The sequence below is a fragment of the Rhodococcus sp. 27YEA6 genome (assembly GCF_044908235.1).
GTDB lineage: Bacteria > Actinomycetota > Actinomycetes > Mycobacteriales > Mycobacteriaceae > Rhodococcus_F > Rhodococcus_F qingshengii.
The window spans coordinates 57,672-114,104 of the sequence record NZ_JBIYCY010000010.1 but is presented as its reverse complement, the minus strand read 5'-3'; the positions used below and the strand labels follow the sequence as shown (position 1 = coordinate 114,104).

Annotated in this window: 57 protein-coding genes and 2 pseudogenes (2 of these 59 running past the window's edge); 42 read left to right on the top strand and 17 right to left on the bottom strand. The window is 61.7% G+C overall.

Annotated features, from left to right (window positions below):
* Together ABH939_RS23275 and ABH939_RS23270 are read right to left on the bottom strand one after the other, a co-directional pair.
* Positions 1 to 256, bottom strand: partial view of a hypothetical protein gene (locus ABH939_RS23275; RefSeq protein WP_030537166.1) — the 5' portion only. 209 nt of this gene lie to the left of the window's left edge; 256 of the gene's 465 nt are visible here — the first part of the coding sequence; it begins with the start codon at positions 254 to 256; its stop codon lies beyond the left edge, outside the window.
* 128 nt (positions 257 to 384) lie between these two features.
* The gene (locus tag ABH939_RS23270) at positions 385 to 1,011 is read right to left on the bottom strand and encodes a class I SAM-dependent methyltransferase (RefSeq protein WP_209910478.1); all 627 of its coding nucleotides are present in this window, start codon (positions 1,009 to 1,011) and stop codon (positions 385 to 387) included.
* Positions 1,012 to 1,116: 105 nt separating this feature from the next.
* On the opposite strand from ABH939_RS23270, the gene ABH939_RS23265 reads away from it, so the two are divergent.
* Positions 1,117 to 1,365 (top strand): DUF3253 domain-containing protein, encoded by a 249-nt coding sequence (locus ABH939_RS23265; RefSeq protein WP_064443525.1) that lies wholly within the window; start codon positions 1,117 to 1,119, stop codon positions 1,363 to 1,365.
* Between the two features lie 42 nt (positions 1,366 to 1,407).
* Here ABH939_RS23265 and ABH939_RS23260 read toward each other — a convergent pair whose 3' ends face one another.
* From ABH939_RS23260 to ABH939_RS23240, 5 genes are all read right to left on the bottom strand, one after another.
* The gene (locus ABH939_RS23260) at positions 1,408 to 2,319 is read right to left on the bottom strand and encodes an NmrA family NAD(P)-binding protein (RefSeq protein WP_341513870.1); all 912 of its coding nucleotides are present in this window, start codon (positions 2,317 to 2,319) and stop codon (positions 1,408 to 1,410) included.
* A 10-nt stretch (positions 2,320 to 2,329) separates the two neighbouring features.
* A complete protein-coding gene (locus ABH939_RS23255; protein WP_341513871.1) occupies positions 2,330 to 2,830 on the bottom strand; it encodes a hypothetical protein in 501 nt (166 codons plus the stop codon).
* A gap of 121 nt (positions 2,831 to 2,951) precedes the next feature.
* Positions 2,952 to 3,470: a MarR family winged helix-turn-helix transcriptional regulator gene (locus ABH939_RS23250; protein WP_003943230.1), complete on the bottom strand. Its 519-nt coding sequence runs from the start codon at positions 3,468 to 3,470 to the stop codon at positions 2,952 to 2,954.
* A gap of 54 nt (positions 3,471 to 3,524) precedes the next feature.
* Complete coding sequence (locus ABH939_RS23245; RefSeq protein ID WP_341513872.1) at positions 3,525 to 4,985, bottom strand: amidase; 1,461 nt, start codon at positions 4,983 to 4,985, stop codon at positions 3,525 to 3,527.
* Positions 4,986 to 5,023: 38 nt separating this feature from the next.
* Positions 5,024 to 6,250, bottom strand: coding sequence for an MFS transporter (locus tag ABH939_RS23240; protein ID WP_404650203.1), 1,227 nt, complete (start codon positions 6,248 to 6,250; stop codon positions 5,024 to 5,026).
* Positions 6,251 to 6,369: 119 nt separating this feature from the next.
* Between ABH939_RS23240 and ABH939_RS23235 the strand changes: the two genes are divergently transcribed.
* Together ABH939_RS23235 and ABH939_RS23230 are read left to right on the top strand one after the other, a co-directional pair.
* A complete protein-coding gene (locus ABH939_RS23235; protein WP_058039382.1) occupies positions 6,370 to 7,269 on the top strand; it encodes a LysR family transcriptional regulator in 900 nt (299 codons plus the stop codon).
* A 67-nt stretch (positions 7,270 to 7,336) separates the two neighbouring features.
* Entirely contained in the window at positions 7,337 to 7,825 is a 489-nt protein-coding gene (locus tag ABH939_RS23230; protein ID WP_007735590.1) for a hypothetical protein, read from the top strand.
* Positions 7,826 to 7,888: 63 nt separating this feature from the next.
* Here the strand turns inward: ABH939_RS23230 and ABH939_RS23225 are convergent, their stop codons facing one another.
* From ABH939_RS23225 to ABH939_RS23215, 3 genes are all read right to left on the bottom strand, one after another.
* Positions 7,889 to 8,749 (bottom strand): chlorophyllase/cutinase-like alpha/beta fold protein, encoded by an 861-nt coding sequence (locus ABH939_RS23225; RefSeq protein WP_021346076.1) that lies wholly within the window; start codon positions 8,747 to 8,749, stop codon positions 7,889 to 7,891.
* A 186-nt stretch (positions 8,750 to 8,935) separates the two neighbouring features.
* Entirely contained in the window at positions 8,936 to 9,862 is a 927-nt protein-coding gene (locus tag ABH939_RS23220) for a LysR family transcriptional regulator (RefSeq protein ID WP_083058617.1), read from the bottom strand.
* Positions 9,859 to 10,749 carry a LysR family transcriptional regulator gene (locus tag ABH939_RS23215; RefSeq protein WP_007735587.1) on the bottom strand — a complete coding sequence of 297 codons (891 nt, stop codon included), beginning with the start codon at positions 10,747 to 10,749 and terminating at the stop codon, positions 9,859 to 9,861. The genes ABH939_RS23220 and ABH939_RS23215 overlap by 4 nt, the downstream gene beginning before the upstream one ends.
* 234 nt (positions 10,750 to 10,983) lie before the next feature.
* Between ABH939_RS23215 and ABH939_RS23210 the strand changes: the two genes are divergently transcribed.
* From ABH939_RS23210 to ABH939_RS23185, 6 genes are all read left to right on the top strand, one after another.
* Positions 10,984 to 11,856, top strand: a complete 873-nt coding sequence (locus tag ABH939_RS23210; RefSeq protein WP_030537155.1) for an ABC transporter permease — start codon at positions 10,984 to 10,986, stop codon at positions 11,854 to 11,856.
* An 11-nt stretch (positions 11,857 to 11,867) separates the two neighbouring features.
* On the top strand, positions 11,868 to 12,641 hold the full coding sequence (locus tag ABH939_RS23205) for an ABC transporter ATP-binding protein (protein ID WP_037126877.1): 774 nt from the start codon (positions 11,868 to 11,870) through the stop codon (positions 12,639 to 12,641).
* Between the two features lie 90 nt (positions 12,642 to 12,731).
* A complete protein-coding gene (locus ABH939_RS23200; RefSeq protein ID WP_030537154.1) occupies positions 12,732 to 13,688 on the top strand; it encodes an ABC transporter substrate-binding protein in 957 nt (318 codons plus the stop codon).
* Positions 13,689 to 13,740: 52 nt separating this feature from the next.
* Complete coding sequence (locus ABH939_RS23195) at positions 13,741 to 14,838, top strand: hypothetical protein (RefSeq protein ID WP_063315430.1); 1,098 nt, start codon at positions 13,741 to 13,743, stop codon at positions 14,836 to 14,838.
* Positions 14,835 to 15,971, top strand: coding sequence for a CaiB/BaiF CoA-transferase family protein (locus ABH939_RS23190; RefSeq protein WP_211921758.1), 1,137 nt, complete (start codon positions 14,835 to 14,837; stop codon positions 15,969 to 15,971). The genes ABH939_RS23195 and ABH939_RS23190 overlap by 4 nt, the downstream gene beginning before the upstream one ends.
* Before the next feature lie 80 nt (positions 15,972 to 16,051).
* Positions 16,052 to 17,035, top strand: a complete 984-nt coding sequence (locus ABH939_RS23185; RefSeq protein WP_404650201.1) for an NAD(P)H-dependent flavin oxidoreductase — start codon at positions 16,052 to 16,054, stop codon at positions 17,033 to 17,035.
* Here ABH939_RS23185 and ABH939_RS23180 read toward each other — a convergent pair whose 3' ends face one another.
* Positions 17,036 to 17,212, bottom strand: a complete 177-nt coding sequence (locus ABH939_RS23180; RefSeq protein WP_156511704.1) for a hypothetical protein — start codon at positions 17,210 to 17,212, stop codon at positions 17,036 to 17,038.
* A gap of 420 nt (positions 17,213 to 17,632) precedes the next feature.
* On the opposite strand from ABH939_RS23180, the gene ABH939_RS23175 reads away from it, so the two are divergent.
* Both ABH939_RS23175 and ABH939_RS23170 read left to right on the top strand, forming a co-directional pair.
* Positions 17,633 to 18,649 (top strand): hypothetical protein, encoded by a 1,017-nt coding sequence (locus ABH939_RS23175; RefSeq protein ID WP_404650200.1) that lies wholly within the window; start codon positions 17,633 to 17,635, stop codon positions 18,647 to 18,649.
* Positions 18,650 to 19,646: 997 nt separating this feature from the next.
* Positions 19,647 to 20,816, top strand: a complete 1,170-nt coding sequence (locus ABH939_RS23170; RefSeq protein ID WP_211921764.1) for an iron-containing alcohol dehydrogenase — start codon at positions 19,647 to 19,649, stop codon at positions 20,814 to 20,816.
* 73 nt (positions 20,817 to 20,889) lie between these two features.
* On the opposite strand, the gene ABH939_RS23165 is transcribed toward ABH939_RS23170, so the two are convergent.
* Together ABH939_RS23165 and ABH939_RS23160 are read right to left on the bottom strand one after the other, a co-directional pair.
* A complete protein-coding gene (locus ABH939_RS23165; protein WP_404650199.1) occupies positions 20,890 to 21,576 on the bottom strand; it encodes a TetR/AcrR family transcriptional regulator in 687 nt (228 codons plus the stop codon).
* A complete protein-coding gene (locus ABH939_RS23160) occupies positions 21,563 to 23,170 on the bottom strand; it encodes a class I adenylate-forming enzyme family protein (protein ID WP_404650230.1) in 1,608 nt (535 codons plus the stop codon). Before ABH939_RS23160 ends, ABH939_RS23165 begins: the two co-directional genes overlap by 14 nt.
* A gap of 192 nt (positions 23,171 to 23,362) precedes the next feature.
* On the opposite strand from ABH939_RS23160, the gene ABH939_RS23155 reads away from it, so the two are divergent.
* The 16 genes from ABH939_RS23155 to ABH939_RS23080 all read left to right on the top strand — a co-directional run bounded on the left by ABH939_RS23155 (position 23,363) and on the right by ABH939_RS23080 (position 37,418).
* Complete coding sequence (locus tag ABH939_RS23155) at positions 23,363 to 25,312, top strand: flavin-containing monooxygenase (protein WP_404650198.1); 1,950 nt, start codon at positions 23,363 to 23,365, stop codon at positions 25,310 to 25,312.
* Positions 25,313 to 25,314: 2 nt separating this feature from the next.
* On the top strand, positions 25,315 to 26,505 hold the full coding sequence (locus tag ABH939_RS23150; RefSeq protein WP_404650197.1) for a CaiB/BaiF CoA transferase family protein: 1,191 nt from the start codon (positions 25,315 to 25,317) through the stop codon (positions 26,503 to 26,505).
* Between the two features lie 40 nt (positions 26,506 to 26,545).
* The gene (locus tag ABH939_RS23145) at positions 26,546 to 27,199 is read left to right on the top strand and encodes a TetR/AcrR family transcriptional regulator (protein WP_020971347.1); all 654 of its coding nucleotides are present in this window, start codon (positions 26,546 to 26,548) and stop codon (positions 27,197 to 27,199) included.
* A gap of 78 nt (positions 27,200 to 27,277) precedes the next feature.
* Positions 27,278 to 28,183, top strand: coding sequence for a metal-dependent hydrolase (locus ABH939_RS23140; protein WP_020971348.1), 906 nt, complete (start codon positions 27,278 to 27,280; stop codon positions 28,181 to 28,183).
* Positions 28,180 to 29,316: a PDR/VanB family oxidoreductase gene (locus ABH939_RS23135; RefSeq protein ID WP_209448121.1), complete on the top strand. Its 1,137-nt coding sequence runs from the start codon at positions 28,180 to 28,182 to the stop codon at positions 29,314 to 29,316. Before ABH939_RS23140 ends, ABH939_RS23135 begins: the two co-directional genes overlap by 4 nt.
* An 8-nt stretch (positions 29,317 to 29,324) precedes the next feature.
* Positions 29,325 to 29,759, top strand: a complete 435-nt coding sequence (locus tag ABH939_RS23130) for a limonene-1,2-epoxide hydrolase family protein (protein ID WP_404650196.1) — start codon at positions 29,325 to 29,327, stop codon at positions 29,757 to 29,759.
* Positions 29,760 to 29,950: 191 nt separating this feature from the next.
* Complete coding sequence (locus tag ABH939_RS23125) at positions 29,951 to 30,145, top strand: hypothetical protein (RefSeq protein WP_209448123.1); 195 nt, start codon at positions 29,951 to 29,953, stop codon at positions 30,143 to 30,145.
* 38 nt (positions 30,146 to 30,183) lie between these two features.
* Positions 30,184 to 30,612 carry a hypothetical protein gene (locus ABH939_RS23120; RefSeq protein ID WP_209448124.1) on the top strand — a complete coding sequence of 143 codons (429 nt, stop codon included), beginning with the start codon at positions 30,184 to 30,186 and terminating at the stop codon, positions 30,610 to 30,612.
* 57 nt (positions 30,613 to 30,669) lie between these two features.
* A complete protein-coding gene (locus ABH939_RS23115; RefSeq protein WP_083058559.1) occupies positions 30,670 to 31,170 on the top strand; it encodes a helix-turn-helix domain-containing protein in 501 nt (166 codons plus the stop codon).
* Between the two features lie 136 nt (positions 31,171 to 31,306).
* Positions 31,307 to 31,684: a hypothetical protein gene (locus ABH939_RS23110; protein ID WP_063315419.1), complete on the top strand. Its 378-nt coding sequence runs from the start codon at positions 31,307 to 31,309 to the stop codon at positions 31,682 to 31,684.
* 18 nt (positions 31,685 to 31,702) lie between these two features.
* A complete protein-coding gene (locus ABH939_RS23105) occupies positions 31,703 to 32,194 on the top strand; it encodes a hypothetical protein (RefSeq protein WP_404650195.1) in 492 nt (163 codons plus the stop codon).
* A gap of 730 nt (positions 32,195 to 32,924) precedes the next feature.
* Positions 32,925 to 33,620, top strand: a complete 696-nt coding sequence (locus ABH939_RS23100) for an MspA family porin (RefSeq protein ID WP_404650194.1) — start codon at positions 32,925 to 32,927, stop codon at positions 33,618 to 33,620.
* A gap of 120 nt (positions 33,621 to 33,740) precedes the next feature.
* A complete protein-coding gene (locus ABH939_RS23095) occupies positions 33,741 to 34,145 on the top strand; it encodes a hypothetical protein (RefSeq protein ID WP_063315417.1) in 405 nt (134 codons plus the stop codon).
* 119 nt (positions 34,146 to 34,264) lie between these two features.
* Positions 34,265 to 34,669, top strand: a complete 405-nt coding sequence (locus tag ABH939_RS23090) for a hypothetical protein (RefSeq protein ID WP_233405612.1) — start codon at positions 34,265 to 34,267, stop codon at positions 34,667 to 34,669.
* Positions 34,666 to 36,900 (top strand): hypothetical protein, encoded by a 2,235-nt coding sequence (locus ABH939_RS23085; protein WP_404650193.1) that lies wholly within the window; start codon positions 34,666 to 34,668, stop codon positions 36,898 to 36,900. Before ABH939_RS23090 ends, ABH939_RS23085 begins: the two co-directional genes overlap by 4 nt.
* Entirely contained in the window at positions 36,897 to 37,418 is a 522-nt protein-coding gene (locus ABH939_RS23080; protein ID WP_139799841.1) for a hypothetical protein, read from the top strand. The genes ABH939_RS23085 and ABH939_RS23080 overlap by 4 nt, the downstream gene beginning before the upstream one ends.
* A gap of 266 nt (positions 37,419 to 37,684) precedes the next feature.
* On the opposite strand, the gene ABH939_RS23075 is transcribed toward ABH939_RS23080, so the two are convergent.
* Entirely contained in the window at positions 37,685 to 37,870 is a 186-nt protein-coding gene (locus ABH939_RS23075) for a toxin (protein ID WP_374229161.1), read from the bottom strand.
* Positions 37,871 to 37,920: 50 nt separating this feature from the next.
* Positions 37,921 to 38,062, bottom strand: a pseudogene (locus ABH939_RS23070) (ribbon-helix-helix protein, CopG family); the annotation flags it as partial.
* 284 nt (positions 38,063 to 38,346) lie between these two features.
* Between ABH939_RS23070 and ABH939_RS23065 the strand changes: the two are divergent.
* Positions 38,347 to 38,874, top strand: a complete 528-nt coding sequence (locus ABH939_RS23065) for an AAA family ATPase (RefSeq protein WP_007735561.1) — start codon at positions 38,347 to 38,349, stop codon at positions 38,872 to 38,874.
* A 1,936-nt stretch (positions 38,875 to 40,810) separates the two neighbouring features.
* On the opposite strand, the gene ABH939_RS23060 is transcribed toward ABH939_RS23065, so the two are convergent.
* Positions 40,811 to 41,107 (bottom strand): putative quinol monooxygenase, encoded by a 297-nt coding sequence (locus ABH939_RS23060; RefSeq protein ID WP_020971354.1) that lies wholly within the window; start codon positions 41,105 to 41,107, stop codon positions 40,811 to 40,813.
* Positions 41,108 to 41,457: 350 nt separating this feature from the next.
* On the opposite strand from ABH939_RS23060, the gene ABH939_RS23055 reads away from it, so the two are divergent.
* The 14 genes and pseudogenes from ABH939_RS23055 to ABH939_RS22990 all read left to right on the top strand — a co-directional run bounded on the left by ABH939_RS23055 (position 41,458) and on the right by ABH939_RS22990 (position 55,679).
* Complete coding sequence (locus ABH939_RS23055; RefSeq protein WP_024487877.1) at positions 41,458 to 42,597, top strand: glutathione-independent formaldehyde dehydrogenase; 1,140 nt, start codon at positions 41,458 to 41,460, stop codon at positions 42,595 to 42,597.
* 85 nt (positions 42,598 to 42,682) lie between these two features.
* A pseudogene (locus tag ABH939_RS23050) lies at positions 42,683 to 42,814 on the top strand (DJ-1/PfpI family protein); the annotation flags it as partial.
* A complete protein-coding gene (locus ABH939_RS23045; protein WP_007735555.1) occupies positions 42,811 to 43,224 on the top strand; it encodes a heme-binding protein in 414 nt (137 codons plus the stop codon). The pseudogene ABH939_RS23050 and the gene ABH939_RS23045, both read left to right, overlap by 4 nt.
* 1,072 nt (positions 43,225 to 44,296) lie before the next feature.
* Positions 44,297 to 46,171, top strand: a complete 1,875-nt coding sequence (gene dnaK, locus ABH939_RS23040) for a molecular chaperone DnaK (protein ID WP_064074378.1) — start codon at positions 44,297 to 44,299, stop codon at positions 46,169 to 46,171.
* An 8-nt stretch (positions 46,172 to 46,179) separates the two neighbouring features.
* Complete coding sequence (locus ABH939_RS23035; RefSeq protein WP_007735553.1) at positions 46,180 to 46,704, top strand: nucleotide exchange factor GrpE; 525 nt, start codon at positions 46,180 to 46,182, stop codon at positions 46,702 to 46,704.
* Between the two features lie 6 nt (positions 46,705 to 46,710).
* Complete coding sequence (locus ABH939_RS23030) at positions 46,711 to 47,616, top strand: DnaJ C-terminal domain-containing protein (protein ID WP_007735552.1); 906 nt, start codon at positions 46,711 to 46,713, stop codon at positions 47,614 to 47,616.
* A complete protein-coding gene (locus ABH939_RS23025; protein ID WP_054781457.1) occupies positions 47,613 to 47,942 on the top strand; it encodes a chaperone modulator CbpM in 330 nt (109 codons plus the stop codon). Before ABH939_RS23030 ends, ABH939_RS23025 begins: the two co-directional genes overlap by 4 nt.
* The gene (clpB, locus tag ABH939_RS23020; RefSeq protein ID WP_404650192.1) at positions 47,924 to 50,557 is read left to right on the top strand and encodes an ATP-dependent chaperone ClpB; all 2,634 of its coding nucleotides are present in this window, start codon (positions 47,924 to 47,926) and stop codon (positions 50,555 to 50,557) included. Before ABH939_RS23025 ends, clpB begins: the two co-directional genes overlap by 19 nt.
* A 16-nt stretch (positions 50,558 to 50,573) precedes the next feature.
* Positions 50,574 to 51,026: a thioredoxin gene (trxA, locus tag ABH939_RS23015; RefSeq protein WP_007735549.1), complete on the top strand. Its 453-nt coding sequence runs from the start codon at positions 50,574 to 50,576 to the stop codon at positions 51,024 to 51,026.
* Entirely contained in the window at positions 51,023 to 51,289 is a 267-nt protein-coding gene (locus ABH939_RS23010) for a UBP-type zinc finger domain-containing protein (protein ID WP_007735548.1), read from the top strand. Before trxA ends, ABH939_RS23010 begins: the two co-directional genes overlap by 4 nt.
* Complete coding sequence (locus ABH939_RS23005; RefSeq protein ID WP_404650191.1) at positions 51,267 to 52,994, top strand: FAD-dependent oxidoreductase; 1,728 nt, start codon at positions 51,267 to 51,269, stop codon at positions 52,992 to 52,994. The genes ABH939_RS23010 and ABH939_RS23005 overlap by 23 nt, the downstream gene beginning before the upstream one ends.
* A 13-nt stretch (positions 52,995 to 53,007) precedes the next feature.
* Positions 53,008 to 53,448 carry a DUF1931 family protein gene (locus tag ABH939_RS23000; RefSeq protein ID WP_024487875.1) on the top strand — a complete coding sequence of 147 codons (441 nt, stop codon included), beginning with the start codon at positions 53,008 to 53,010 and terminating at the stop codon, positions 53,446 to 53,448.
* A 1,254-nt stretch (positions 53,449 to 54,702) separates the two neighbouring features.
* Positions 54,703 to 55,164, top strand: a complete 462-nt coding sequence (locus ABH939_RS22995) for an Hsp20/alpha crystallin family protein (RefSeq protein WP_047272442.1) — start codon at positions 54,703 to 54,705, stop codon at positions 55,162 to 55,164.
* A gap of 164 nt (positions 55,165 to 55,328) precedes the next feature.
* Positions 55,329 to 55,679, top strand: a complete 351-nt coding sequence (locus ABH939_RS22990; RefSeq protein WP_039973505.1) for a hypothetical protein — start codon at positions 55,329 to 55,331, stop codon at positions 55,677 to 55,679.
* A 98-nt stretch (positions 55,680 to 55,777) separates the two neighbouring features.
* On the opposite strand, the gene dnaB is transcribed toward ABH939_RS22990, so the two are convergent.
* Positions 55,778 to 56,433: the 3' end of a replicative DNA helicase gene (gene dnaB / locus ABH939_RS22985; protein WP_064073505.1), read on the bottom strand. The gene runs 2,002 nt beyond the window's last position; 656 of the gene's 2,658 nt are visible here — the last part of the coding sequence; the start codon falls outside the window, past its right edge — the gene reads right to left on this strand; the stop codon is at positions 55,778 to 55,780.

Genomic DNA, 56,433 nt, shown 5'->3' with positions numbered 1-56,433 from the left:
CCCCGCCCCACAGGTTGGAGTCGGTGGTTGTCATCACGACGCGGTGCGGGTCGGTCCAGTCGTAGTGCAGACGCTCCCAAATACCACTGGAGCCCTCGGTGACATCAGCATCGTGGGGTCCTTGTTGGTGCACTTTCAGGTAGCTGTCCGCACTGCGGCCGAAGATTTCCTCACGGCCCGGGCCGAAGTCGGTCAGGCCGGCAAGGACCTGTTCGGGCGTCGCAGTGGTCGTCTTGTGAAGATGGATCGTGGTCATGGCGCCTTCTTTCAACTGTGGATGATCCGGTGCTGAAAAAGCCGGGAAGTGACTCATCCAGCACACCACTCACACGAAATGAATGAAAGAGAATTGCTCGCCCTGTCTCGATCCGCTGTCTCGATCCGCTATTCGACGCCGCGCCGGCTGGCAGTGATTGCGCCGTGCGGCCTGTAGCCGCTCCCCGTCCGGGTATGGGTCTCGATCACGTCGAAACCCGCTGTGACCAGCACCTCGGCAAGTTCGGTCACCGGCCATCGATAACCAGTCGTCGCGGCATGATCAAAAGGCTCTACCGTTGTGCCTTCGAAGAAGCCCACCAGCAACCCACCACCTGGGCGGATCACGCGCGCGAATTCAGCGAGCGGTGCCTCGATATCTTGCGGGTGATGGTGAATGAGCGAGTACCAGGACAGCACGCCGCCCAGTGAATTCGTTTTCGCGTCCAATGCCTCGAAGCCCCCGACCTCGAAGGAAAGATCCGGGTATCGGGTGCGGGCTCGTTCGACGAACTCGGGCACGAGATCGATCCCGCTCACAGCCAGCCCGCTCTGGGCCAGGAAGTCTGTCCACTGCCCCGGCCCGCACCCGGCGTCGAGCACGGGGCCGGTCAAAGTGGCAGCCCAGCTGGTCACCAGGGCCCGATCAGATACGTGCGTCGAATCCATCGAGCCGAAGAGGTCCGTGTACTCCTGGGATCTGGCCGAATACGACTCTCGGACTACGTCGCGGCGCGTTGCACTCGAATTCTCCACGCCGTCAATGATTATCGATGTGCACCATTCCTTCGCCACAACTCGCCGAACCGAAGGTTCATACTCTGTTGAAGGCCTACGGTCACGTCCGGAAACTGAGGTCATATGGTGGAAGAGAAAGAACTGGCGGCGAAGATCCGCGAACTACTCAGTGCCCGATCGGCCGAGTCGAGCATCTGCCCCTCCGACGTGGCCCGCGCAGCGGCACCCGACAATTGGCGTCCGCTGATGGAACCCGTCCGAGAGGCTGCCCGCCACATGGTGGCCCACGGCGAAGTGCAGATCACCCAGGGCGGCGAAGTCGTCGACCCGGAATCCGTACGAGGTCCGATCAGGATTCGGTGGGCTCGTTGATCAACCGCATGACTGCTGGCGGCACTGCTCTCGCAGCGTGAATCAGCGGAAACGGTCCAGATGCTCACGCAGGAACGCATCCAGGCTTCGTGGCTCACGCCCCAGGACACGTGCCACCGTGTCGGTGGGTGACTCCGGGCGCGAGACGGCAAGTTGCTGGATCTCCAGAATGTGCTCGGCCAGCCACGGAGGCATGTGGGCATGATCGACGAGGTTTTGCCGAAGTTCGTGCGGTGGCAGGTCGATATATTGGACGGGGCGATCGAGCATGCGGGTCAGAGAATCGGCGATGCCGCCGTAGCCGACTGCCTCGCTGCCCGTCAGGACGTAGGTACCGCCGGCGAGGTCGGCGCGTGTGAGCACGGCCGCGGCGACGTCACCGATATCTCGGCAGTCGATCCAGTTGCACGGCGCGTCCCGCATCGCGCCCAGAATCACCCCTTGCGCAGCCACCGCCGGAGCCAGGAGCAACAGATTCTGCATGAACGCATAGGGGCGGAGCAGAGTGTGGCGGATCCCGGATGCGCGCAGGTGTTCACCGACAGCGTGGTGGCCGCGGGAGAGAGCGATGGGGGAGTCGGCCGCGGCGGCGGGGTCGGAGATCTTGACGATGTGTTCGACGCCGCTCTCGGCGGCTATGTCGATCACACGCGTTTCGAGCTCGACCTGTTCGAGTCCGTTGGCCATGGCGAGGAAAAGCTGTTCGGCCCCTTTGAAAGCCGTCCGTAGCGAAGTTGGGTCTGCGGCATCGGCCGGCACTACTTCGACCGAACCGTCGGCCAAGTCGCCGAGGTGGGCGCTCAGCCTGTCCGGGTCGCGGGACAGCGCTCGGCTCGGCACACCCGAGGATGCGAGACTGTGTAGCAACGCGCCGCCTGTGGTTCCGGACGCTCCCATGATGACGATCATCGTGTTCCTTTCGGTCTTCCCCGGGAAGCCGGGGATCGTTGACATGTGTTGTCTGTCAGGGATTCTGACGGCGCCATCGCCAGCTGACGATGACGGCAGCGACAGCGGCAGATATCGGTAGATCGAGTTGCAGGCGAGCAAGCCAAGCAGTGTCGACCACGCTCGTGTGAGCTGGTAGCCAACGGGAGGCGAACCACCCGACGAGACCAGCAATCACAGCGGCTCCGACGGCAAGAATTGCCGCCACCATGATGCGAGGCAGGGCCGTGGTCCACGGCCGTGACCTCCCGCGACGCAGCAGCCAGGAGCCGATCAGCAACGCCACCACTGCCGACGTGCCCGCGATGGACGTAAATGCCGCCATCGTGAGGCCCGATTGGCCGGATGCGACTCCGCCCGCACCCGCCATCAGCGCAGGGGCAAGGTAGGCGACCAGCACCTCTCTCCACAGGATGAAAGTTCGTGCGCCGCGACGATCGGCAACCGGGTCGAGTCGATTGGAATCGGTTATCTCCTTTTCGTTTTCGCGACGGATCGGTGGGGTGAGTCCGGACATGAAGGAGACCAACTTTCCGATTATAATTAGGTGACTAACTATTTGGGTATGAAAAGAGAAGTCTCTGTCGAGAATTGACGACGATTCGAATCGCTACGCGAATACTTGGAATCCCAGCCGACTACTCCGCAGTCAGCGCACCGATACCGCGAACGACCCGCGAGAGCAGATCCAGAAAGACCGCTCGCTCGTCGACAGTGAGCTCGTCGACCATTTCCTCGAGACGAGCAAAGTGCTCGGGCGCCATGTCCCGTAAACGCTGAGCGCCACGAGCAGTCAGGACGACCACCGCACCACGCCCGTCCTCCGCGGACGGACGTCGAGCGACCAAACCCTCCTGCTCGAGCCCATCGACCAAGCCGGTGACCGTGGCCCGCGAGACGCCGAGATCAGCCGCCAGACGTGAGGGAGATTTCTCCCCGTCGTGGTCTTCCAGATCCGCAAGCAGTCGGTAACGGCCGGTCGACAGCCCATACCTCGCGAAGTGAACCTCGGTTGCTCGACCGAGCCGCGCGCCCGCCGAGATCAGCCGCACCGCAACCAGCACAGCCTGCGGATCGGACCCGAGGCCGTAGTGCTCCAACTGCCGCCGCGCCTGATCCAACGTGGGTGAGTCGTGATCGGTTCCGTCCACTGCCATGTAACTAATATGGCACCTAACTACATTCTGGTCAACCCTCCACCAGAGCTAGCTTCAAACGCCGAACAATACCTGCGGGGCCGCATGACAGTCCGGGTGATTGCCGGGATACGGCAGGACCTTCTCGAGGGCGAGCCCAATCGCGAAGGCCGTCTGGTCGTCGTACGGTCGCGTAACTATCTGTGTGCCCGTGGGGATTCCGTTCCGAGCGAAACCCGTGGGGATTGTCAGCACCGGGCAGCTACTCAGGATGTTGAAGGTGATGGCCGGTACAGCCTCGAGGTAGAACTCCAATTCTGTTCCAGCCACATTGATTCCGTGCCCCACGTAGTCGTCGCCGGCAAGAAAGCCCTCCGTCGCCACTGCCGGAGTGATCAACGCGTCATAGGTATCGAACAGGGATCCGATCGATGAATACAGTTCGGCTTCGATCGCGAGCCCGTCGAGGAAAGTCGCATCACCACGAGTGCGACGTGCCCATCGCGCGAATTCCTTCGCGTACTCCGTGACCTTGTCGGGGTGCGCGGACGCTTCGGCAGAGATCGAAGCACCGAACACGTGGTCGTAGTGAATGGCGGCCGCGCGCATGACGGCAGTGCGGGACAGGTCGACTTCGATGATCTCCGCGCGTGCGCCCAGAGCGGTGAGGGTATCCACCAACTTCGCCGTGTTCTCGGCGACGTCCGGATCAACCGGCCAGTCACCCAATGCGGGGATCACGGCGATACGCATTCCCGCGCACGAACGCGTTGCGAAGGTAGGTAACTGCGATGCCGGTACATGCGAGGCAATGTCAGCGGAGGTCGGTCCCGCGATGACCGACTGCAGTGTGAGGCAATCACTTACGGTGCGCGCCATCGGACCGCAGTGGCAGTAGCGATCGAGATTGAAGGGAGGATCGACCGGGACACGGCCGTGTGGTGGCTTGAACCCGACAATTCCGTTGAACGACGACGGAGTTCGGATCGATCCTGCAACATCGGAACCGGTAGCCAAGTGCGTCATCCCCGTGGCAAGTGCGACTGCCGATCCACCGGAAGACCCGCCGGAGGAGTATTTCGTGTTCCACGGATTGCGAGTGACGCCCCACAACTCGGACTGTGTGAACGCGGCCGAGGAGAATTCGGGCGCCGTCGATCGCGCGTGGACGATCGCACCGGCGTCGATGATTCGCTGCACGAAAGTGGAAGTGTGAGTGGCGATCACATCCTCATAGACCTTGGACCCTTGAGTCCAAGGTTGTCCTTGCACCGGTTCATCCTCTTTCACCACAACGGGAACACCGGCGAGCGGAAGGCTGACATCCGAGCCGCGGGCGTAGTGGCGTTCCGCTGACTTCGCTTGTGCTCGTGCAGTATCGAAGAAAGTGTGTCCCAATGCGTTCAAGGTCGGGTTGAGCGCCTCGATACGTTCGATGGTGGACTCGAGCACGTCCACCGGAGAAAGCGATTTGTCCCGGTAGCGTTCGAGCATCTCGGCCACATCCATGAATGCCGAAACGGGTGTCTGGTGCATATCTGTTGTCCTGCCTCTATAAAGGTTTGTGTGGGCGACTAGTTTGTCAGTTCGCGCTTTGCCACGACGGGACTGCGGAATGTCGCGAGCAGCATTGCCAGAGTTGCGATTCCCGCGGCTGTCCAGAAGACCGTTTCGGAACCAGAGTGGTCGTGAATGCGTCCGCCCGCGAACGCACCGAGCGCGATGCTTGCATTGAAGACTGCAACCCACAGAGCAGAAGCGGCCTCGCGGTGAACGGGAGCTGCTTGTGCAATCCATGTTTGAGTACTCACCGATGCACCACCGTAGAAGAGGCCCCAAGCCGCCATGAGCAGAGCAGCTGCGATCAAGGTGGTAGCCGAGATCGGAAACAGGGCGAGTGTGACCGCTATTCCCACGCTGAGGCTGACGACCACCGCCTTCGGGGACTTTGCAGCGGACGGCCCGGCGATGAAGTTGCCGACGACACCGAATGCACCGTAGATCAGGAGCATTGTGCCGACCTGCGAAGCGTTCAACCCCGCGAAGAACTCCAGCCCCGGACGCACATAGGTGTACGCCGCGAAATGAGCGGTGACGATGAGCGCGGTAATCGCAAATCCGACCCGGACTCCTGGCTTCCGAAAGGCCGCCACGAGACTCCCGAGCGACAAGGCCCGATCAGCTGGCATCGTGGGTAGGACAGCGATCATGGCGATCGCGATCAGCGTCGCCGCGCAGCTGAGAGTCCAGAACGCCACGCTCCATCCGGCGACTGCCCCGATATACGTCCCAGCAGGGACACCAAGAACTGAGGCAACAGCGATTCCGCTGAAGATGATCGTGGTCGCCAACCCGACGGATCTGGAACCCACCAATTTGGGTGCCAGACTAGCTGCGAGTGCCCAGACTCCACCCATGCTCACGCCTAGAAGGACGCGAGCCACAGCGAGGAAAACGAAGCTCGGAGCAAGGGCCGTGAGGGCGTTCGCCGCGGCGACTACAAGCATCAGAACGATAAGCGTCGACCGACGATCGAAGCGCCGGGTCACGATGGGCACAAACGGGGCAGTGGCCGCTGCCACCAATCCGGTAATGGCCAGTGAGAGCCCGATGGTCCCTTCACTTTCCACCAGAGCAGCACCGATCGGGGTGAGTAGCCCGACCGGCATCATCTCTGCCGCGACAACGACGAAGGTGGACGCTGCGATCAGCGCGACCGCAGCCCAGTGGTTCTCAATGGTGTGTGCGTGGGTTGAGGACGTGGACGCAGGGCTGTTCTGTGCAGATGCGGAGTGGGGCATGTAACCAGAGAAGCTCCTGCACGCCGATGGATCAACGGCGAATCGCTCATCCAACCATTAGCTCAATTCATCGATGAGCCATGATGGAGTGGTCGAATGAGTCGAAGGTCGGAGTGAAAATGTCGGAGCCTCCGATGCGTGAGATCGAGTGCTTCCTCGTTCTCGCTGAAGAACTGCACTTCGGTCGCACCGGCGAGCGGCTGTTCATCTCCCAGAGCCGAGTGAGTCAGCTGATCAGCGCGTTGGAGCGTCGTATCGGCACCAGCCTGGTGGCGCGCACCAGTCGCCGCGTGCACCTGACTGAATTCGGTGCCGATTTTCTTGCGTCGTTGGCTCCCGCGCATCGTGCGCTTGTCGGAGTAATCGAGGACGCTCAGTCAAGAGCACGGAACATGCCGGCGCCGCTTCGGGTGGGTTTCCAAGGAGCAATTTACGATTCGATCGCGGCTGCTGTCTCTCGTTTCGAAATACAACATCCGCAAACATGCGTGACCATCAAAGAATTACCCCTGGGTGATCCGTTCAGTGATGTACTCGCCGGGCGAATCGATGCGGCAGTGGCCCTTCTCCCCGTAGATGAGCCGGAACTGACAACCGGGCTCGTCTTTTCTCGACAGCCCCAGACCCTCGCCGTCTCAGTCCATCACCCGTTCAGCGAACTGAGCGTGATCGACGCCGAGCAGTTGGCGCAGATCTGCCTGGTACCCATCACCGGCCCCGCCCCCGACTATTGGCAGCGTGTGAATTCCCCGAGCACGACGCCGGGCGGAGCCACGATTCCCACGCAGGGTGGGGCGAGCACCGTTCAGGAAGGCCTGTCGCAGGTCGCATTCAGTCAGGTCGGCCTCATCCTCTGCGCTGCGACCGCTGCATACAGCCAGCGCTCGGACATCACATTCGTACCGATCAACGGATTACCCGAATCTGCTTTGGGTCTCGTGTGGCGTACCGATCTCGAAAGCCCACGACTTCGCGCTTTCGCGAAAGCGATCGAGGAAGCGCACACCTGTCCCTCCTGACGTCGATCAGTAAGTCGCGGAAGGAGTCCGGGGCATTGAGATGCATCGTGTGTGAGATGATCGCGCCATGTCTGCGATCACCGACTACTTCACCGCGCGCACGGATGAGCATGCCACCTCTGCCCTCGCGGGACTCGTCGACTTGGAACCAGAGGTGATGGAGGCGAACGCAGCTTCTCGCCCGCGGGTCCAGTTGGCTGCGAGTGGGACTCCAGTTCTGCAGGCGAAAGGCGTCGATCCAGTTGTCGCGCTCGGCCGACTGGAAGCAGCCCTCACCGCTCGCCCCTACGACGAAGTTGCAAAAGGTCCACGCTGCGGGAAACTCGTCGCGATGAGCGACGACGGCGACACCCTCGTGCTTACGGTTACCGACGAATTACGCGATGCACTAGCGGAATTGAACGCTGACGGTGTCGCCGCCGCTGCGGCGGCCTGGGCAATCGACGAGACGAGTGAACCGTCGGAGGACTCAGTGCCGTTCCTGACCGCCTTCGCCGAACTAGCGACCAGAGCTGTGGCTCAGGGCGAACGGATGTACGGCTACGTCGTCATCTGAGCTTCGCAACTCCGCCGACCTGATTGGAAGGCTGTTCGTCTTCGACAACTCCGGATCTGACCGTCACCCCGGGATCTGCATGGCCAGATCGTTGCGGTCGAAATCGGAGAACTGCTGGGTGTCAGTGCAGTATCCACAGCTCGCTCCGAAGAACTCGGTGCGAGCGTTCGGATCGTCGAGTAGCCAGTACCGCAGCCACGCCGTGCTCGGCCCGCGCATATCGCCGCCGTTGATCGCCGTACCGAAGTGCGTGGCGCCGCGCAGTTCCAGATACTCGGCAGGCACGTGGTCTGCGTCCTCGTACATCGCCCGCACGATCGCCGGCCAAACGATTGCGTCGGCCTGGCCGGCCAGATAGAGAACGGGCTCGTCGATGAGATCGACATCATTGAGCGGGCCTGGTTGGATCGCGACGGCGGTGTCGACGCGGTCGTCGATCGCCGCGTTGATCGCCGCAGACCCGCCCTGCGAGTGCCCCACCGCACCAATGTGTTCCAGGTCGACTTTGCCGTAGAAGACACTCGACGGGCTGGCCGCTTTGTCCGCGATGAGGTCGATTCCCGACCGCATGGTGATGGCGAAATTGCTTGCCGGTGTATTGGCGGCGACCACGATGAATCCGTGGCTGGCGTAGTGGCGCAACAAGGAGGTGTACGCACCGGGGAGCACACCGGTACCGTTCCCCCAGATCACAACAGGGTGCTTCTCGCCGCGCGCGCCGAGCTGGCGCGGGTAGTACAGAGTGTGCACCAGCCCGATCGAGACGTTCGGGGTGTACGGCCCTGCACTCGCCCAATCGTGCCCGACGCTCGGGATGCCGGGCGCATCGGCAGCCGCTGTTCCGGTTGCGCCCGTGAGTCCTAGCGTCGCGCACAACGCAACCGCCGCTGCAGCATTCACGAAATGTTTCAGAGACTTTCGCATGAAAGTCAACCTTTCGAAGTTGATCCGGAGTGACGTGTATTACATATTCACGGGAAGGCAACCCGTCGGCTTTGTTTCAGGAAACGGACTATCCCAGAAGTGTTGTGTCTGTGGACAAAATCATCGTTCTCGGTGGATGCCCGGGCGACGCGAATACCCAGAGCGCAAGGTCGAGATCGCCTCGGCCTACGGCTTCCGCGCGGATTGCTCGGCACACAGCCGTAGGAAATGTTCGACGATCTGCGTGTTCGGGCCGTCCCTTGCCACGGCTGCGATCTTCCGTGGGGGCAGTTCGAATATCTCGCCCACAGTGCACCCGCGTTCGGATGCTCGCTCGGCACTGGAGAGTTCGAGGATGACAGCACCGATCCCTTCGTACGCGAAATCCGCGAAGGCATCGCGGTGCTGTGACCTCATCACGAATGCGTGGTCGATTCGCGGTTCGATCGACCGCAGATGGCGATAGACATCGGAAGTTTCGAACCGTGGTGCGACAACCAAGCCGATGCGCATGAGATCTTCGCCGATGAATACCCCGTCCACCGGTGACGGGGTACCGGGCGGGCAGACGAGCCGCAACTTGTGGTCCGGAAGGCGCACCGTGCGCGTCCCGGGAACACCGGTGGGCGGCGACTCCATTATTGCCACGTCAGCGGTGCCTGCCATGACCGGGTGAATCGCATCGGCCACGGATGACCCAGGTGGATCCGAGATAGTGATCCTCAGGTTCGGCACCTCCGTGCGCAGCGCTCCGAGCAGTACCGCTGCGGGATCGTCCGCAAGGCTCGCTGTCGTGGCAACACTGAGGCGGGGGACTGCTGGCAGTAAGGACTCGCTGTCGACCACTAATCGGTCGAGCGCGGCCAGCGCTTCGCGTGCTGGATCGATGAGATTCCGTCCGCGTGCCGTCAGCGTCGCGCCGGTCCGGCCTCGATTGAAAAGCCGTCCTCCGACGCGTCTTTCGAGCCGCGCAATTGATTGAGAGACGCTCGATGTTCCCGTGAACTGATTTGCCGCTGCCGCCGTGATACTGCCGTGTTCGACGACGGCAAGGAAGTCTTGTAGCTGCCGCGGATCGATTCGCGGGGTTGCGGACTCTCCGAAGTTGCTCATCCAGCGTTCCCCATCCCACCTTCGTCACGTAATCGGCTGGTCGTCTCGATAAACGCTTGTGCCGCAGGCGATGGCGTCGAACCGTGGAACATCCAAATATCACGAGTGAGTGGGGGCCGAGTACGACACAGCACCACACCTTCTCCGACTGTATCGGCGACAGATTCGGGAAGGAAGGCGACGCCGACTCCCGCGCGTACCAGTGGGATCATCGAGGCCACAGAGATAGTCTCCGCAACCACCGCCTCGTCCACAGTGCCTTCGCCCAGGCGTTCCGCCAACAGTCGCCGAGTGACATCGTCACGCGGGCTGGTGATCAATCCGATTCGCAACAGATCCGTCAACGCCGCTGCCCCCTCGCCTTCACTTCGTGCGGCCGGCACCAGCGCAACGATTTGTTGCCGGCCGAGAAGGATACGTTCAACGCCCTCGTCGAACACCTCGTCCACCCCGAGGCCGATATCAGCCTGACCCGAGGCGACCACCGTTCCGATTCCGTCGGTGTCGTTGCTGAGCATCGTCACCGCAACGTTCGGAAACTTTCTTTTGAACGCACCCAGGGCTGTGGCCGCTGGATCACGCGCCAGTGTTCGCGGACACACGACCGTCAGCCGACCCCGCTGCACGACGTTCAATGGATGCAAAGCGTGATCCAAATCCCGGTATGCCCGAAGTACTTGGGCCGCCGGACCTGTGAGATCGCGTCCAGCGTCGGTCAGGGTGACTCCCCGCGAGCCACGGCGGACGAGCGTCAGGCCGCACTCTTTCTCCATCCTGGCGAGAGCCTCCGAGATTGTCGGCTGGCTGACCCCCAGTCCGCGAGCCGCAGCGGAAATGCTGCCCCGATCAGCAAGGGCGAGAAAGTATTCCAGATGACGCCGGTCCATTCGGGGTTCCCTTCTCGTGGCAGTCCTCGCGCGCGCCCGATTTTGCGCCCGTCAGGCATAGGGAAACCCTATGGCATACCTCTCGAATGTGGCGTAGACGGGAAGAAGAATCCCGTGATCTGCTTCACATATGAACGCAGTGAGCAACAACCCGGGGAGCTTCGACCAGAGGCACCCGTCTGCTTTTGTCGAGCACCTATCGCCGCCTGCGAGCACTACGGAGGAGGCGCCGAAATGACCGAAACCATCACCGCAAGTTCGCCATCCGGTGCTACGTCACCCCGTTCCGTGAGGCGGGCGCGCTCTGAGCCGAAGCCCGCTCGACAGCGTCGATCCGGTACGCGACTCACCATCGGGGTACGACTGGCCCAGGTCGCGCTGCTTCTGGTCCTACTCGGAGCGTGGCAGCTCGTCGCATCGCACGGTTGGATCGAGCCAGTTCTGGCCAAAACGCCAGGCGAGGCCTGGGCCTACTTCACCGCAGCGGTGCAGTCGGGCGAGATTTCGTCGAACTTGCGTGCCACGATGACTGCCGTCGTGATCGCGTGGATCCTCGCTAGCGCAGTCGGGGTGGCGGTCGGACTCTCTCTCGGACTGCTTCCGACCCTCGAACGCATCATGAGTCCGTTCCTGGATGCGGCGAATGCCATGCCACGTCTTGCGCTGGCGCCTCTGCTTATCGTCATCTTCGGGATCACGATGACGGCGAAGGTCGCTCTCGCGTTCACACTCGTCTTCTTCATCGTCTGCTCGAGTGCACGAGCCGGTGTGAAGTCGGTGGACGACGAATGGCTCCGACTATCCACTGTCCTGAATGCCAGTAAGACACAGGTGTTCTGGCACATCCTCCTCCCCGTCGCAACACCTGGCATTTTTGCCGGTCTTCGGTTGGGGCTGATCTATTCGCTACTTGGCGTTGTCGGTTCGGAACTGATCTCGTCACGGGACGGGCTGGGCCAGCTTGTGTCGATCTACTCGGCCCAGTTCCGGATGGAAGCGGTCTACGCGATCCTCATACTTCTCGCAATCGTCGCAGTCGTCCTCAACCAGGTCATGAACTTCGCCGAGCGCTACCTCCTTCGGTGGCAGCCGCCGGCTCGACGATGACAGGAATCATCATGGATACCAACGTGATTACACCCGCCGTACAACTCGACGGACTGACGATATCCTTCCCCTCACCCGACGGGTCGACGAAAACTGTGGTCGACAATCTCGACCTCACCATCCCTCGCGGACAGTTCGTGAGCTTGGTCGGCAGGAGCGGTTGCGGAAAGACCACTCTGCTCAACGCGCTCGCTGGATTGGTGGACGCAACAGAAGGGAAGACTGAGGTCCTCGGCACAACACCATTCGACGCTCGTTCTCGGATGGGCTTCATGATGGCCCGAGATGCGCTGTTCCCGTGGCGAACAGCGCAGAAGAACGTGGAGTACGGTCTCGAATTGAGGGGAGTACCCAAGGCGGAGAGACGAACTCAATCAGCGCGCTGGCTTGCGGCCGTTCAAATGTCCGAGGCGTCACGGCTGTGGACTTGGCAACTCTCCCAAGGGATGCGCCAGCGTGTCGCGTTGGCCCGAACGTGGGCACTGGATCCGGACATCTTGTTGATGGACGAACCCTTTGCCGCCCTCGATGCGCAAACCCGAGTCGAAGTACAGCGAGAATTCCTCGAGCTTTGGCAATCCCAGGTAGGCCGGACGGTCATCTTCGTAACCCACGACCTCGGCGAAGCCATCTGTCTCTCCGACCGCGTTCTGCTGCTCGGGGCCGGCCGGGTGATCGACGACGTCAGCATTGACATCGAACGCCCCCGCGAACTCGAAACCCTCACCGCCGAACCTCGATACATCGAAATCTTCAACCGGCTGCGTGGTCAGCTCGACCACTGATGTGCCCAGCCAACTCAGCTTGATTTCTGATGCGCCCACCCAACTCAGCTTGATTTCTGATGCGCCCAGCCATCAAGGAACAGGAATCCCATGAAACTTCGACCTTTTGTCGGCACAGTCATTGCAGCGGCCCTACTGCTTTCCGCGTGTGGAGGGGGAGGGCGTCCGAACGACGGTAGCGTCGCCATCGGGGTCTACCCTGCGAGTGCTTTGTCCCTGCCTGTCTACGTCGCTGTCCAACAAGGAATGTTCGACAAGGAAGGCCTCCACGTCGAGCTCATCGACGGAAAGAACGGGCCCGAACTCATCAGCGGTCTCATCGGCGGTACAACCGATCTCGCGGTCGGTGCACCCGGAACCGTCGTGCCGGCCATAGAGCAAGGGCAGAGTCTGCGGCCACTGTCCCCCTACGGGTCGATCGATCTTGCGATCGCCGTGACGAAAGACAGCGGCATCACCACCATCGAGGATTTGCCCGGCAAGCGGATCGCCATACCGTCACGTGGCGGCGCGGCCGAGCAATTCGTCAATCAGCTTCTCGCAGAGAGAAACATCGACGCCTCCACGGTGCAATTCATCGCAGCGGCACCTACCGCGAGTCAGATACCACTCGCACGAAAGGGCGACATAGATGCCGCCGTTCTCACCGCTGCCAGCCAGGCCGTATTCGATGCTCAAGGAATTCCGATGACGGCGATTACAGAAGTAGACCCGGTGGGCTCTGACGGCGTGAGTTCATACGGCCTGGGCACGGTGCTCGTCACGACAGCCACATTCGCTGAATCCGATGCTGCTGCCCCCGTGTGTGCTGCGCTCGAGGCCGCAGCAGGGTGGATAGCCGATCCCGCGAACGAGCAAGCAGGAGCTCAACTTCTCACCGAGCGAATGAATGTTCCTGCTGACAAAGCCAACCAGGTGTGGGCTTCGCAGAAGACCCTCTGGCCGGTCGAGATTTCAGCCGACCGATGGACCCAGAACGTCGCATGGGTGAACAACCAGACCTCGGGCAAGTCCGACGCAGACGTCCCTTTCGACCCCCTCTGCTGACCAACGCCTCCCATACACAATCCAGTTCGTCTACCACGAGAGAGAAGAAACGATGACACAACTCGCTGACCAGTCAACACAATCCGAATCCCAGCACGATCGCCGGCAGCTCACCGAGGCTTGGTCTGCAGTCACCGACAGCCTTGCGACATTCGGTTCGACCGCTGCCGCTACCGGATCGCCGCTGGACAGCGCCGAAGGTGTACGGCACGCACTTCGTCTGTTCGGATACCTCGCCGAGATGAACATCGAGCGCCAAGACGTACTCCGGCCTGAACTCTTCACCCTGATGTCACCGATGCGAAAGTTCTGGGGAGACGGCATCGACGTCGACTACTGGACTGCGATGATCGACCCCAACGAGACATACCGTATTCACGGTAACCGTGGCACAGTGCCGTACGTCGCCGTCCTCGCCAATCGTGTCGGCGCGTCTGGGACCGACCGGGTCGCCGACAACATCGTCATCGACGACAAGGTGTGTGACGCGGACGGCAACTTCGAGATCTTCGTCGCACAAGAACTTAAGGGGCGCAGCGGCATTCGGCTGGATGAGCGCTGCTTCGACGTAGTAGTGCGTGTGTATCACAAGACGCGTAACACGGAGATCGATCCTGTTCTCCACATCGAGCGCCTCGGTCCGCCGCCTGGTGCACGCCCCGATCTCGACACGGCGTGGCTGGTCCAGCGCCTGACGAAACTTGCGCGTGGCATGGACGTGAGCCTTCGACGCAGTCTTCAGCTCATCGAAACACTCAGTCAGTCTCCCAACGAGATTCGCGTGACCTCGGAGCAGCGAGGGTGGGGAGACTTCTACGGCACCAGCTCCAACCAATACGTTGCCGGCTGGTGGTCACTGAAAGACGCTACTGCCGTGGATATTACATTCACTCTCCCGGACTGCACCTACTTCGGAGTGATGCTGTACAACCACTGGTTCGAGTCCTTCGAGTACCGCGACCACACCGTCAACCTCAACGACGCACACTTCGAACGCAATGACGATGGAACGGTGACGATCCGAATCGGGGGAGCAGAAGGTGACAGAAACCGACTGAACCCCTGCAACCACACCGAAGGAATTCTGTTGGCGCGCTGCCTGGAGCCCGCTGAGGATGTCACTTCGCCTCATGTGGAGATCATTCGATGACCGACGAAGTAGACCTGCCGTTGGCAGGTGTCCGAGTAGTGGAGATCGGTCAGCTGATCGCAATACCCAGCGCCGGGCAGCAGTTGTCCGACCTCGGTGCGGAGGTCATCAAGCTCGAGCCCCCCGGCGGTGAACCGGCCCGACAAATCGACGCCGACTACGCGCGCGGCATCTTCTACGGGTACAACCGTGGAAAGCGTTCAATCTGCCTCGACCTCAAAGACTCCGCCGATCTGCAGCGAGCTCGGGATCTGATCGCATCGAGCGACATCTTGCTGCACAATTTGCGTCCGGGAACCCTTGATCGATTGGGATTCTCCTCTACCGAACTCCAACGCCTGCGACCGGAAATCATCGCCGTCTCGGTGAGCGGGTACGGGGCGGAAGGCCCGTCCGCCACCCGCGCGGGGCTCGACATCGCTGCGCAAGCAGAGAGCGGACTGATGTCGGTGACGGGTGAGGCGGATAGCCCGCCACAACGTGTGGGCGCACCGGTCATAGATCATGCAACGAGCTACGTTGTCGCTCAAGCGGTACTGGCAGCGCTACTGCGGCGCGAACGCACCGGCAAAGGATCGTCCGTCCGAGTTTCCCTGCTGGACGTCGCAATCCACTTGCAGACCGCCAACTGGATCGAGTGGCAGGTATCCGGAAAGCCCATGAGTCGCAAAGGGAACGGACAACCAAGCGTCGCACCGGCAGCAGACGTCTTTCGCGCCGCCGACGGCGAGCTGGTGATCAGCGGATACCAACCGCAAGCCTGGATCGAACTGTGCAAGGCGATCGACCTACCCGAGTTGGCCGACGACCCGCGGTTCACCACCAACGCTCTGCGCGTGGAAAACCGTGTTGACCTCGTCGCCACGATCGAGAAGCAGCTGTGCCACCGTAGCGCCGCGGAAGCGGTAGAGCATCTCACTGCGGCCGGAGTGGTTGCCGCAGTTGTGCGTGACTACGACCAGGTAATTTGCGCCGACGATGTGATTGCGAACCGTACCTTCATCCCCGGCACCAACGAACATGGCGAACAATATTTGACGCCTGCCATGCCCTATCGCGCCGAACCTCCGATGGCACGAACTGAACTTTCACAGGTTCCGGCCTTGAACGAGTGGACAACATCGACGAGCTGAATGCGCCGTTCGGGTCGAAATTGACTTTGCACCAACGCAACTGACAAACAGATAGCCATGCACCATCGAGGAGATGTCCAGTGCTGACCACCGCATTTACCGAGACATTCGGAGTTCGCCACCCAATCGTGCAGGGCGGCATGCAATGGGTGGGGAGAGCAGAACTCGTAGCGGCAGTTGCACACGCCGGCGCGCTCGGCATGCTCACTGCCCTGACACAGCCGACACCTGACGATCTTGCCCGAGAAATATCCCGAACGCGCGAGCTCACCGATCAACCTTTCGGGGTCAACCTCACAATCCTCCCGACGATCACACCTCCGCCCTACGATGAGTATCGCAACGTGATAATCGACTGCGGAGTGAAAGTCGTCGAGACAGCTGGATCGTCTCCCGCGCCCCATCTGCCGCACTTTCACGGCGCAGGCATCAAGGTTCTCCACAAGTGCACCAGCGTCCGCCACGCGGTCAAAGCCCAGGCCCTCGGTGTCGACGGCATCAGCATCGACGGGTTCGAATGTGCCGGGCATCCAGGGGAAGACGACGTACCGGGTCTCGTCCTCATCGCTGCAGCAGCAGAGCGGATCAGCATTCCCATGATCGCGTCCGGTGGATTTGCCGATGGGCGAGGATTAGTGGCGGCCCTCGCGCTCGGCGCCGACGGCATCAACATGGGTACACGGTTCATGTGCACCGAGGAGTCTCCGATTCACCGCAACATCAAAGAGGCGATAGTCGCTGCCTCGGAGGTCGACACGGAACTGATTTTCAGGTCACTACGCAATACCGCACGGGTAGCACGCAACAGCATCAGCCAAGAAGTTGTCGAAATCCTTTCCAGTGGTGGCAAATTCGAAGACGTTCGACATCTTGTGGCCGGTGCGCGGGGCCGAGCGGTGTTCGACAGCGGCGACCAGGAGGCTGGCATCTGGACGGCTGGCACTGTGCAAGGATTGATTCGCGACGTCCCCACTGTGGGTGAATTGGTGGAACGTATTGTCGCAGAGTCCGAAGCACTGATTGCCGGACGGCTTGCCGGCCTCCTGGACCCGGTCAGCGCCTGACTACGTCCGAACCCGCTGAGCGCTACAGTCGGCCAGTCCTTCGCGCATGACCCCTGCCGTTGCGCTCGTCGACCCGCATGCCGCCGATACCTCGTCCTCGATGCGTCGTGCGGTGACGGTGAGCTCTTCGCGATCGCCTCGCGGCTTGTCATCGCCGTTCGATCGTTTCGGGTGCATCCCGACGATCATTGACGCCAGGACGAGGAAAGGAGGTGTACTCCGAATTGCTTGGGGTCATCAGAGTGACGACCGCAAGGATTTCGATCGGCACCGAACACGATCTACTCGACGTTGTGGCCATGGGGCTACCAAAACATCACCGTCGGCCCACAGCAGCTCCCCCCATTACGTCCCCCGACATTTCTTGGCTTCGACTGCATACAGCAAGGACGAGAGCCCGGCGCGCCCGTCCCGACTGTGCGATCGTCGAAGTCGTCTCACAACCCTTTCAAGGCACCTAGTCCCTATGGCGCTACGATCCCCGCAACAATCTTGCGCTTGACCGAATACTGAAGTCCCACGAGCCCGATAGCGTTCGCGATAGAATCCGATATTTCGCTCGCATCGTCCGGGGCACACCGAAGGGGAATCAAGAGCATGCATGCGGTACCGACCCGGAGGGCGAAATTCGTTGCAGCGGGATTGATCATCGCTGTGGCTACTGCTGGTGCTATCGGTGTATCGAAGATCTTCGCTGCACGCCCATCCTCTGCGAATATCGAAGAGACCATCACGAAAGCGGAACGTGGACGGCACAATCCAGCGTGTGAACCCATCCCGTCGAGGCCCGATGCAGCTACGTTGCGTCGCTCTTCTGACGCGTCGGTTCGTTTGACGAACGTGGTACAGACTGCTGCGCAGCTCTTGCGAGTCAACGGAGCGGCTTGGGGGCCCCAAGTCGCTGTCGGTACTGAGCTATCCATTGATGAAGCTTTCGAGAACGCCGGTTCGATTCCCGGAGATGCGATAGTCGCAGAAGCGGAGTGGCTTCGTCAGGCGCAACGAGATGGACTCTACGACGACGCAGATCGTTCGCTCGATTCGCTTGTCCGGCACATCGAGTCGACAACCATCACGGACGTCGACCTCGCCAGCCATCTGGGGCCGAATTGGCCCGCAGTAATCGATGTCGTCGGGACTGTCGCCGTGATCGGGTTCGAGGAGTACGTGAGCAAGGTGCGCGCGTCACCCCCGATGAGAGCAGCTGACGCGCTCGACCTTCGATCCGCGTTGCGGGAGAACGCGGTAGCCCTCGGCCTGGAGGCGGAGTGGGACGGCGCTCAGGAGTTGGTCGCTCTCTACTTTCAAGGATGCACTTCGGCCGCGCTGAGCCGGCGAGAAGCGAACCTTTCGGTCGAGGATTACATCCATGATTGGGACCTGGCGGAGGCTCTGGCACGCGACGCCGTAGCTGCTGCTTTCGCAGCAGATCTCACGAGCAACGAGAACCGTGGACGAGTCGAGATCTTGGCACGAGGTCTTCAGATCATCCAGGCGCCAGACGAATTGGGTCCAAACGACCGGTTGACCCGATCCGTGGATCCGAACGAAACCTTGCATCCGGACGAGGTCGCGCTTCTCGAACTGGAAGATCCATTGATCGAGGGCGAGTGACACGACCAGAGCCTCCGGCGAGGGTGGCGCGGCAAGCAGAAGGGTGGTTGCCGATGTGGCACCGCGCTCTCAGAACCGAAGTGACGCAACATCATCGTGCTCTCCTCTTCGGTGCCCCCTTGCTCACGCAGACAACGCAGCACCTCCTTTCGATACGCACGTAATCGAACCCCGAAAATCATGTCCTCTAGCTGACGGTCCATCCAGTCGAAGAAACAGTTCGCGTCGTGCGGCGGCAGCGGATTTACCGTGGGTATGCCCAGTCTCGAAGCCCCAGCAGAAGCCGAGGGTCTCGACTAACTTTGCCGGACCGACTGCAATGGTCAGCTTCGGCGGAGTGAATCTCGGAAGAAGAAACCTTCGTCCCCGATATGCCAACTCCCTTTGCAGCTGGATCAACCCGCGGCATACCTCGCGATAATTGTTCACCTCAGTGCCGCTGTTCCGACCAAGGAAAGGTCGAGGCGCTTCTCCACGGCGAAGTCGATGCATGTCGCGCCGCCGACACCATTCACCTGAGTGCCGGGAAGGGTGCGCACTGGATTCGGCGTCCGTCACCAGAGTGCCAGTGATGGCTACAGCCCCAGTACTCAACCCAGGCGTCATCACGCAGCTGTTCCCGAAATTAGGCAATCGGTGGTTAGGTAATTCGACCTTTTGGGGATCGAATCCACCGTAACCGATTCTCGCCCTCCACTGGAGATGCAACGGCGCGCCGCCGAGAGCCATGAGGATTTCTGAAAAACTGCAGATCAAGTCAGTATTGACGCCCACGGACTAACCTCGCCCTCTGGTTCCGCTGGCCAAAAGACAAACGATTGTGGCGTGCGCCACAAATCTCCTATAGGGTAACCACTGTTAGCCTGCGACGGGGTGCGAGACATTTCCCAGCGCCGGATCCACGCTCTATCCCACTCCTGAACAGACCGAGCGAGAGCTGAGCGCTCTTGACGACGTCGTGGTGGATTGAGGATCAAGAAAGAAAGATGGTATTGCCGTGCAGTCATCACTTGTCTCTCTGCCGTCCATGGAGAGAGTCCGCATTGGCGCTCCGGTCGCGGAGGCCGCGGCCCAGGAAGCAGAGTTGCTCGGGGCGAACCGAGTCTTCGTCGTATGTAGCGGGACGCTCAACTCGCAGACAGACGAGATCGCTCGGGTGATCGAGGCACTGGGTGATCGATTCGTGGGACTGTTCGATGCGGTTCGACCCCACGTACCGCGCGAAGACGTCATTGCTGCCACCCGAGTTGCTGCCGACGCCGATCCGGACATGCTGTTGTGCGTGGGCGGCGGATCGGCGACGGACCTGGCGAAGATCCTTGCAATCACTCTGGAGCACGGAGTTCGCGAGGCATCGCAAATGGACGCCTACCACCTGCAGGTCAATCCCGACACATCGGTGACCGCCCCCGCCTTCTCCGCCCCGAAGATCCCGGTAGTGGTGGCGCCCACGACCCTGGCGGGAGGTGAGTTCAACGCGTTGGCCGGGTCGACGGATGAGAAGAGCAACGTCAAAGAGGGTTACTTGCATCCGGCGATGACCCCGAAGGCTGTCATCCTCGATCCTGCACTCACGCTGCACACGCCGGAGTGGCTGTGGCTGTCGACCGGGGTTCGCGCACTGGACCACGCCTTCGAGACCTTGGGCTCGCTCGAATCGAACGGGTACTACGACGGGATGGCGATGAATGCCATACGACTGCTCTCCGAGGGACTCGTCCGAGTGAAGGAAGACACCGACGACGTGGATGCCCGTCTGATGTGCCAGGTCGGTGCGTGGTCGTCAATGGTCGCGATCGTCGCAGGCCTCGACATGGGCGTCAGCCATGCCGTCGGGCATGCACTCGGCGGTTCGTTCAACGTCCCACACGGGTACACCTCCTGCGTCATGGCGCCTTTCGCGCTCGAGTACAACCGCGAGGTCAACGAGCATCGCCAGGCGCTGATCAGTTCGTCCTTGGGTGCGCCGCAAACGCCGGCACACGAGTTGGCGGACTCGCTGATCCGGCGACTCGGCATGCCGAGATCGCTGGGAGAGGTCGGGCTGACCGACAACGACCTCCCCAGCCTGGCTACGTACACGTTCAAGGACATCTGGTGCGGGACCAACCCGAACCCCATCGCGAATCCTGACGCGTTGGTTCCTTTGTTGCGGCGGGCACTCTGATCGAGCCCGAAAACAGGTGATCCCCCTCCACGTCGGGTGGAGGGGGATCACCTGTTTTCGGGCTGAACGGGCGTCACCGTCGGCTGGACGTACCGCCGGTACCACTTTGCGTTCCGGGACGGTGACGGAGAATTCCGACGACGATGTAGTCCACGTAGGTTGCCACCAGCGCCTCGATATCGTGGTCGTCCCGGAGCCACCAGCTCACACCATTCATGAGGTCGAGCACCGCAACAGCCGCACGCTGTGGGTCGGCGATCTCGAACTCTCCGGCGCGGACCCCGGCAGCAATCACATCGCGCACACGCCTCTGGTAGTACTTGCGGTACTCGAGCACCCTCATACGGTGCTCGTCGGTAAGCGCCGAGATCTCTCGAAGGCTGACCAGATGCTCGACCCTGTTCATCGCTAAATACCGTAGATGAACATCGATCAGCGAGGTGAGTCGCTCGGCCGGTGTTCCAGTCTCGTCGAGGACAAGTAGATGCTCCTCGACCGGGTCCCTGGTCATCTTGAGCGCGATCGCGTAGAGGATCTCCTCTTTCGAGCTGAAGTGGTTGTAGAGGCTCGCGCCCTTGATTCCTACCGAATCTGCGATGCCACGCATGCCTGCCGAGTGGTAGCCCTGATCAGCGAAGTATTCGGCCGCCGCGGCCAGTATGTCGTCACGTCTGCTTGGAAGACCTTCAAGCCGTGGTCGACCGGATCCGGGTGTCGCGCTGCTGGCAGGATCGATGTTCAGCGTTTCAGTCCTTTGCATACAGGCGGCGTAGTTCTCTCTTGAGCAGCTTCCCCTGAGGGTCTGTGGGCAGCTCATCCACAATCGTGATCGCCTTTGGAACCTTATAGCCTGCGAGCGCGGCCTTGCAGTGGTCTCGCAACTCCTGGCCGGTGAGATCGCTGCCGTCTACGACGATGACGAAGCCGGTGACCGCCTCGGACCAGTATTCGTCCGGAAGTCCCACGACGGCGGCGCGCGACACCTCGGGGTGGGCTTGTAGTACGCGCTCGACCTCCTGCGAGGACACGTTGTAGCCGCCCGTCTTGATCATGTCCTTGCTGCGATCGAGGAAGAACATGTTGCCCTCGGAGTCGCGACGTACGATGTCGCCGGTGTGGACCCAACCACCCTCGAGGACAGCTGCGGTTTTCTCGGGATCCTTGTAGTAACCCAGCATCACCGACGGCGTGCGACAGAGGAGTTCACCTCGCTCTGCTTCATTTCCGTCGGCATCGACCACCTTGACCTCGAGATGGCCTACAGGCTTGCCGATCCAGGTCGGATCCTGATCGGGAATGTCCTCGAGTCGCTTGAACCAGCCGACGGAGCCCAACTGCGTCAACTCGGACTGACCCCAGTAGGTGCCCCACACCGATGCGGGCGCCGCGTGGTGCCATGCGTCCACCGTTCGCGGCGAGACCTGACCTCCGTAGGTCAGGCAGCGCTGGATGGTCCCGACAGTCTCAGGACCGAAGTCAGGATGATCTGCGAGCGAGATGAAGAAGGTCGGGGTTTGAGCCAGGACGGTGATCTGCTCCGTTTTGATCATGTGCAAAGCGTCGGCAGGCGCGAGGCTGGCCGGGAGCACGAGCGTCGCTCCCAATAGCAGGAGCGAGGTCAGGGAGCCGATTCCGGCAATAGTGTGGAATGGCATGACGTAGAGCCAGACGTCATCGTCCAGGCATCGCAGTCCCCATGTGTACGCAGGTGCAGTGGAGACCAGGTAGTTGCGATGCGGCAGCATAACGCCCTTCGGAGCCGCCTCGGTTCCACTGGTGTACACGATCATTGCGAGATCGTGCTCGTCGACATCGCAATCCGGCTCTGTCGGCGACGAGGACTCGAGGAGTTGATCGAAGCAGTGGCCGCCGAACTCGTCCGTGCTGTCGAGAACAACGATTTCGGGGCGGGTACCGAGTCCCGGCAGCGCTTCTTCCAGTACCGGCAGGAATTCCGCGGCCACGACCACAACCGCGGGCTCGAGGTGCCCGATCTGTTGAGCCACTTCGTTCGGCCCGAAAAGGACATTGATGCCGGAGTACACCGCCCCTATTTTGAGAGCACCGTAGTAGGCGACTATCGACTCCACGCGATTGCGGGCCATCACGGCGACCCGGTCACCGCGGGAAACACCGAGTCCGAGGAACATGTGGGATGCCCGGTTGGCATCCTGATTGAGCGCACCGTAGGTGGTCACGGTGCGTCGACCACCTGGGGCATACGACACGATCGCCGGCTTCGAGTGTCGACTCTGCGAGTGGCGGCGAAGCTGGTCGCCCAACGTCGCTCGCCCTAGCGGTGACGACTGGGTCGCTGTGAGGGATCGGACAAGCGGACCTGAACTCCGTCGCATATCAGTGGCATCCGATTCGACACTTGTCGACAGATCCATGGTTCCTCAACTTCCTGAATGCTTACCGCGGTTAGTATGATGTGGCTCATACTGTCATCGGCATCCACGCGGGTCAAGCAGAGTTTCCAAGCAACAATGGGAATATCGAAATCACACTTGGTTGTGTCGCTAACGACTGTTAGCCTGCATGACATGACTATCGTCACTGACCTGGACCGTGACCACCTGCGTTCGGCGGTGTTACGGGGCAACGTTCCGACCATGCTCGCCGTGTTGCTGGAGCTGACCGCCGATGAGCGGTGGGTGGCACCCCGCTATCAACCCACGCGCAGTCGGGGCATGGATGACAACTCCACGGGAGGACTTCCGGAGGAAGTTCAGTCCGAAATCCGGAGCGCGTTGATCGACGCAGTGGAACGCTGGTGGACGCTGGACGAGCCGTCCCGGCGGACGCTGGACAGCTCGGAAGTCGAGCGAATCCTCAACTTCACCTGCAGCGAGACCGTGCCGCCGGACTTCGCGCCGATGATGGCGGAGATAGTCAATGGTCCGCAGATCAAGCCTGCCACCGCCAAGTGCAACGAGCGACTCCACGCCATCGTGATCGGAGCCGGCATCGCGGGGATGCTGGCCTCCGTCGAGCTCACCCGCGCTGGAATCTCTCACGTGATCCTGGAGAAGAACGACGACGTCGGCGGATCATGGTGGGAGAACCGCTATCCGGGCGCCGGAGTTGATACACCGAGCCACCTTTACTCGATCTCGTCGTTCCCTCGTAACTGGTCGACCCACTTCGGCAAGCGCGACGAGGTTCAGGGATATCTCGAGGACTTTGCGGAGGCCAACGACATCCGGCGCAATGTCCGCTTCCGCCATGAGGTGACGCGCGCCGAGTTCGAGGAGTCGAAACAGAGTTGGCGTGTGTCCGTCCAGCGACCAGGTGAGGCACCGGAGACCCTCGAGGCTCCCATCCTGATCAGCGCGGTCGGTCTGCTCAATCGTCCCAAGATCCCGCATCTACCGGGAATCGAGACCTTCCGTGGTCGCCTCTTCCACTCCGCCGAGTGGCCGAACGAGCTCGACGATCCCGAGTCGCTCCGCGGAAAGCGAGTGGGCATCGTCGGTACCGGAGCCAGTGCTATGCAGATCGGCCCGGCCATCGCGGATCGTGTCGGATCGCTGACGATCTTCCAGCGCTCACCACAGTGGATCGCACCGAACGACGACTACTTCACGACCATCGACGACGGCGTCCACTGGCTGATGGACAACATCCCCGGCTATCGCGAGTGGTACCGGGCGCGTCTGTCGTGGATCTTCAACGACAAGGTGTACTCGTCCCTCCAGGTCGACCCCGACTGGCCAGAGCCGAGCGCCTCGATCAATGCGACCAACCATGGTCATCGCAAGTTCTACGAACGCTATCTCCGCGATCAGCTGGGTGATCGAACAGATCTGATCGAGGCATCTCTTCCGGACTATCCGCCCTTTGGTAAGCGAATGCTGCTGGACAATGGCTGGTTCACGATGCTTCGTAAGCCCGACGTCACACTGGTGCCCCACGGAGTCGACGCCCTGACACCTTCTGGACTCGTCGACACGAACGGCGTCGAGCACCAGCTGGACGTCATTGTCATGGCGACGGGTTTCCACAGTGTGCGCGTTCTTTACCCGATGGACATCGTCGGTCGATCCGGCCGGTCCACCGGAGAAATCTGGGGCGAGCACGACGCGCGCGCCTACCTGGGAATCACAGTTCCTGACTTCCCCAATTTCTTCGTCATGACCGGACCGAACACCGGCCTGGGACATGGGGGGAGCTTCATCACGATCCTGGAATGTCAGGTCCGCTACATCATGGATGCCTTGAAGTTGATGCAATCGGAAAACCTCGGCGCGATGGAGTGCCGGGCCGAGGTCAACGATCGATACAACGAGGCCGTCGACCGACAGCACGCACAGATGGTCTGGACCCATCCGGCAATGGAGAACTGGTACCGAAACCCGGACGGTCGCGTCGTGTCGGTCCTTCCATGGCGGATCAACGACTACTGGGCCATGACCTACCGAGTCGACCCGGCAGATTTTCGTACCGAGCCGGCACGCTCCGAGTCGGTCCCGACTCCGACCGCGCGAGGGTGATCATGCAGGACGAAGCCACCGGCGGAGTGCACGGCGGGCCGCTGTCGGGTATCCGGGTCATTGAAATGGAGGCCATAGGGCCGCTACTGCACGCCGGTCTGATGTTGGCAGATCTTGGCGCCGATGTCGTGCGCATCGTGCGCCCCATCTCGATGGGAGCAGATGACGGAATCGACGATGCGAATGCGGGGATGCTCCGAGGGCGGACCGAACTCACTGCAGATCTGACCAAGACCGAAGATCTCGCCAAGGTGCGCAGGCTGATCGCCCGAGCGGACGTCCTGATGGAGGGCTCTCGGCCCGGCACGATGGAGAAGCTCGGCCTGGGCTCCGAGATCTGCCTGCAGGACAATCCGGGGCTGATCTACGGCCGAATGAGTGGCTGGGGCCAGAAGGGACCGATGGCCCGAGAAGCCGGGCACGACCTGAACTACCTTGCGCTTTCGGGCGCGCTCGAACAGCTCGGACCGGCTTCCGGGCCGCCGTCACCGCCGCTGAACTACGTCGGGAACTTCGGCGGCGGATCGATGTTCCTGCTCGTAGGAGTACTTGCCGCGCTGCACGAAAGAGAACGCACTGGCCGAGGCCAGGTGGTGGATACAGCGATGGTCGACGGCGCCAGTTCGTTGACTGCGCTCGTCCGATCGTGGCAGCATGCCGGCCGCTGGTCAGCCCGTCGTGGAACCAACCTCCTCGACGGATCTGCCCCGTTCTACCGCGCGTACGAGTGCGCAGACCACAGGTACATGGCGGTAGGGGCCCTCGAAGACGTGTACTACGACCGCTTCGTGTTCGGACTCGGATTGGATCCCGCCTCGTTGCCGAATCGCTGGGACCAATCGAACTGGGACGACTTGTCCGAACACTTCGGCAGAACCTTCGCCACACACGATCGCGACGCCTGGGTCGAGGTCTTCGACGGCCTGAACGCTTGTGTCACACCCGTGCTCACACTCCACGAGGCAACACTCCACGACCATGCAATAAAGCGGACGGCCTTCGTCGATGCAGGAGGCTTTTCGATGCCCTCCGCCGCACCACGGCTGGACTCGTCACAGGGAGCAGCCCCACCACGGAGAAACGACGAACTGGACGCAACCGTGTCGCGATGGGAGATTGCCTCAGAGCACCTCGGGGGCAATTCCACTCGACATCGGTCCACTCGCATGGCTGTTGGTCCACAGACGTGGTGAGCGAGAGAACCGATGGCGCCAGGCGGGCTACGATTTCGGTATGCGCAGGCTGGCTGGATCGTTCGATCGTGACCTCCCCGGGTTGCCGCGTGGCCGCGGCCGACTGGCTGTGGACGAGGTCCAAGACGCGCAACGCGATCGCATTCTGCGTGCGGTGATCTCGTCGACGGCGGAGAAGGGGATCGCCTCGACCACGATCGCCGATGTCGTCGGGCGTGCCAGGGTGTCTCGTCAAGCTTTCTACAAGCAGTTCGAGAGCAAAGAAGCGTGCTTGATCGCGGCGATCGACGCCGGCATCGAGGTGATCGTCTCCAACATCACCTCGACACAAAGCTCGACCGCCAATTTATCTCTACACGAACAGCTTTCGGCTGTCATCGAGAAGTATCTCGAGACGTGTTCGTCCGAACCGGAGTTCGTGCGAGCCTGGGTGGTGGACCTACCTGTGGCCGGCCCGGCCGGGGTGGCGAAGCGCAACGAGTACGTGGAACTGCTCGCCGATGCATTGCTCGTCGGCTACTCGTCCAAGTCTTCAGAAGCCCCGGGGCGTGAAGTGTTTCTCGCGGCGATCGGCGGTTGCAACGAGTTGTTCTACCGCCAGGTGGTTGACGGGTCGAATTCGTACATGAATCTTCATGCGCCGATCATGTCCTTCCTTGAACGGGTACTGGATCTCTCGTCCAACCCTTCGTAGTCCGGTGTTGACAAGCCAAGGGTAGATCGCCATGCTCATTCATAAGTACGCAGCAGTACTTATGAATGAGGAGTGGTCATGCGAATTACGAGTGGACTGACACAGAGTCCGATCGCACCGCCCGGCCGGGTAGCGATCCGTCCGCGGCGAGTCGATTTCGACTGGGAGAAAGCGCCTTTGGTGTGGTTGCCGAACGAGCCGATCGCCTCATACCTCCTCAGCTCGATGAACCTCGTCATTCCGGAGGGCGAACGGATGATGATCCAGGCCTTCGAGCAGGCCCTCCCGGACGTGCACGACGAGAAGCTTCGCGAGGACATGCTCGGTTTCATGGGTCAAGAACTGCTGCACGCAGAGGCGCATGACGAGGTCATGAATCAGGTGTTCACACGGCACGGGATCGACCCGGCCCCGTTCAACCGCCAGATGCAGTATTTCTTCCGCAGAACTTTGGGCGTCGGTGACGACTCCGATCCGCGGGCCATCCGGCAGCGTCTGATCGAGCGTCTCGGGATTTGCGCGTCTTCGGAGCATATGTTCGCGTTCGTGGGCGACTGGGCGTTGAACGCGGACTTGGAGAAATTCGGCGCGGATCCGCAGATGCTTGACCTCTATCGGTGGCATGGGGCCGAAGAGGTCGAGCATCGTGCCGTGGCACACGAGGTCGCCACGTACTTCGGAGTCGGCTACTTTCGCCGCTGTATCTCCATGATCATCACGTGGCCAATCTTTTTGGGGTGGTTGCTCCGTGCTGCGATGTATCTGAGTCGCAACGACCCCAACACGCCGAACATCGGTTATCCACGATTGCTACTGGAATTCGTCCGCGCCGGACGCCGCGGACTGGTGCCTGGTGTATCGAAATGGTTCTGGAGCGGTGTGTCGACGTTCGTGCCGGGATTTCACCCCGACAGTGTGGGGTCCACCGCCCAGGCCCTCGCCTACGTCGCGCAATCGCCAGCGGCCAAGCGGGTCAACACATGACACCCAACGCGCCCGAACTCACACAGCGGTGGCCGGCCCCCCGCGAGATCCCGGTCGACCTACGTCGCGGCAAGCGCCGCGACTCGATTCTGCGCATTCTGGATGTCCTGGTCTCCACGCAGGTCAAGTTGGCGGTCTTGATTCATCGCGACGAGCCACCGGAAAACCGGATCGACAAGTACAAGACAACGCTCACGGTGTCGGAGCGCACGACGGTGGCCACCGACAACGACGTGGTCGGTCTCGAACTGCGAGCACCTGACGGCAGCGACCTCGAACGGTGGTATCCCGGGGCACACCTCGACCTGTACCTGCCCTCGGGACGGATACGTCAGTACTCGCTGTGCGGCGATCCCGCCGATCGACGCTGCTACCGGATCGCGGTACGCCGGATTCCTGATGGTGGCGGCGGATCGAACGAGGTCCACGACGAGTTGCCAGTCGGTACCGTCGTCGGTGTTCGCGGTCCACGCAACGCATTCGGGTTCGTCGAACCCGGGCGAATCGAGCGCGCGAAGCGCGTTCACTTCGTGGCGGGTGGCATCGGCATCACACCGATACTGCCGATGGTCCGCGAGGCGGAGCGCATGGGCCTGGATTGGTCGCTGATGTACGTCGGTCGCGAGCGCCGCACACTACCGTTCCTCGAGGAATTGTCGCCGTTTGGTGATCGGGTCACCATCCGCACCGACGACGAATACGGCCTACCCGCAGCGAACGATCTTCTCCCGCCGAATGTCCGCAGCGGCGACGCGATCTACTGTTGCGGTCCCGTCCCGATGATGGACGTGATCACAGCTAGTGTGCGCAACGAGCCCGGTGTGGAAGTGCACGCCGAACGCTTCTCCGCCGCACCGGTCGTCGATGGACGACCCTTCCGCATCCAACTGGCTCGCACCGGTCAGGTCATCGATGTCGCCGCCGACCAGACCGCACTGGACGCGGTGCTGCGTGTGAACCCGAAAGCCCCCTATTCATGTCGTCAGGGCTTCTGCGGCACCTGCATGGTCCACGTCAGCGACGGCGACGTCGATCATCGTGACAATTCGTTGAGCCCAGCCGAGCGCGCCGCCGGCAAGATGCTCCTGTGCGTTTCGCGGAGCAACAGTCCCTGCCTGACGGTCACCACATGAATCCACCGATGAGAAAACACAATTCCCGACAACCGGAGTACCTGTTGAACGACGATCAACTGACATCGCGGGTGGTGGACCTGCTGATCGCACTGGAGGAAATGGACGCCGATGCCGTGCGCGCACTCGTCGATCCCGACATCGAATGGCGCAACACCGGCCTGCCCAGCGTGCGTGGAAGCAAACGCGTCGAACTGGCGCTCACGATCGTCTCTCGCCTGATCACCAGGTACGAGGTCGTGGAAGTGCTCACGATGACCACCGACCACAACACCGTGTCCTCCCGGCGACGAGAGATCATCCGCATCGGATGGTTTGCCATGCACCTCGACGTAGACGGCCACTACACATTCGCAAACGGCCTGCTTCGCATTTGGGACGACCGCTTCTCCTACCGCCGACTGCTCCGCGGATTGCGATTCGGCCCAACCACCCGAACCTGAGGTAGCGACGTTTTGTGTCGCATTTTGCCGGGGAGTCCTCACCAGATGCTGAAATCTCCCCCTGCAGCTTCTCGACTGCATCCTCGGTTCAGGAGTTCGGCCGCTGGTGCGGAGAACTCTCGCCGAGCCTACGTTCGCGCATGTGACGAGCTCGTTGTTCCTTTGGACTGCAACGGCATTGGATACCGCTGATGGATGCTCGACAATTGTTCGCCCTCGGCGCGCTCGGTACCGGGATGTTGTCGCTGGCCTTGCAGCTGACCCCGCTGTGTCTCGGCGCCGAGGATGCGGAGCAGTACGTCTTTGTTCGCGGCGCCAATGCCACCGCGGTCCTCAGCCTTGCTCTGCTGTCCGCCGCGTTTGTCTTCTGGCCGCCGGCTGGATGACTTTCCGGGCGCACATGTTCACGAACAAAGGAGTTTCGGTGAATCCACCCATAAACCACTACCGCCGGCGATCGGTGGAATCGATCCTCTTCGGCGGAGCCGTTGCAGCACTGCTGCTCTCGGAATGCACGATCAGTTCAGCAGATCCCACTACCGAGGGCAGGCAGTCGTCGAAGATGCCCACCGACTCCGAGCAGATCACCACGGTGATCCGATCTCACCTCGATGCCCTCCGTACCGGTTCGTCCGAGGGTGTTGCTGCCACCGTCTGCGCCGAGAAGCAGGTATCAACCACGACCACTGGAAAGGTGCTGCCGGCAATCACGCTCGATGCAGTCGAGTATCTCACCCTCCAAGGATCTGCAGCCACAGCGACCGTACGCGGACATCTGGATGACGCTCCGGAGACCTCGATCGGCAAGGTCGTGTCGTTGACCTCGACCAGTGGCCACTGGCTCATCTGCTAAGCCTGCACCGCTTCGGCAAGCACAGGATAGGAACGAGAGAATTGAGGTGGCGGCGCGATGGTAGGCCGTGTGACGGACGAGAACGTCTTTCAACTCCGCTTGAACGAGCTCTTCTCCGGCTCCGATCGGCGCCTGACGAACGTCGCTGTGGCTCAAGGCCTTCTCGCACGCGGCTGCCGAATCTCGACAGCGTATCTCTCCCAGCTTCGACACGGCGCTCGGTCGAACCCATCGGATGAGGTGGTGTCGGCGTTGGCCGACTACTTCGATGTCCCTCTCGGCTATTTCTTCACCATCCCCTGGTCCGGCGATCGCGCGCGCGTTCACGACGAGGACGCGGAGATAGTCGATCATCTCGCCGACCAGGAACTGAGACAGTTGCTCCGGGCCGCGAACGGACTCCCGGCGACCTCACTGGAACTGTTGTCGAATCTGGCTGCCGCACTATGCATCTCCGAAAACCACCGGAAGACGCCCACACGGACTCAACGTCCTACACCTGGTCGACCGAAACCGGCACCACGACCGCGGCGAAACAATCCCACCGATGTGATCTGACTCCCAAGTGCGCCCTTAGGGTTGCCGATTATTTGCCATATGGCGTTCACTGGAGGCACGGGCCCCTCCACCTATTTTGGTTTCGAGACCCCGGATTCGACCCCTGACTAGATCCGAACGAAGAAAGGCCCTTTCGATGACACGTGCACTCAAGATCGTTGCCGCTCTGGCCATCCCAGCGGCTGCTGGAGCTGTGGCGATTGCCGGCGCAGGCTCTGCCTCGGCGGCGACTCCGGTATCGGGAAACGGCTACGTCGGAGTCATTCTCGATCACCACGAGACGGTCGTCGCGAGCCAGATCAACGCGGGCAATCTGATCAACGCCGCATTCGGCGACGCCTGGACTGTCGGGTTGCCGCACGACTCCGTCTGGTACACCGGAGCATGGACCCCGGTCACCGGCGATCAGTTCGTCGACGAGGCGGCCTCACACCCCGGCGGTCGTGTCGGGTTGTATCTCGTCGACCCCGCAATCAATCAGGGGAACATCTTCAACGCCGAAAGCGCCTGGTAGAGAACAGCTGAACCCGGTATGCAGGAAACCGTGCATCACCGTGTCGGTATCACCGTTGTTCGCCGATGTGCGATCGGCGTTCTCGCTGTCGCGGCGATCATGTCAGCGGGTTGCTCGCCAGGAGCCGGCTCCGTCGACAGCCTGAGTGCCGGCGCGGGTGAGCGGTGCGCATCCGGGTGCGCCGACTTCGGTACCGAAGTCGAATTCTCGTGCCGTTTCCAGGCATCGTTGTGCGCGGACTCCCTGAGTCGCAAGTCCGCGTTGGTGCGAAGTATCGACGAATCGTCGGTGTCTCGTCTGGCGCGGGCGTGGACAGGTCAGAGTTCCTCACCGATCGAGATATTCAACCGCAGCTTCGACCGGTTCATCTCCCTCGACTGCGCCGTCCCAGCCGACAAAGACACGCACGCTGCGGATTCGGGCATGAGCGCGGATCGGTGTGCATTTCTCGCAGCCAGTGCCGAACAACAATTCCGCACCATGACACTGCTACTCACCCCTGCTCGTTGACTACCACGAGCATCCCTTGTGCGAGCGTCGCCGCCCTTCGTGCGTCGCCTGCCCAGGATCTGCCTGCCTCGCCGGCAACCTGACCTCGACGACGGGAGCAGACGGAAGGAAGTCAGTGTGTGGTGGCCGGCCAGGATCTTCTGGGCGCGTGGCTGCCGAGTCTCGACACCGTATCTCGCAGTTGCGCAACGGCGTTCGTACGAGCCCGTCCGATGAGGTCGTGGGTGCGCCCGCCGACTACTTCGGCGTCTCTCCCGGCCACTTCTTCACCATCCCCTGGACCGGCGACCTCGCTGGAACTGTTGCTGAAACTCGCTGCGAGACTGCGTATCTCCGATCAACGCCGGAAGGTTCCCGCGGACTCACCGGGCTACAGCCGATTTGCCGAAGCAGCAGTCGGACCACGCCGCTCCACCCGACGAGATAAGCCTCGCATCGAGCGTCACCAGTCTTCCAGGGCCGGGTTGCCGAACAATCACTGAGCCTGAACAGCGGTCACCATTTCGTGATCATGAGGCTCGTCACACCCTTCGCGTGAACAAACCGCCTGGTCCGAGTGTTCGGGAAATGTTTCCGTAACTTCGAGTACGACTTTCGGCGGATGGATTCGGGCATTGGAGGCTAGTCGGACATAGGGACGGTGTTGTAGCGTCCCGGTCAGACGTAACAGTTAAGTTTTGGCAATCGCTCAGGTTGCTGAATTATCTACTCATCCCCCGGGAGACCGACCATGGCCACCAGCACCCCCGAGACCCGCATGTTGTCAGGAAAGCGGCGCATCGGGAAGGCGGCGAGTGTGGGTGCTGCAGTGTCGTCAGTTTTGATGGCTGGCTCTCTCGCGTTCGCCGGCAGTGCGTCGGCGATCCCGACGGCGCTGCCGGACAAGTTTGCTAGCACGGTCACCGACGACGGTTGGACGTTGGATCTGGCGGCTACCAAACTTTCGGCGAACCCGGTCCCGAACCTGGCGACAACAGCGTTCACTCGCGAGGGCTTCGTGTCGGCGAAGGTCACCGGCACCATCTCTGGAGCCGGCGATTCTGCGGTGAAGACGGGCTATGTCGAGCAGGGGTTGCAGATCGGTTGCCAAATCGATGTGTCCTCCGGCCTCGGCGTGGGACTTGGTTTTTCCCTCGGCCCGTCCGTCGGGGTCAGCATTTCGGGGGTTCCGTCGGCGAACATCGGCGTGAACGCCTCGGTGAACCCGAGCATCCAGACCACCATCGCCCCCGGCACGATCACCACGATCCCGCTCGGCAAGAAGGACCTCGAAGCCGCGAAAGCCTCGATCACGGCGGAGAACGTGCACGTCAAGGTCGATGCGTGCATGGGTCCGGTCACGATCCGTTCGTACGCGCAGTTCGCGGTGTCGACGGCGACGGCCGATAACAGTGTGTTCGTGTACTCCGATCCCACCTGGCTCTGACGCAGGGACTGTCGTCAACGGCATTCCGCGCCCGCAATCGCCTATCTCGGTTGCCGTGCTGGTCCGCCGTTGGCGCTGTTACCCAACACTTTCCACTTTTCCATCCATCAAAGGAGCATCATGTCTTTGACTCGCACGAAGAAAATCGCAGCCACGACCGCGGCTGCATCACTCGCTGTCGGCGGGATTCTGCTCGCTACCGCCCCAGCCGCAATGGCTGCTCCCGTGATGTTCGAGGGGCCGGTTCCGGCGCAGTACGGTGCACCGGTGGTGCAGGTTCCCCTGGGCCACGCCTTGACCGTCGCGGCCCGCGACAGTGGAATCGTGACGGCACTCTCGAACGCGAACGTCATGATCCCCGTTCCCGGGTGGGAGACCGTGATCGACGTGTCGGCTGATGTCCTGGCGCGCCGGACGGCAATTGCTGCCCAGTATCCGAACGGGTGCGCCTCGTACCAGTTCTATCTCCCGCCGGCAGGAGGGTGGCTCGCCGGAGCTACCTCGTACGTCAACTGCCCCTGGTAGAGCGCACCCTCTTCCTGTCCACTGCTGCATCTCCTCCCGGTGACCGCCCGTTCTTTTGGTCGGTGTCGGGTATCTCAAGTCCCGCGTTTTTAGTTGGCGGGGAAAGGCATTCACCTCCGATGACCACCTCACCGAACGCCCCGATGACTTCACCCACCCGCCGCGACGTCACAGCTGAGCGTGCGTTGCCGTACGTGCCGCCAGGAACCATTGCAGCTCCGGCATCGGTGTATTCCGACCTACCCCGCGATGCAGTCGGTGCAGGTGATCAGGGATGGGATCGCGACAGTGAACTGAGTCAGATGTCGAAAGCTGTGATCGCGACCGTATTCGGGCTCGCGTTGTTGATCGCGGCGTTTGCGGTGATCGGACGCCTCGGAGGATGGGCCACCGATTACGGGACGATTCTGGTGTATCTGGCATTCTTTCTGTGGATGTCGATCGCAGGACGGGTGTTCTGTTGGGGCGCAGACACACTCATCGCCGAATTCCGGAAGAAGTCGAACACGGGTGATCGCCGGTGAAGGCTGCGCGCCGGTTCGACCGCACCTCACCGACCACGGTGATCTCCACCGTGGTGGTGCTCGCGGCAATGGTGATCGCACTGCTGGCGCTGCTGATCTTCGCCCCGACCTCCTCCGCAGGACCGGCAGAAGACTGCGCAGCGGTGCGGGCACGTGATCATCAGATCTACCTGAATCTCATTGCGTCGCTGCCACCTGGTGCACCCATCCCGCCGGAGTACATCAACCCGTGCTTGACCGCTCCCACCACGACCCCGACGGCCGCCCCGACAACAACGGTCGGACTTCCCGGTGCGCAAGCACCGGGCGGCGGCCCCAACGTCGGAGCCAACGCTCCGACGAACTTCCCCACCTACAACGGAACCCCCATCGTCCCCGTCCCCAGCGCCGCGCTGCCTGGACAGCCGAATACGCCGACACCACCAGGTATCGAGAACCCTGCAGGAGTCCCGGTTCCGACGACCACCAGCGAACCTGCACCGACCACGCCGCAACCCGCTGGATCGACCGCACCGGCATCGACCACTGATCGTGGTCCCGGACCCGTTCCTGCCTTGACGCCGAATACTGCTCCCGGACAGCAGGAATCGACCCAGTCTGTGACGCCCTCCGTGCTCGACGAAGACGACGGACGCGACCGCTACCTCGAACTCGTGTTGGTCGGCGCCGCGGCGTTCACCGCTGCGGGTATGGGAGTGAGGGGGCGGCCGGGACCGTTCAGTGCGCGTGTGAGCGCACGCCCGTGGGAGTCGGTTCTCTCCCAGGTAGTCGGTACGGTCGCGAAACCGTTCATGCCGTATTTCGTCGGCGGTCAGGACGTCGTGGTCATCCCCGACCCAGGTGGCGGACAACGCACCATCTTCCTCATTCACGACGAAACCTCCTCGCATGAAGCTCAAATGGTGGTCGACGTACCACCCGGCGGACACATGAGCATCAACGACGACGGGTCCGTCGGTGTCTACGACGCGAACGGAGACTTGCAGGGCACCGTTGCCGCTGCGTGGGCGTACGACGTCAACGGCGATCCGGTTCCCACCTACTACGAGATCCGTGACGGCAAGCTCTACCAAATCGTGGTCCCCACCCCGGGCGTGATCTACCCGGTCCTCGCGGACGGCCCCTACGGCGGAGAAAACATCGCCACCGGGCGGCCGTTGACGGCGACCCCGCTGCCGAACGGGCAGGAAGCGATCTCGGGGCAGCCGGACGGCGTCGCGGTGGTGGGCACGCCGGATCCTGGCTATACGGCGTACGTACCAAACCAGGACACGATGAAACCTGGCTCCGAAGTGACAGTCGATCAGGGTGACGGCACCACCGCCAGCTACACCAACCCTGTCGATTCGGGTGATGCCGAGTTGGAGGTCACTATCGTGCCCACCGGCGAGGCCCGCGACACGATGGCGGCCGCGCAGGAGGACGCCAACCGCGAATCCGCAGCTGCGGCCGTGCAGGCCGTAAACGACCGCGAGGAGTTGCAACGTCAGACCGATGAAGAACGCGCGACCAGAGATTGGCTGAGCGAGATGGGTTCCGATCTCGGATCCTTACTCCGTTTCAGTCAAAACGTGACTGGTGGCAACGGGATTAGCGGACTGGCCGAGGCCGGTTCGGATCTTCTCGGTCTCGGGATGTCCGTCGGTCAGGGGATGGTCAGTTACAACCGTGATCCCTCCGGTGCTCTGACCGATGCAGGAAGATCGCTCTTACGAATTGAGGCCCTGGAACAGAATGGGCCCCGGTACTGGATGCGGCAGCTCCAATTAGATGCAGCTCTCGGTGTGGTCACTGGTGTGGCCGGTGAAGTCGGCGCCACGTCCCGTGCTGCTGCCGGCGCCACTCGGATCGACACGCAAGTCGCGCAGGCTGCGGAGAGATCGCAAGGAGTGCCTACCTCGCAAGCTCACGGCATCGCCGAGGTCATCGATCCGAAGACGCAGTTCGCACCGTACGAGCAGCAAGGCGCCCCGACAGAGGCACTTGCCAGAGGTGGCACCGCCTTCAGAAACTTCGGCGACCGCATCGAGCAATCGATGCCCGGATATGTCAATCCGTCCCAGACACAAACGACGATGGGCACTGCACCTGGACCCTTCACTGCAATTCAGCCCATTCCGCCGTCAAGTCCCGGTTTGGCTCCGCTGATCCCGGCCACGATCTTCGCGGTAGACGTCGGACAGCGCGTCGCCCGGATAATATTCAGATTCCTCAAGCCGAAGGGACAATGACCATGGGTTACGCGCGTGTCGGGGAAATTGGTCTGTCAGGGGACGGCGTGTACGAAGACGCTTGGGATTTGACGAAGCGACTGCTCCACGAAACCCACGACCGAAATGTTCGGCCGGAGTACAAGAACATACTCGACGAGATGGACAACCTTGTCGAGCGCAGCCCCCGGGAGAACACCGTGGGAGTGTACGTCTCGTATCTGTTATCTCTGGAGATCGAACGGATATCTCCACATGGTATTGATTTCGAGCGAATATCAGAGCTGTCCAAGGATCTCTACCCAAAGGTTGTTTCGTTTATCAAGATAACCGAAGAAGAAGTCGAGCAGACCATGCTTTTCGCATTCGGCAAATCCGATATCGCGACGCGTGTGCCCGGAGGAATCCTGACACTGTACTCGGCAGCGATACTCGGACAGCTCATGGTGGATGTCGAGGAAGAGACCGAGTATCTCAGGCCGCGACTGGCCGCGTGGCTTGTCCGAACCCAGCACCACACCAAACCTGCGAACGACTGAGGAGTTCTTCCATAGGGTTTCGATAGCAGGTGAGCCCGATTTTGCTGACGATGGAATCCATATCGAAGGATGTGATTTCGTGACGAAGTTGGTGACGGCGGCACATGAATCCGACATGGCTCACTTCGGGGAAATTCTGCGTCGATTCGAGGAGTGACAGAGCTGATCGATGCAGGCCGCAATCACCGAGCGACGGGGGCGGTGCCCCTCGCCGTACCGGCGAGCAGATCGACTTTCCCTGCATCGCGCGCGGCGAACGAGGTCGATTACAGGAGATCAACGTCTTGAGATCGGGCCTTCATGGCGTGTATGAGTAGCTCGTTTCCGCTGTCGTAGCGCAGCACAACCAGCTCTAAGAGACGCCCGTTCGGGTCGACGCCCAGCCGGAACTGGCGGGCAGGATTGTCGTGGTCCAGGTCGGCGACATAGACGTGGTGCTGTGCGGCGTAGATGCCGGCGTCTCCGCTGATTCCGTGTTTGAGTGTGGACTTATGTGCTTACAAGCGGCCTGGGTCCAGGCACGCACTGCTTCTCGGATCGCTTCGGACCGGGAGACGTTCTTGTTCTGCGCGCGCGTTCAACGCCGCGAGTAACGCGGCGTCCATCTGTACGGGCACTACGGCGCCGGGACCGACGCCAAGGGTCTGCCCGTCGCGGTCGAGTGAGATGTCCATCAGAGCAAATGCACGCCCGAACGGGGCGATCACGACGCCGGGTTCGCCATCTACGAGCGCCACTGATCTTCCCGCACGTGGTGAACTGTCGGGTATCGTCCGCAACCTCGGCGGCCCCACTTATGACTGTCGACGCTCCAGGCGCAACGAGAATTGGTGGCGGGTCCGGGCATCCAGGGGTCGGTATCGAGCCGGCGGTCGACGGGTGCTCAACTGACGGGTAGTTCCGTAACTTTCTTGAGAGGGCCCCACTAATGCGTATTGGAGTATCCGGCCCGCACGGGACCGGCAAGAGCACGCTGGTCGACGAGTTGTGTGGCCGCCTCGCGGGACACATTCGGGTCGATGAACCGTATTTCGTGCTCGAAGAGGAGGGGCGCGAGTTCGAGTTTCCACCCTCGGCTGATGATTACCGTGCGCAGCTTCGTCGTTCACTGCGATTGCTGACTACACCTTCTTCTGGTGTTGTATTCGATCGCACGCCGCTCGACTTCCTGGCGTACTTGTCGGCGTGTGGTGTCGATCCGGAGGCAGAAGTCGAGGCGGCGATTGTGAGGTCCGCGCTGTGTACTCTCGACGTGCTGGTTGTGGTGCCGATTACCGTCGAAACAGTGCAGAAGTTGCCTGCGGTGGGGATGCCGGAGCTGCAGCGCGCGGTGAACGACGCGTTGCTGGATTTGGTGTACGCCGATCCGATGCAGGTGTGTGACTCCCTGGTAGTTGTCGAGCTTGACGGCCCACTCCGTGGGCGGGTCGACACGGTTCTCTCGGCTTTGCAGTGACACCGGAATCGTCGAGCTGGGTGCGTTCGAAAGATGCTGGCACTGAGTGTTACTCGTGATGATCGACCTGGCGAAACTTCGATTTGTGGGCTGGCCGGTCTCTAAAATCGCAAGGGATGTACGTCTTCTCGGGTGAGCTGGTGCTGCCGCCCCTTCAGTTTGCCGCCCCGCAGAGCGCTGCTCACCAACGCGCGTTCCCGGGCTCACTCTCTGGCGGAGGGTATCGAAAACAGGCATCTCGTGGCTCAGAGTGAATTCTGAGAGCCGGTTGTCCTGGCAATTCTCGCGGAACCGAGGAAACGGAGTCCAGCGTGACAGTCGCCGCGTACCCATCCTTTCTGTTGCGATTCTCGCTACGGCCGCACTTTTCGTGGCCGGATGATCGTCGGGCTCCGAGACTGATTCGACAAACACCGTAACCGCTCGGCAGCCGCCCAACATCGACATAATCGCTGGTGCTCGCCCCGAATCCCACCATGACCGATTCTTGTCCCACCTTCAGGCGATGGCGGCTGTAGATTCCGATCTATTTGTCAGATCAACCTGCGACTTTCGAAAAACTACGCGACAGTTGGCGCTGAAATTCCGGGCAAAGATGGCCTTTTCGACAGCTGAGAACAATCCACCAGCAGTCGGTCAACACTGCCCCTCTCCCTGGACTCGACGGGATGAAACCGTTAGCAACGGAGCTACGAACGAGGCACGGGGCGTCAGGATTCACCAGTGTGTCGACGACCGGGAGTGACTGCCGACGGAAACTGTTGACTAGGTTCGAACCTTTCCAGCACCAGGCACCGACCCGACAGGTGACCTATCGCCATGGTTCTGTGGCAACAGGTGTGGCCGCGACTTCCCACGAGCATTCCGAGCGCTCCAAGGGGCACCCACCACCCCTTACATAATTTGCCAGCGGAGATCGTCCATGTCGTTTCCAACCTCAGCCGTCGTTGATGCCAACAAACACCTACTGGCGCTTTGCAACAACGGCAACATGATATGGTCGGCAACCAACAAAACCGCACACAACAAGATCGCATCAAACGGCGAACAGCTAACGACTGCAACAATATTCAGTCCACGGCAATCCGGGCTCACACCGCTCCGACGCCAACCACACGGGGACGCGGCATCACCGCTTTTCAATCCTGAAACAGCCACCCGAAAACCACCCCCTCACTTAGGGTGTCGGTTTGTCCAACAAGAACACGGACAAACCGCGGCAGGTCGAACTCATCGGTTTCGCCGCCGGGATGATGACGTACTCGATCGACCGGCCGTGTAGTGGGGAGTCTTCACCTTCCCGATCGGAATCGGGCTTGCAGTCAGTACCTATGGATGGCGGTGGGAGGAAAGCGATTCCGGGCCGTCGGTATTGCAGCGACTGCAGAAATTTTCGCCGTCAACCGCATCCGGGACCTCAACGAGGGCCAAGACACCGCCGAACTGACCGTCCGTATCAGCGGCCCGGGTTTGGACACGTTCGACGCTGACTGCGAGGCACCCAAAGGTAACGTGCTACCCCAGGTCGGTGACCGGCGCACGGTGATGGTGAATCCATCCGACCTCACCTTTGCCATCGTCTATGACCATCTTTCCAACAGGACTAGCACCAATCGTCCTTGCTCGATGATCCGTGGTGCTCCACTAAGCCCTCCTCCAAGAACAAGGAGTCCTACTTCACTCCAGGCAGGTCACCTCAAACTCGAAACACTTTGCAATGAAACGAGTTTGAAATGCTCTTCCTAAACGGGTAGCGAGTTGGCTCGACTGAGTGCCCTGCTCGTGATCTACCGATACCTGGGTGGAAGCGAGCGACGGACAGTACGCCACAGCCGCGCACGCCGGCAAAGCTACCGTGATTCGGGTATGGCTGTGGCACAACTGTATTCACAACCGAATGTGACCGCCATCGACAAGACATTTTCCAGTCGGTTGTTCAGACTTTTTCAGCGAGAACGTCGAGGTAGCTGATTTCGGGCGGCGCAGCGAAGAGTTCGTCGGCTCGTTCGCCGAGGGCCTTGCCGACCGGACCATTGAGATGTGTCTCGCGGGCAGCTTGGTCCGGGAATGCGTCGATGATGCCGAACGACGAGGGCCCGAACCGCACCGCGAACCAGGGTTTCGTGCCGGGCTCCTGCTCGACGAGCGGCAGTGCCGATCGGAGGAATTCCTCGACCGCTTCTTCCTTGCCGGGCTTCGCTTCAAGTCGGACCAGCAGCGCCTTGGTGGCCATATCGGATCTCCTCTTCGAGGTGGTGAACACTGTCAAGCATCACACCATCCATCGGTTAATGGAAGGTACCCAAACCCACCGTTCGAGGAAACCGATCCCAACCCCCTAGCGATCGTGGAGCCGAAGGAGGAGACTCCATAGTGAGGGAATGCGATGCCTGGATGCAGCCGCAGTTGCGTCGATGGCAGGAAAAATGTTGGTGCGCCGACATTTTGGTGCGATCTTCACTTCTGCGCGCCGTGGACCTTCCCCGAACAGCACGATTCATTCGGTCGGTCGCTCACGCGTGGACGCCTGCGGCCGACGAGATCAACCGGAAAGCCGCAGCTACAAGACAAGGGAGTGCCGCGATGAAAGCGCTTGTATACGACGGGCCTCGAGAGGTCCACGTCAAGGACGTGCCCGATGCGCGGATCGAGAATCCGACAGATGTGCTGGTGAAGATCACGAGCACCAACATCTGCGGGTCGGATCTACACATGTACGAAGGCCGCACCGATCTGGAGCCCGGAATGGTCCTCGGTCATGAAAACTTGGGCATCGTCGCCGAAGTCGGCAATGCAGTGGTCAAAGTATCGCCAGGGGATCGAGTGTGCTTGCCGTTCAACATCGGCTGCGGCTTCTGCCGAAACTGCGAGGAAGGGTTGACCGCATTCTGCCTGACGGTGCACCCCGATCCGAAGATGGCCGGCGCTGCATTCGGTTTCGCGGGGATGGGCCCGTTCTGGGGCGGACAGGCGGAATATCTGCGAGTGCCGTTCGGCGACTTCAACTGTCTGCGACTGCCCGAGGATGCCCAGGACAAGGAAACCGACTACGTGATGCTGTCGGACATCTTTCCCACCGGATGGCATTGCACCCGCCTGGCCGACATGCAACCCGGCGATTCGATGGTGGTCTACGGCGCTGGCCCAGTCGGTTTGATGGCCGCGTATTCGGCGATGATCCAGGGAGCGAGCAAGGTGATGATCGTCGACCGCCACCCCGACCGGCTACGCCTGGCCGAAGAGATCGGCGTCGTCCCCATCGACGACTCGAAGGGCGACCCCGTCGAGCAGGTCCTCGAGCAAACCAACGGGAAAGGCGCAGACAAGGGGTGCGAGTGCGTCGGCTATCAGGCACACGACCCGCAAGGCCACGAGGACGCCGCCATGACGATGAACCGGCTCGTGGATTCGGTGCGCTTCACCGGCCACATCGGGGTGGTCGGCATCTTCCTTCCCCAGGACCAGAACGGCCCCGACGAACTCGAGCGCAACGGCAAGATCGCCTTCGACATGGGCAAATTCTGGTTCAAGGGCCAGAAGATCGGCACCGGACAAGCGAACGTCAAACACTACAACCGGCAACTGCGCGACCTCATCCACGAAGACCGGGCAAAGCCCTCCTGGATCATCTCCCACGAACTCCCGCTCGCCGAAGCCGAATCCGGCTACCAGCACTTCGACGCTCGCGACGACGGCTGGACCAAAGTCGTCCTGCATCCCTGAGACGGCCAGAACCGAGAGGAGCACAACGATGCCAATGCCACTGCAGGGCAAGCAGATAGCGATATCGACTGCCGACGGGGCCGGAGGAGTAGAAGTCGTAGACGAACAGGTCGCGATCGACGGGAACCTGATCTCGAGCCGCTCGCCCGACGACCTTCCTGCGTTCCGTCAGGCCATCGTCGAGCAGTTCGCGAAGCTCGGGGCAGGTGCGTCATGACCGTGAACCAGACCTCGGTGTCCCTCGACGATGCGCAGCGGGTCATCGCCGCAGGACAGGCCAAAGCCACCGAGATCGAGTCGCCGTCGAACATTGCGGTGGTCGATGCCGGCGGCAACCTCGTGGCTCACGTGCGAATGGACGGTGCCTGGATCGCCAGCATCGACATCTCGATCAACAAGGCGTTCACCGCGCGGGCATTAGACGTCTCGACCGAGGACCTCGCGGCCAACGCGGGCCCGGGCGAGCAGTTCTACGGGATACACGCCTCCAACGGCGGACACATCATGATCTTCACAGGCGGTGTGCCTCTGCGGCACAACGGCCAGGTCGTGGGCGCTGTCGGCGTCAGCGGCGGCACCGGGGAGCAGGACAAGACCGTCGCCGAGGCGGCCGTGGCGGCGCTGTGAGCTCTGTTTCATCCGCGCGTCAGGTGAATTGACGCCGGCCAAGCCCGCTCGGCGAAACCGAATCCGGCTACCAGCATTTCGACGCTCACGACGACGGTTGGACCAAAGTCGTACTGCATCCCTGAGGCGGCTCCGAGCCGAGACGAACACAACCACGGCCAGACCTGGCACACCTGCGCCACCACGGGGGCGAGAGCAAACCGACCCCTCGATCGAAATCCTGCCAAAGGATGTAGCACAGGAATAGACGAGAACCACGTAAGTCCCGTAGTGACGGTGACCGAAACATGTTGAATTGCAATAGCTCCCGCCTGAGCGTTCTGTTGACCAGCCACAGAACGGGACGTTGAACCGTGCAGCACGCGGGTGTGCGCCACCTACTCGCAACCAATTGGAACCGACCAGTAGTGGCTCATTACCTTTCTGTCACAAGGAGATTCGATAGAACTACAATGAATCTCGTCCGGGTTCAACGGAGCTGCTGTTCACTGACTGTGACGATCTTTCGCAAAGGGAGTTCTCCTTTTGCATGCGCTGCGGTAGTGTGGACGTACCGCAGTAGCGGCCGACACTCGAGTTTTCGTGTCGAAGCCGATACTCGGAGTTTCATGCGATGGCCGCTTCGATCGGGTTCCGGCGGGCATCTTCGATCAAGGGCAGGTGTGGTCGCCACTGCCCCGTTGCGCCCCGCCCATCAGGCGAATGTTGTTGACGCCCTTTAGGTGGACGAAAAGACTCATCATGGCTGGGTGGTTCGTGAGCTCAACCGGTTGACCGGCGGTCGGGCCCTGTCAGTACACACAGGCCCGGCGAACCCCACAACATCAACGCTGAGGGGCGTGATGTCAAAGCACAGTGGCGGAAACCCTTACCCTCGGCCGCTCTCGAGCCTCACGCCCGCCATTCACGGATTGGTGTCGGGCGCCGTTATCGGCGCCCTGCTCGGTCTCCGTGACTTCACCCAATCCACTCGCCAAAACCAGGGAACTACGAAGTCCTTGCCGACATCGAGCGAAGTTGCGGGCGGAATCGCACTTGCTCAACGGCCGGGCCGATCGAAAGGAATTGAGTCATGACAACTGCTGTAGGCATCGACTTGGGCACAACCAACTCGGTCATCGCAAGCTGGCAAGGCGGCGAGCCGGTGGTGATCTCCAATGTGGAGGGAGCACGGACGACGCCTTCGGTGGTGGCGTTCACCGAGAACGGTGAGCGTCTGGTGGGCCAGCTTGCCCGACGGCAGGCGATCTTGAATCCGAAGGGCACGATCTACTCGGCGAAACGCTTCATCGGACGCCACTACGACGAGATCTCCGAGGAAGCCAAAGCGGTCAGCTTCGACGTCGTAGCGGGTGACAACGGTGAGGCCCGCTTCGACGTGCGCGGCAAGAAATACGCACCAGAGGAGATCAGCGCTCTCGTGCTGCGCAAGCTCGTCGACGACGCGAGCAAGTTCCTCGGTGAGAAGGTGAAGGAAGCGGTCATCACTGTTCCTGCCTACTTCAACGACGCGCAACGAAACGCCACCAAGGACGCCGGCCGTATCGCAGGCCTCGAGGTTTTGCGGATTATCAACGAACCGACCGCTGCGGCACTCGCGTACGGCATGGACAAACAGACCCACGAAACCGTACTGGTCTTCGACCTCGGCGGCGGAACCTTCGATGTGAGCCTGCTGGACGTCGGAGAGGGGGTAGTCGAGGTTCGTTCCACGGCCGGCGACTCCCACTTGGGCGGCGACGACTTCGATCGACGCGTGGTGGACTACCTCGCCGACGAATTCCAGCGCGCGGAGAACATCGATCTGCGTAAGGATGCGCAGGCGTTGCAACGACTGTTCGAAGCCGCGGAGAAGGCAAAGGTTGAGCTGTCCTCGGTGACCCAGGCCCAGGTAAACCTGCCTTTCGTCACCGCTGACGCGAATGGTCCCAAACATCTCACCACTACGATCATGCGATCGAAGTTCGATGATTTGACTGCCGATCTGGTGGAACGGTGCCTCGGCCCGGTGAAGCAGGCCATGAGTGACGCCAAGGTCGCCGCCAACGACATCGACGAAGTGATACTGGTCGGCGGTTCGACACGTATCCCGGCTGTACAGGCGCTGGTTCGCCGGCTGACCGGCGGCAAGGACCCCCACATGGGCGTCAACCCGGACGAGGTCGTTGCCCTCGGAGCCGCAGTCCAGGCAGGCGTGCTCAAAGGCGAGGTTTCCGATGTGTTGTTACTCGATGTCACCCCACTGTCCCTCGGCGTCGAGACGCAGGGCGGGGTGATGACGAAGATCATCGAGCGGAACACGACGATCCCGGCACGGCGCAGCGAAGTGTTCTCCACGGCGGAAGACAATCAGTCCGCCGTAGACGTCGTGGTGTTGCAGGGCGAACGCGAACGTGCGGCCGACAACCGGGTGCTGGGCCGGTTCCGGCTGGAAGACATCCGCCCCGCGCCACGTGGCGAGGCCCAGGTGGAAGTCATTTTCGACATCGACGCCAACGGCATCCTGAACGTCACCGCTCGCGACAAGGATACCGGCAAGGAACAGAGCATCACGATCAGTGAACAGGGCAACCTTGATCAGGGTGAGGTCGAGCGCATGTTGGCGGAGGCCGAACGGAACCGGGGTGAGGACGAGGCGCTGCGCAAGGCGGTCGACGCGCGCAACGGGCTCGATTCGGTTGCGTATCAAGTGGAGCGGCGACTCGCCGAACTCGGTGACAGTGCCCCGCCGCATGAGAAGGCGCGGGCCGAGATGCTGGTTGCCGACGCCCGAAAGGCCGTGCAGGACGGCGCTTCACCCGAAGAGGTTCAGCCACTCACCTCGGAGCTGCAACAGCTGCTCTACGGACTTGTGCCGGACCAGTCGGACGACGGCCAAGCAGGCGGCGCTGATGCTGCGTCGTCGGATGACGGCGACGTGATCGACGCCGAATTCGATCGAAGCTGAGGCGCACGATGGAAATGTCTGCAGATCATTCGACGACTGAGCCGACTACCAACAGCGCCGACACGGATCAAAGCAAGACCGAGTCCGATCGCGCCGAGACGGCAGACGAGCTGTCTCAACTCGAGGACCGTTGGCGCAGGGCCGTCGCAGATCTGGACAACCTGCGCAAGCGATACGCCAAAGATCTGGACCGTGAACGCGCCGCGGAAGTAGCGAAGGTTTCGGCGGCGTGGCTGCCGATACTGGACAACTTGGAGCTTGCGCTTGCACACGCAGGCAGCGATCCGCAGGCCGTCGTCGAAGGTGTGAAGGCGATCCGGGACCAGGCGGTACAGGTGCTCTCACGACTCGGCTTCGAGCGCCACGACGAGGCCGGTGTGCCGTTCTCCCCGGAACTCCACGAAGTGGTCAGTGTGGTAACCCGACCCGACCTTCCATCCGGGACCGTGGTCGAGGTCTTGCGCCCGGGTTATGGAGAGGACGGGCGACAGTTGCGGCCCGCCGCGGTGGTCGTCAGCCGCCCAGAGGGGTGAGCACCGATGGCCCGTGACTACTACGAAGTACTCGGCGTACCGAAGGGCGCCGGCACCGACGAAATTCAGCAGGCGTACCGCAAGCTGGCCCGCAAGTACCACCCCGATGTGAACAAGGATCCCACTGCGGAGGACAGGTTCAAGGAGGTCAACGAGGCCTATCAGGTGTTGTCCGACCCGGACACCCGGAAACGCTATGACCGATTCGGTGACGACTTCCGGCATGTACCCGAGGATTACGACGAACGGGTGCGGGCAAACGCCGCCGGGTACGGCGGTGGCGGGAGACGGGTGCACTTCGGCCACGGTGTCGGTGGTGAGGGTGCCGTCGACTTCGAAGACCTCTTCGGGCAGATGTTCGGCGGAGGCGGTGGGTTCGGACCGATTCCCGGCGCCGATCAGGAGGCCGAACTGGAACTGGCTCTGGAAGAGGCCTATCAGGGCGGAAAACGCACTCTCAGACTGGACGGACGGCAGTATGACGTCGACATTCCAGCCGGCGTCCTGGACGGCCAGCGAATCCGGTTGGCCGGGCAAGGAGGCCGAGGCAACGGTGACGCGCCGCCTGGGGATCTGTACCTCGTGGTGCGGATCAAACCGCATTCACGGTTCCGCGTGCAGGGTCGGGACATCTACGTCGATCTGCCCGTATCGCCATGGGAGGCGGTTCTCGGGTCGACAGTCGTCGTTCCCACACCGGGCGGAGAGGCGAAAGTCAAAGTGGTGCCAGGCTCTTCGACTGGTAGGAAGCTGCGCTTGCGCGGAGAGGGAATGCCGAATCCGCGCGGTGCCAACGGCAACCTCTACGCCGAAATCAAGGTGATGGTTCCGTCGAAACCGACAGCACGTGAACGCGAACTGTTCGAGCAGTTGGGCGCCGAATCGAACTTCAATCCGAGGAAAGAGACATGAGCACCTCAACGCCGATCACTCAGTACGTATTGGTTCGCCGTACCGGATTGTCGCCGGACGCCTTCGCCGAACGTACTGGCCTGCACCCGGATCTGGCACGAAAACTCGTGACTCTCGGACTGCTCGACGCCCACCGCTACGCCGGCGGAGAGATGTCGTTCGACCCATCCGAAGTGACCCACGCCGCACGCATCCAACGACTGCGGACGGGTCTGGGTCTCAACTACTCGGCAATCGGGCTCGTGCTCGATCTGCTGGATCGAATCGAAAGACTCGAAACAGCGGCCCGCAGAAGGAGGACATCCTCATGGACACCGGCAGCTTGACCGAAAAGTCACGAGAAGCCTTGCAGGAAGCCCAGAATGTTGCGACCAGAATGGGCCACACCGAAGTCGACGGAGAGCACCTGCTGCTCGCATTGGTCGATCAGCAGGATGGGTTGGTGCCCCGACTGCTCGAACAGGCCGGCGCGAATGTCGAAGCACTTCGATCCGATCTGGATCGTGAACTGTCGCGTAGGCCGAAGGTCAGCGGCCCCGGCGCGACCCCCGGTCAGGTGATGATCACCCAGCGTCTAGCCAAGCTGCTCGATGCCGCAGAGCGGGAGGCGAAGAGACTCAAGGATTCCTACGTGTCGGTGGAGCATCTTGTGATGGCCCTCTCCGAGGAAGGATCGGCCAGCGCGGCCGGGCGGGTCCTCGCCAGTCACGGGGTCACACGGGACGCCTTCCTCACAGCGCTGACGAAGGTGCGCGGCAATCAGCGTGTCACGTCGGCAACCCCGGAGGGGGCGTACGAGGCATTGGAGAAGTACGGGCGCGACCTCGTCTCCGAGGGGCGGGCAGGCAAACTCGATCCGGTCATCGGCCGGGATGCCGAGATACGCAGGGTAACTCAGATCTTGAGCCGGAAAACGAAGAACAACCCGGTGCTGATCGGCGACCCCGGTGTAGGTAAGACTGCGATTGTCGAGGGTCTCGCCCAGCGGATCGTCCGCGGCGACGTGCCCGAGGGCCTACGCGACAAGACGATCTTCTCGCTCGACATGGGTTCTCTGGTGGCCGGTGCGAAGTACCGCGGCGAGTTCGAGGAGCGACTGCAGGCCGTGCTGTCCGAGGTGAAGGCTGCCGAGGGGCGCATCCTGTTGTTCGTCGACGAGTTGCATACCGTGGTCGGAGCGGGCTCGGTCGGCGGCGAGGGGTCTCTCGATGCCGGCAACATGCTCAAACCGATGCTCGCACGCGGCGAACTGCACATGATCGGTGCCACCACTCTCGACGAGTATCGCAAGCACATCGAATCCGATGCGGCACTGGAGCGTCGATTCCAGACCGTTCTCGTCGACGAGCCCAGTGCCGAGGATGCGATCTCGATTCTGCGCGGACTTCGAGAACGCCTCGAGGTGTTCCATGGCGTGAAAATTCAAGACGGTGCATTGGTGGCCGCCGTGACCCTCTCGCACCGGTACATCACCGACCGCTTCCTTCCGGACAAGGCGATCGATCTCGTAGACGAGGCATGCGCTCGGCTCCGCACCGAAATCGATTCGATGCCTGCCGAACTCGACGAGCTCACCCGGAAGGTGACCCGTCTGGAGATCGAAGAGGCCGCACTGTCCAAGGAAACGGACGCGGCCAGCAAAGCGCGCCTCGAAGAATTGCGCAAGGAGCTGGCCGACCTGCGGGCCGAGGCAGACGCCCGGCACGCTCAATGGGAGGCGGAGCGGCAGGCGATCCGGCGGGTGCAAGAACTGCGAGGAGATTTGGAACGGTTGCGCATCGAGGCCGAGGCCGCCGAACGCAACTACGACCTCAATCGGGCAGCCGAGTTGCGATACGGCGAGATCACCGAGCTCGAACGCCGGCTCGAGGCGGCGGAGGAGCAACTGGCCACCAGACAAGGCCGAAATCCGTTGCTGCGTGAAGTGGTCACCGAAGACGAGATCGCAGAGATCGTGGCCGCATGGACGGGTATCCCGGTCGCCCGGCTGCAAGAAGGTGAGCGGGAGAAGTTGTTGAAGCTCGACGAGATCCTGCACGAGCGGGTCGTCGGTCAGGACGAGGCGGTGCAACTGGTCGCGGACGCTGTGATCCGGGCGAGGTCCGGTATCCGTGATCCTCGTCGACCGATCGGTTCGTTCATTTTCCTGGGCCCGACGGGCGTCGGAAAGACCGAGCTTGCAAAGACATTGGCCAGCGCCCTATTCGACAGTGAAGACAACATGGTGCGCCTCGATATGAGCGAGTACCAGGAACGGCACACGGTGAGTCGGCTCATCGGTGCACCTCCCGGATACGTCGGGTACGACGAAGGTGGCCAGCTCACCGAAGCGGTGCGGCGTAAGCCGTACTCCGTGGTGCTCTTCGACGAGATCGAGAAGGCCCACGCCGACGTCTTCAATACCCTGCTGCAGGTGCTCGACGACGGCCGGATCACCGATTCTCAAGGGAGGCAAGTCGATTTCCGGAACACGGTGATCATCATGACCTCCAACATCGGATCCCAGCATCTCCTCGACGGGGTCACAGCCGACGGCGAAATCAAGCCGGACGCCAGGGAACGGGTGATGGCAGAACTGCGCGGGCATTTCCGCCCCGAATTCCTCAACCGGGTCGACGACATCGTGCTGTTCTCCCCACTCACCCTGCCCCAGATCGAGTACATAGTGGAACTGCAACTCACTGACCTTCGAAATAGGTTGTCGGAGAGACAGATACACCTGGAAATCACGCCGGAGGCACGCCGACTGATCGCCGAACACGGGTTCGACCCTGTCTACGGTGCGCGGCCGCTGCGCCGATACATCGCACACGAGGTCGAAACCAAGATCGGCCGTGCACTGTTGCGCGGCGAGATCAAACCGGACGGCACCATCAGCGTCACGGTGGACGGCGGCGAGCTTGCCGTCGCGTATGCCGAACCCGCCTTCGCGGCGGCCTGAGAAGAGGTAACTGGTCATGGGATCCGAAAAGGTGAAGTGCCCGAACTGCGGCAAGACCAACAACATCCCGGCAGCAGGGGAAGGAAAACCTCGCTGCGGCAACTGCCACGAGCCGCTGCCCTGGATCGCCGCGGCGGGAGACGGTGACTTCGCGGAGATCGTCGAAAAATCCTCGGTGCCTGTGCTCGTGGATCTATGGGCGACGTGGTGCGGCCCGTGTCGCATGGTCAGCCCCGCGCTCGAGCAGCTCGCCAGAGAACACGCCGGCCAGATCAAGCTGGTCAAGGTCGACGTCGATGCTGCACCCCGGACGGCTGAACGATTCACCGTCCGCGCCGTGCCGACTCTGCTGGTGATGGACCGGGGTGAGGTTCTCGCTCGCCAGTCGGGCGCAGCTCCGGTCCCCCAGCTGCGCACGTGGCTCGATCAGGCGCTCTCGGAAAATGCCGGCGAGGAGGCGAAGTCATGAGTCCTGTCCATGCGGACCCACATGTAACCGCGATCCGGGCCGTGGTGCCCCGTACCCCGCAGGGCTGCGAGGAATGTCTTCGCCTCGGCACCCCGTGGGTGCATCTGAGGCTGTGCCTGACGTGCGGACACGTCGGTTGCTGCGACTCTTCGCCGGGCAGGCACGCGAGTGCTCACGCTCACGCCATCGGGCATCCGATCGTCCAGTCGATGGAGCCCGGCGAGGATTGGCGGTGGTGTTATGTCGACCAGAACTTCGTCTGAGGGCGCCTCACCCATCGGGTACAGCCCGCCGGTCGACGACGAGACCCCGGACGAGGAGGGCGCCTTCCCGCGGCTGACGGACGACCAGGTCGCGAAGCTCGAGGTCGGTGGCTCGCGTCGACCGGTTCACGCCGGCGAGGTGCTGATCCGAGAAGGCGCGCCTGACAACGATTTCGTCGTCGTCCTTTCCGGAAAGATCGTAGTCGTCGACGAAGGCGACGCGGACGGCGAGCGCCGGATACTGCGCGTGCACGGTCCTGGGCGTTTCCTGGGCGAGCTCGGACTCCTGGAAGGTCAGGTGGCGTTCTTCACCGCCGAAGCGATCGAGGACGGCGAGATACTCGTCGTCCCGGCCGAGCAGGTACGCGAGCTGATTGCCCACGATCCCGTGCTCAGCGATTTGATCCTGCGCGCCTACCTTGTGCGTCGGCACTTGCTGATCGGGCTCGGCTCCGGATTCCGGATCATCGGCTCCTGTTTCTCCCCCGATACATTGCGGCTTCGCGAGTTTGCCATGCGAAATCGTTTGCCCCACAGGTGGTTCGACTTGGAGCAGGACGAACGGGCGGAGCAGCTGCTACGCAGCCTGAACGTCGCCCCCGAGGACACACCCGTCGTGATCTGGCACGGCGAGAAGGTGCTGCGCAATCCGACGAATGCGGAACTCGCACGCGTCGTCGGGCTTCCTGTCCCGGCACCCGTCGCGGACGCAGCCAAGGACGTCTACAACCTCGTCGTCGTGGGTGCCGGACCGGCCGGCCTGGCCGCATCGGTGTACGGCGCCTCGGACGGGTTGAACACGGTGACGTTGGAGCGGATCGCTGCGGGCGGCCAAGCCAGTACCTCATCCCGGATCGAGAATTATCTGGGATTCCCCGCCGGGGTCTCCGGCTCCGAATTGGCCGAGCGAGCCGTGCTCCAGGCCGGGAAGTTCGGCGCCCGCATCCTGGTGTCGGCAGAAGTGACCGGTTTGGGATCCGAGGCCGGGAACCATGTGCTCCGACTGGCGGACGGCGGGTCGGTGCACGCCCGGGCCGTTGTGCTCGCCGCCGGGGCGCGGTACCGCAAGTTGGCCGTTCAGGGGATCGAGGCGCTGGAAGGAACAAGCGTGTACTACGCCGCAACGCATCAGGAAGCACGGATATGCGGCACCGACCCGATAGCCATCGTCGGTGGCGGCAACTCCGCCGGCCAGGCCGCCGTCTTCCTCGCCGAGCACGTCTCACAGGTGCACCTGCTCATCCGCGGCGATGACCTCGGGAAGAGCATGTCCCGATACCTGGTCGACCAGATCGAACACCATCCGCGGGTCACCGTGCACCGGCACACCGAGATTCGTGCGGTCCACGGCGAGAAATACCTCGAAGCAATTGCAGTCGAGGACAATCGCACCGGCGACCAGGACACGATTCGGGTGCGCGCCCTGTTCGTCTTCATCGGGGCGGTACCGCACACCGGGTGGCTTGCCGACGCGATCGCACTCGACGACCACGGCTTCGTCCTCACCGGTGTGGACGCGATCCACGCACGAGCGGACGGCAGCCTGCCAATCAACGGCGGCCTGTCCAGGACGCTCGAAACCAGCCTGCCCGGCCTGTTCGCGGCGGGCGACATCCGCCGCGGTTCGGTGAAACGAGTCGCATCCGCCGTCGGTGAAGGAGCGATGGCCGTACGCCAAATCCATGAATACTTCGAAAGGAGCTGACGACATGCCAGTAATGGGCACCGTGAAATTCCAGCGGTTCTTCAGGGCAGCGGCCGGACTGCAGGTCGACCGGAACGATCTCAAGCGCTATACCGATTTCATCGACGACAAGATCTACGACGTGATCCTGATCGGGAAAGCCTCCGCGAAAGCAAACTTGCGCGACGTGATCGAACCGTGGGACCTGCCGATCACCAAGGGATTACAGGAGAGCATCCACCGGTTCGAAAAACTCGACGAGGAGATCGAACTTCAACCGCTGCTCGATCAGCTCACGGCCCGCCCGCCCTTGGACGTGGCCCTCTCAGAGGAGACAGAGCAACGACTGCCGCTGATCGCAGGAGGGTTGAGCGTAGCGCTGGCGCAAACTTTCGCCACGGTCGAACCGGACCGCAAGAACCCCGGCACAGCCCAATGGACAGTCGCCTTCGACATCTTCCACCTACTTCTGTGATTACCACCCGTCCCGGCTGACAGCGCGTCTGAGTTCGAATATGCTGTCCGGCTGCGAAAATACCGGTGCGATTCAGAACTGCCTGTCAGTTGGCGTCGACGACGGAGGATTTCCGGCGAGAGGTGCGGTTTCCGCGCTCGATTCTCGAGCAGCGAGAACTCCAGTGAGGGAATCGATTACAGCCCTCAGATCTTCTGCCGTGAGCGAGTTCGGCTTACACGCCGAACCTCTGACACCGGTAATCCGCGTGGCCAGGCGGCGAGCAGAACTTGTCGATCGGCGATCACTCCTTCGGCTCATCTGAGAACCTTTCGTCTTCACTTTCTCGATCCCCGCATCGGGCGGGCCCTGAGCACTTCTGGGCGCGCACAGCTCAAGGCCCGGCAAGGAGACCAGCGAGGGTGATATGGCCTTGCCTTGACGAACACCCGCCCGATTGTTTGCCCCCTCGAACGGAACGGGTGCCCCCGACCCGACGAAGGTTATTGCGCACTGCTTGTAGACGACAGGGTCGAAAGTCCCAGTTCCATTGTGATGAGCAAGCTTTGACGGTGGCCGAAGTGTTCTCCCTTACAGCCGGTTCGGTGTGTGCACGAACACGGACATCGTTCGCAGCGACTCCGACGAACGAGCACCCGCGATGTTCGATGCCCGATCCACCCGCAAACATCGGGAAAAGACCTATTTTGCAAAAGCATTCGGAACAGACGTCTGCAAACCAAATACCAGGAACGGGCCACCTTTCCAGGCACCGCGGCTACTGCGCCGCTAGCGTGACGACCAAGATGTTCACCTTGCCATGCAAACGGCCATGTCACTTCTTGGCATCGAAGGCGACTGAACATGATTTATACCGATCGCACTGTTTATGGTTGAAGATGTGCGGACGACATGAACGTCGACTTCGCACGGATAGTGGGTCATCGGTGTTGTGTGCTCAATGCCGACGTCGGTCATACGCCCCGACTCGCACACGCAGAGTCGGGGCTCCGGCGGATCCGTTGCCGCACCGCCGCTACTGACGAAGTGCCGTACCGCGCCGCCCGCTTCGAATCGAGGCCGAAGGCGGCCACCGCTTTTGTCGGGACCAGGCAAAGCAGCGATCTTCAGGGACCGGAACACTTCCCCAAAGCTTCTGGCACTCTCGGTTGCAGAGTGCTAATTCGTGTGGTTATCATGTTCTCGCACAGTAAGTTCGGTCAACCGCCACAGTGGCGGTGACCTTTCTTTTCACGACATGGGAGGTGTGTTGCTGTGCTTCGTTTCGATCCTTTCACCGACATCGACGCGATCACCAAGTCCGTACTCGCCGCGGGAACCGGCAACGGACGCAGTCCACGGTTCATGCCGATGGACCTCTACAAGGTCGAGGACCAGTACGTCCTGCACGCCGATCTTCCGGGCGTCGACCCAGGATCAGTGGGCGTCCACATCGACGGCTCGACCCTGACGTTGACCGCGCACCGCACCGCCCTCTCCGAAGAGGGTGTGAGCTGGCTGGCGAGTGAGCGTTTCGCTGGAACATACAAACGGCAGCTGTCCATCAGCGACGACATCGACGCCCAACAGATCGAGGCCTCGTACGACAACGGCGTGTTGACGGTGACGTTGCCGATCGCAGAGAAGGCGAAACCGCGGCGGATCGAGGTCTCCTCCGGACCACCCTCCCGAACCGATAACGCCGGATCGACAACACAGGTGCAGATCGAAGCCTGATCCGCCTGGCCCGAACACCGCTTTGATGGTGGGGTGACTCCCGAGGACACGCGATGGGTTCTCGGGCCTCACCCACCATCGTTTCGATCTCCCACTGCACACCCGTGGCGCACACCGGTACATCCACCACACGAAAGAATCAGCGCGAGAACCCTTTAGCTGCCATGACTGCATCCACTATCCCCCCGCACGAACAATCCGACAACACCGACAACACCGAATCCCGCGCGCACACTCCACCCGATTGGTGGGATCACCACCGTCCGATCACCAGCGATGAATACAGCGACATGGCGTTGATGCTCGGTGCACTCTCGATACTGACGTTCTGGATGTTCGGCCTCGGCATCCTCCTCGGTGCCGCCGCCATCGGAACCGCCCTGGCAGCGCGCCGACCCGACACCCCCGGACGCGATCTGGGCGACAACACCGCCGGCGTGGTCGGGATCCTCACCGGCATTGCCGGAATCGCCTTCGGCGCCGTCTTCCTCACTGCAGCACTACCCCACCTGTAGAAAAACCGAATTTTGCACTAGTGGAATCGAATTGGTGCTTGTAGCAGGATCTCACAAGATCTGAAATCCGTCCCACCTTCAGGCGATGGCGGCAGCCACTATCCCCGGGCCATGTCCACAAACTTGGACAGGTGAAGCTGGTGCGCCACAGTGATTGTCGCGGTCGGGCCGTTACGGTGCTTACCCAGAATCAGGTCGGCTTCACCGCCACGGGGATCGTCTCGCTCGGTCGCGTCGGGGCGGTACAGCAGAATCACCATGTCGGCGTCCTGCTCGAGCGATCCGGACTCACGAAGGTCGGCGACCTGCGGACGCTTGTCGGTTCGCTGCTCGGGACCACGGTTGAGCTGACAGATCGCGACAACCGGAACTTCGAGCTCCTTCGCCAAAAGCTTTAGGCTACGGGAGAATTCGGAGACTTCCTGCTGACGGGACTCGACCTTTTTACCCGAGCTCATCAGCTGGAGGTAGTCGATGACGATCAGGCGAATATCGTGTTTCTGCTTGAGCCGCCGCGCTTTTGCGCGGATTTCCATCATGGTGAGGTTGGGGGAGTCATCGATGAATAGCGGCGCCTCACTGATCTCACTCATGCGACGCGCGAGCTTGGTCCAGTCGTCGTCGGTCATCTTTCCGGAGCGCATGTCGCCGAGCTTGATCTTTGCCTCTGCGGACAGCAGACGCATGACGATCTCGGTTTTGCTCATTTCCAACGAGAACATGACGCTGGCCATGCCGTGCGTGATGGAGCAGG

Excerpts from the sequence above, each read along its gene's own strand:
- ABH939_RS23045 (WP_007735555.1), top strand. The coding sequence starts at position 42,811 with ATGACCGTGAACCAGACCTCGGTGTCCCTCGACGATGCGCAGCGGGTC.
- ABH939_RS23140 (WP_020971348.1), top strand. The coding sequence starts at position 27,278 with ATGCGAATTACGAGTGGACTGACACAGAGTCCGATCGCACCGCCCGGC.
- ABH939_RS23115 (WP_083058559.1), top strand. The coding sequence starts at position 30,670 with ATGGTAGGCCGTGTGACGGACGAGAACGTCTTTCAACTCCGCTTGAAC.
- clpB (WP_404650192.1), top strand. The coding sequence starts at position 47,924 with ATGGACACCGGCAGCTTGACCGAAAAGTCACGAGAAGCCTTGCAGGAA.
- ABH939_RS23205 (WP_037126877.1), top strand. The coding sequence starts at position 11,868 with ATGGATACCAACGTGATTACACCCGCCGTACAACTCGACGGACTGACG.
- ABH939_RS23090 (WP_233405612.1), top strand. The coding sequence starts at position 34,265 with ATGACCACCTCACCGAACGCCCCGATGACTTCACCCACCCGCCGCGAC.
- ABH939_RS23060 (WP_020971354.1), bottom strand. The coding sequence starts at position 41,107 with ATGGCCACCAAGGCGCTGCTGGTCCGACTTGAAGCGAAGCCCGGCAAG.
- ABH939_RS23025 (WP_054781457.1), top strand. The coding sequence starts at position 47,613 with ATGAGCACCTCAACGCCGATCACTCAGTACGTATTGGTTCGCCGTACC.
- ABH939_RS23195 (WP_063315430.1), top strand. The coding sequence starts at position 13,741 with ATGACACAACTCGCTGACCAGTCAACACAATCCGAATCCCAGCACGAT.
- ABH939_RS23230 (WP_007735590.1), top strand. The coding sequence starts at position 7,337 with ATGTCTGCGATCACCGACTACTTCACCGCGCGCACGGATGAGCATGCC.
- ABH939_RS23010 (WP_007735548.1), top strand. The coding sequence starts at position 51,023 with ATGAGTCCTGTCCATGCGGACCCACATGTAACCGCGATCCGGGCCGTG.
- ABH939_RS23265 (WP_064443525.1), top strand. The coding sequence starts at position 1,117 with ATGGTGGAAGAGAAAGAACTGGCGGCGAAGATCCGCGAACTACTCAGT.
- ABH939_RS23210 (WP_030537155.1), top strand. The coding sequence starts at position 10,984 with ATGACCGAAACCATCACCGCAAGTTCGCCATCCGGTGCTACGTCACCC.
- trxA (WP_007735549.1), top strand. The coding sequence starts at position 50,574 with ATGGGATCCGAAAAGGTGAAGTGCCCGAACTGCGGCAAGACCAACAAC.
- ABH939_RS23180 (WP_156511704.1), bottom strand. The coding sequence starts at position 17,212 with ATGCACCCGAAACGATCGAACGGCGATGACAAGCCGCGAGGCGATCGC.
- ABH939_RS23165 (WP_404650199.1), bottom strand. The coding sequence starts at position 21,576 with ATGCAAAGGACTGAAACGCTGAACATCGATCCTGCCAGCAGCGCGACA.
- ABH939_RS23105 (WP_404650195.1), top strand. The coding sequence starts at position 31,703 with ATGCAGGAAACCGTGCATCACCGTGTCGGTATCACCGTTGTTCGCCGA.
- ABH939_RS23080 (WP_139799841.1), top strand. The coding sequence starts at position 36,897 with ATGACCATGGGTTACGCGCGTGTCGGGGAAATTGGTCTGTCAGGGGAC.
- ABH939_RS23065 (WP_007735561.1), top strand. The coding sequence starts at position 38,347 with ATGCGTATTGGAGTATCCGGCCCGCACGGGACCGGCAAGAGCACGCTG.
- ABH939_RS23160 (WP_404650230.1), bottom strand. The coding sequence starts at position 23,170 with ATGCGACGGAGTTCAGGTCCGCTTGTCCGATCCCTCACAGCGACCCAG.
- ABH939_RS23135 (WP_209448121.1), top strand. The coding sequence starts at position 28,180 with ATGACACCCAACGCGCCCGAACTCACACAGCGGTGGCCGGCCCCCCGC.
- ABH939_RS23000 (WP_024487875.1), top strand. The coding sequence starts at position 53,008 with ATGGGCACCGTGAAATTCCAGCGGTTCTTCAGGGCAGCGGCCGGACTG.
- ABH939_RS23240 (WP_404650203.1), bottom strand. The coding sequence starts at position 6,250 with ATGCCCCACTCCGCATCTGCACAGAACAGCCCTGCGTCCACGTCCTCA.
- ABH939_RS23260 (WP_341513870.1), bottom strand. The coding sequence starts at position 2,319 with ATGTCAACGATCCCCGGCTTCCCGGGGAAGACCGAAAGGAACACGATG.
- ABH939_RS23235 (WP_058039382.1), top strand. The coding sequence starts at position 6,370 with ATGTCGGAGCCTCCGATGCGTGAGATCGAGTGCTTCCTCGTTCTCGCT.
- ABH939_RS23030 (WP_007735552.1), top strand. The coding sequence starts at position 46,711 with ATGGCCCGTGACTACTACGAAGTACTCGGCGTACCGAAGGGCGCCGGC.
- ABH939_RS23250 (WP_003943230.1), bottom strand. The coding sequence starts at position 3,470 with ATGGCAGTGGACGGAACCGATCACGACTCACCCACGTTGGATCAGGCG.
- ABH939_RS23130 (WP_404650196.1), top strand. The coding sequence starts at position 29,325 with ATGAGAAAACACAATTCCCGACAACCGGAGTACCTGTTGAACGACGAT.
- dnaK (WP_064074378.1), top strand. The coding sequence starts at position 44,297 with ATGACAACTGCTGTAGGCATCGACTTGGGCACAACCAACTCGGTCATC.
- ABH939_RS23215 (WP_007735587.1), bottom strand. The coding sequence starts at position 10,749 with ATGGACCGGCGTCATCTGGAATACTTTCTCGCCCTTGCTGATCGGGGC.
- ABH939_RS23055 (WP_024487877.1), top strand. The coding sequence starts at position 41,458 with ATGAAAGCGCTTGTATACGACGGGCCTCGAGAGGTCCACGTCAAGGAC.
- ABH939_RS23150 (WP_404650197.1), top strand. The coding sequence starts at position 25,315 with ATGCAGGACGAAGCCACCGGCGGAGTGCACGGCGGGCCGCTGTCGGGT.
- ABH939_RS23035 (WP_007735553.1), top strand. The coding sequence starts at position 46,180 with ATGGAAATGTCTGCAGATCATTCGACGACTGAGCCGACTACCAACAGC.
- ABH939_RS23005 (WP_404650191.1), top strand. The coding sequence starts at position 51,267 with ATGTCGACCAGAACTTCGTCTGAGGGCGCCTCACCCATCGGGTACAGC.
- ABH939_RS23245 (WP_341513872.1), bottom strand. The coding sequence starts at position 4,985 with ATGCACCAGACACCCGTTTCGGCATTCATGGATGTGGCCGAGATGCTC.
- ABH939_RS23125 (WP_209448123.1), top strand. The coding sequence starts at position 29,951 with ATGGATGCTCGACAATTGTTCGCCCTCGGCGCGCTCGGTACCGGGATG.
- ABH939_RS23200 (WP_030537154.1), top strand. The coding sequence starts at position 12,732 with ATGAAACTTCGACCTTTTGTCGGCACAGTCATTGCAGCGGCCCTACTG.
- ABH939_RS22990 (WP_039973505.1), top strand. The coding sequence starts at position 55,329 with ATGACTGCATCCACTATCCCCCCGCACGAACAATCCGACAACACCGAC.
- ABH939_RS23220 (WP_083058617.1), bottom strand. The coding sequence starts at position 9,862 with ATGAGCAACTTCGGAGAGTCCGCAACCCCGCGAATCGATCCGCGGCAG.
- ABH939_RS23225 (WP_021346076.1), bottom strand. The coding sequence starts at position 8,749 with ATGCGAAAGTCTCTGAAACATTTCGTGAATGCTGCAGCGGCGGTTGCG.
- ABH939_RS23155 (WP_404650198.1), top strand. The coding sequence starts at position 23,363 with ATGACTATCGTCACTGACCTGGACCGTGACCACCTGCGTTCGGCGGTG.
- ABH939_RS23145 (WP_020971347.1), top strand. The coding sequence starts at position 26,546 with ATGCGCAGGCTGGCTGGATCGTTCGATCGTGACCTCCCCGGGTTGCCG.
- ABH939_RS23255 (WP_341513871.1), bottom strand. The coding sequence starts at position 2,830 with ATGTCCGGACTCACCCCACCGATCCGTCGCGAAAACGAAAAGGAGATA.
- ABH939_RS23095 (WP_063315417.1), top strand. The coding sequence starts at position 33,741 with ATGTCTTTGACTCGCACGAAGAAAATCGCAGCCACGACCGCGGCTGCA.
- ABH939_RS23190 (WP_211921758.1), top strand. The coding sequence starts at position 14,835 with ATGACCGACGAAGTAGACCTGCCGTTGGCAGGTGTCCGAGTAGTGGAG.
- ABH939_RS23175 (WP_404650200.1), top strand. The coding sequence starts at position 17,633 with ATGCATGCGGTACCGACCCGGAGGGCGAAATTCGTTGCAGCGGGATTG.
- ABH939_RS23100 (WP_404650194.1), top strand. The coding sequence starts at position 32,925 with ATGGCCACCAGCACCCCCGAGACCCGCATGTTGTCAGGAAAGCGGCGC.
- ABH939_RS23110 (WP_063315419.1), top strand. The coding sequence starts at position 31,307 with ATGACACGTGCACTCAAGATCGTTGCCGCTCTGGCCATCCCAGCGGCT.